This is a genomic window from Phenylobacterium sp. (assembly GCF_036502675.1).
Lineage (GTDB): Bacteria > Pseudomonadota > Alphaproteobacteria > Caulobacterales > Caulobacteraceae > Phenylobacterium.
Genome location: NZ_DASXYF010000071.1, coordinates 1 through 54,682 on the forward strand (window position 1 = coordinate 1; position 54,682 = coordinate 54,682).

General features: G+C 70.4%; 55 protein-coding genes, 1 tRNA gene and 1 pseudogene (1 of these 57 cut by a window edge). 33 read left to right on the forward strand and 24 right to left on the reverse strand.

The window, feature by feature from the left end; all coding sequences use genetic code 11:
* Nucleotides 1-497: pseudogene (locus tag VGL30_RS08225) on the reverse strand (ribonuclease E/G); the annotation flags it as partial.
* Between the two features lie 408 nt (nt 498-905).
* Between VGL30_RS08225 and VGL30_RS08230 the strand changes: the two are divergent.
* From VGL30_RS08230 to prfB, 3 genes are all read left to right on the forward strand, one after another.
* A complete protein-coding gene (locus VGL30_RS08230; protein WP_414694967.1) occupies nt 906-2,144 on the forward strand; it encodes an N-acetylmuramoyl-L-alanine amidase family protein in 1,239 nt (412 codons plus the stop codon).
* Nucleotides 2,145-2,368: 224 nt separating this feature from the next.
* On the forward strand, nt 2,369-4,705 hold the full coding sequence (locus tag VGL30_RS08235) for a penicillin-binding protein 1A (protein WP_331538736.1): 2,337 nt from the start codon (nt 2,369-2,371) through the stop codon (nt 4,703-4,705).
* A gap of 44 nt (nt 4,706-4,749) precedes the next feature.
* A protein-coding gene (gene prfB, locus VGL30_RS08240) for a peptide chain release factor 2 (RefSeq protein WP_331538738.1) occupies nt 4,750-5,875 on the forward strand; the annotation gives its coding sequence in 2 pieces (ribosomal slippage) (nt 4,750-4,818 and nt 4,820-5,875; 1,125 coding nt in all).
* Nucleotides 5,876-5,936: 61 nt separating this feature from the next.
* Here prfB and VGL30_RS08245 read toward each other — a convergent pair.
* The 3 genes from VGL30_RS08245 to VGL30_RS08255 all read right to left on the reverse strand — a co-directional run bounded on the left by VGL30_RS08245 (nt 5,937) and on the right by VGL30_RS08255 (nt 8,336).
* The gene (locus VGL30_RS08245; RefSeq protein WP_331538740.1) at nt 5,937-6,407 is read right to left on the reverse strand and encodes a polymer-forming cytoskeletal protein; all 471 of its coding nucleotides are present in this window, start codon (nt 6,405-6,407) and stop codon (nt 5,937-5,939) included.
* 16 nt (nt 6,408-6,423) lie between these two features.
* Nucleotides 6,424-7,584 carry a M23 family metallopeptidase gene (locus tag VGL30_RS08250; RefSeq protein WP_331538742.1) on the reverse strand — a complete coding sequence of 387 codons (1,161 nt, stop codon included), beginning with the start codon at nt 7,582-7,584 and terminating at the stop codon, nt 6,424-6,426.
* Nucleotides 7,585-7,871: 287 nt separating this feature from the next.
* Nucleotides 7,872-8,336, reverse strand: a complete 465-nt coding sequence (locus VGL30_RS08255) for a peroxiredoxin (RefSeq protein ID WP_331538744.1) — start codon at nt 8,334-8,336, stop codon at nt 7,872-7,874.
* A gap of 588 nt (nt 8,337-8,924) precedes the next feature.
* On the opposite strand from VGL30_RS08255, the gene VGL30_RS08260 reads away from it, so the two are divergent.
* Nucleotides 8,925-9,089, forward strand: coding sequence for a Flp family type IVb pilin (locus VGL30_RS08260; protein ID WP_331538844.1), 165 nt, complete (start codon nt 8,925-8,927; stop codon nt 9,087-9,089).
* Between the two features lie 137 nt (nt 9,090-9,226).
* Here VGL30_RS08260 and rsmA read toward each other — a convergent pair whose 3' ends face one another.
* The 6 genes from rsmA to lptF all read right to left on the reverse strand — a co-directional run bounded on the left by rsmA (nt 9,227) and on the right by lptF (nt 17,079).
* Nucleotides 9,227-10,057 carry a 16S rRNA (adenine(1518)-N(6)/adenine(1519)-N(6))-dimethyltransferase RsmA gene (gene rsmA / locus VGL30_RS08265; RefSeq protein ID WP_331538746.1) on the reverse strand — a complete coding sequence of 277 codons (831 nt, stop codon included), beginning with the start codon at nt 10,055-10,057 and terminating at the stop codon, nt 9,227-9,229.
* Entirely contained in the window at nt 10,054-11,061 is a 1,008-nt protein-coding gene (gene pdxA / locus VGL30_RS08270) for a 4-hydroxythreonine-4-phosphate dehydrogenase PdxA (RefSeq protein WP_331538748.1), read from the reverse strand. The genes rsmA and pdxA overlap by 4 nt, the downstream gene beginning before the upstream one ends.
* The gene (locus VGL30_RS08275) at nt 11,058-12,404 is read right to left on the reverse strand and encodes a peptidylprolyl isomerase (protein WP_331538750.1); all 1,347 of its coding nucleotides are present in this window, start codon (nt 12,402-12,404) and stop codon (nt 11,058-11,060) included. Before VGL30_RS08275 ends, pdxA begins: the two co-directional genes overlap by 4 nt.
* A 40-nt stretch (nt 12,405-12,444) precedes the next feature.
* Nucleotides 12,445-14,778 carry an LPS-assembly protein LptD gene (locus VGL30_RS08280; RefSeq protein ID WP_331538752.1) on the reverse strand — a complete coding sequence of 778 codons (2,334 nt, stop codon included), beginning with the start codon at nt 14,776-14,778 and terminating at the stop codon, nt 12,445-12,447.
* 61 nt (nt 14,779-14,839) lie between these two features.
* On the reverse strand, nt 14,840-15,943 hold the full coding sequence (locus tag VGL30_RS08285; protein WP_331538754.1) for an LptF/LptG family permease: 1,104 nt from the start codon (nt 15,941-15,943) through the stop codon (nt 14,840-14,842).
* Nucleotides 15,940-17,079, reverse strand: a complete 1,140-nt coding sequence (gene lptF / locus VGL30_RS08290; RefSeq protein ID WP_331538756.1) for an LPS export ABC transporter permease LptF — start codon at nt 17,077-17,079, stop codon at nt 15,940-15,942. The genes VGL30_RS08285 and lptF overlap by 4 nt, the downstream gene beginning before the upstream one ends.
* A 250-nt stretch (nt 17,080-17,329) precedes the next feature.
* Between lptF and VGL30_RS08295 the strand changes: the two genes are divergently transcribed.
* The 4 genes from VGL30_RS08295 to VGL30_RS08310 are packed head-to-tail and all read left to right on the forward strand — an operon-like array spanning nt 17,330 to nt 19,704.
* Entirely contained in the window at nt 17,330-18,802 is a 1,473-nt protein-coding gene (locus VGL30_RS08295) for a leucyl aminopeptidase (RefSeq protein WP_331538758.1), read from the forward strand.
* A 13-nt stretch (nt 18,803-18,815) separates the two neighbouring features.
* Nucleotides 18,816-19,259, forward strand: coding sequence for a DNA polymerase III subunit chi (locus VGL30_RS08300; RefSeq protein WP_331538761.1), 444 nt, complete (start codon nt 18,816-18,818; stop codon nt 19,257-19,259).
* On the forward strand, nt 19,256-19,579 hold the full coding sequence (locus VGL30_RS08305; protein ID WP_331538763.1) for a peptidase inhibitor I78: 324 nt from the start codon (nt 19,256-19,258) through the stop codon (nt 19,577-19,579). Before VGL30_RS08300 ends, VGL30_RS08305 begins: the two co-directional genes overlap by 4 nt.
* Nucleotides 19,576-19,704, forward strand: a complete 129-nt coding sequence (locus VGL30_RS08310) for a hypothetical protein (RefSeq protein ID WP_331538764.1) — start codon at nt 19,576-19,578, stop codon at nt 19,702-19,704. Before VGL30_RS08305 ends, VGL30_RS08310 begins: the two co-directional genes overlap by 4 nt.
* Here VGL30_RS08310 and VGL30_RS08315 read toward each other — a convergent pair.
* Nucleotides 19,677-20,618, reverse strand: a complete 942-nt coding sequence (locus VGL30_RS08315; protein ID WP_331538765.1) for a cation diffusion facilitator family transporter — start codon at nt 20,616-20,618, stop codon at nt 19,677-19,679. The genes VGL30_RS08310 and VGL30_RS08315 overlap by 28 nt on opposite strands.
* Nucleotides 20,619-20,681: 63 nt before the next feature.
* Nucleotides 20,682-22,568, reverse strand: a complete 1,887-nt coding sequence (locus VGL30_RS08320; protein WP_331538767.1) for an ABC-F family ATP-binding cassette domain-containing protein — start codon at nt 22,566-22,568, stop codon at nt 20,682-20,684.
* Nucleotides 22,569-22,716: 148 nt separating this feature from the next.
* On the opposite strand from VGL30_RS08320, the gene ndk reads away from it, so the two are divergent.
* Together ndk and VGL30_RS08330 are read left to right on the forward strand one after the other, a co-directional pair.
* Nucleotides 22,717-23,136, forward strand: coding sequence for a nucleoside-diphosphate kinase (ndk, locus tag VGL30_RS08325; protein WP_331538769.1), 420 nt, complete (start codon nt 22,717-22,719; stop codon nt 23,134-23,136).
* 285 nt (nt 23,137-23,421) lie between these two features.
* Entirely contained in the window at nt 23,422-23,778 is a 357-nt protein-coding gene (locus VGL30_RS08330; protein ID WP_331538771.1) for a hypothetical protein, read from the forward strand.
* Between the two features lie 92 nt (nt 23,779-23,870).
* On the opposite strand, the gene purM is transcribed toward VGL30_RS08330, so the two are convergent.
* Nucleotides 23,871-24,896, reverse strand: a complete 1,026-nt coding sequence (purM, locus tag VGL30_RS08335; RefSeq protein ID WP_331538773.1) for a phosphoribosylformylglycinamidine cyclo-ligase — start codon at nt 24,894-24,896, stop codon at nt 23,871-23,873.
* Between the two features lie 83 nt (nt 24,897-24,979).
* Between purM and rnd the strand changes: the two genes are divergently transcribed.
* On the forward strand, nt 24,980-26,158 hold the full coding sequence (gene rnd / locus VGL30_RS08340; protein WP_331538775.1) for a ribonuclease D: 1,179 nt from the start codon (nt 24,980-24,982) through the stop codon (nt 26,156-26,158).
* A gap of 333 nt (nt 26,159-26,491) precedes the next feature.
* On the opposite strand, the gene VGL30_RS08345 is transcribed toward rnd, so the two are convergent.
* Entirely contained in the window at nt 26,492-27,163 is a 672-nt protein-coding gene (locus VGL30_RS08345) for a spermidine synthase (RefSeq protein ID WP_331538777.1), read from the reverse strand.
* Nucleotides 27,164-27,328: 165 nt separating this feature from the next.
* On the opposite strand from VGL30_RS08345, the gene VGL30_RS08350 reads away from it, so the two are divergent.
* Complete coding sequence (locus tag VGL30_RS08350) at nt 27,329-27,751, forward strand: nuclear transport factor 2 family protein (protein ID WP_331538779.1); 423 nt, start codon at nt 27,329-27,331, stop codon at nt 27,749-27,751.
* A gap of 63 nt (nt 27,752-27,814) precedes the next feature.
* On the opposite strand, the gene VGL30_RS08355 is transcribed toward VGL30_RS08350, so the two are convergent.
* Genes VGL30_RS08355 through VGL30_RS08365 form a run of 3 tightly spaced genes read right to left on the reverse strand, consistent with a single transcriptional unit; the run spans nt 27,815 to nt 32,255 of the window.
* Nucleotides 27,815-29,335, reverse strand: coding sequence for a Ppx/GppA phosphatase family protein (locus VGL30_RS08355; protein WP_331538782.1), 1,521 nt, complete (start codon nt 29,333-29,335; stop codon nt 27,815-27,817).
* Nucleotides 29,316-31,523 (reverse strand): RNA degradosome polyphosphate kinase, encoded by a 2,208-nt coding sequence (locus VGL30_RS08360; protein ID WP_331538784.1) that lies wholly within the window; start codon nt 31,521-31,523, stop codon nt 29,316-29,318. The genes VGL30_RS08355 and VGL30_RS08360 overlap by 20 nt, the downstream gene beginning before the upstream one ends.
* Nucleotides 31,524-31,583: 60 nt before the next feature.
* Nucleotides 31,584-32,255 (reverse strand): chromosomal replication initiator DnaA, encoded by a 672-nt coding sequence (locus VGL30_RS08365; RefSeq protein ID WP_331538786.1) that lies wholly within the window; start codon nt 32,253-32,255, stop codon nt 31,584-31,586.
* Between the two features lie 136 nt (nt 32,256-32,391).
* Between VGL30_RS08365 and VGL30_RS08370 the strand changes: the two genes are divergently transcribed.
* Nucleotides 32,392-32,952 carry a LemA family protein gene (locus tag VGL30_RS08370; RefSeq protein WP_331538788.1) on the forward strand — a complete coding sequence of 187 codons (561 nt, stop codon included), beginning with the start codon at nt 32,392-32,394 and terminating at the stop codon, nt 32,950-32,952.
* 9 nt (nt 32,953-32,961) lie between these two features.
* Here the strand turns inward: VGL30_RS08370 and VGL30_RS08375 are convergent, their stop codons facing one another.
* Complete coding sequence (locus VGL30_RS08375; RefSeq protein ID WP_331538790.1) at nt 32,962-33,336, reverse strand: VOC family protein; 375 nt, start codon at nt 33,334-33,336, stop codon at nt 32,962-32,964.
* Nucleotides 33,337-33,449: 113 nt separating this feature from the next.
* Between VGL30_RS08375 and VGL30_RS08380 the strand changes: the two genes are divergently transcribed.
* Entirely contained in the window at nt 33,450-34,511 is a 1,062-nt protein-coding gene (locus VGL30_RS08380; protein WP_331538792.1) for a M48 family metallopeptidase, read from the forward strand.
* Nucleotides 34,512-34,663: 152 nt separating this feature from the next.
* On the opposite strand, the gene VGL30_RS08385 is transcribed toward VGL30_RS08380, so the two are convergent.
* Nucleotides 34,664-35,425: an arginyltransferase gene (locus tag VGL30_RS08385; RefSeq protein ID WP_331538847.1), complete on the reverse strand. Its 762-nt coding sequence runs from the start codon at nt 35,423-35,425 to the stop codon at nt 34,664-34,666.
* 77 nt (nt 35,426-35,502) lie between these two features.
* Complete coding sequence (locus VGL30_RS08390; protein ID WP_331538794.1) at nt 35,503-36,402, reverse strand: flagellar motor protein MotB; 900 nt, start codon at nt 36,400-36,402, stop codon at nt 35,503-35,505.
* 85 nt (nt 36,403-36,487) lie between these two features.
* Here VGL30_RS08390 and VGL30_RS08395 point away from each other — a divergent pair, with 85 nt between their 5' ends.
* The gene (locus VGL30_RS08395) at nt 36,488-37,351 is read left to right on the forward strand and encodes an NAD(P)-dependent oxidoreductase (RefSeq protein ID WP_331538796.1); all 864 of its coding nucleotides are present in this window, start codon (nt 36,488-36,490) and stop codon (nt 37,349-37,351) included.
* Between the two features lie 35 nt (nt 37,352-37,386).
* Here the strand turns inward: VGL30_RS08395 and VGL30_RS08400 are convergent, their stop codons facing one another.
* Complete coding sequence (locus tag VGL30_RS08400; protein WP_331538798.1) at nt 37,387-37,554, reverse strand: hypothetical protein; 168 nt, start codon at nt 37,552-37,554, stop codon at nt 37,387-37,389.
* Between the two features lie 98 nt (nt 37,555-37,652).
* A complete protein-coding gene (gene hemB, locus VGL30_RS08405; protein WP_331538800.1) occupies nt 37,653-38,669 on the reverse strand; it encodes a porphobilinogen synthase in 1,017 nt (338 codons plus the stop codon).
* A gap of 103 nt (nt 38,670-38,772) precedes the next feature.
* Between hemB and VGL30_RS08410 the strand changes: the two genes are divergently transcribed.
* Entirely contained in the window at nt 38,773-39,912 is a 1,140-nt protein-coding gene (locus VGL30_RS08410) for an isobutyryl-CoA dehydrogenase (RefSeq protein WP_331538802.1), read from the forward strand.
* Nucleotides 39,913-40,178: 266 nt separating this feature from the next.
* On the forward strand, nt 40,179-41,411 hold the full coding sequence (gene hemA / locus VGL30_RS08415) for a 5-aminolevulinate synthase (RefSeq protein WP_331538805.1): 1,233 nt from the start codon (nt 40,179-40,181) through the stop codon (nt 41,409-41,411).
* A gap of 9 nt (nt 41,412-41,420) precedes the next feature.
* Here hemA and VGL30_RS08420 read toward each other — a convergent pair whose 3' ends face one another.
* On the reverse strand, nt 41,421-41,849 hold the full coding sequence (locus tag VGL30_RS08420) for a MucR family transcriptional regulator (RefSeq protein ID WP_331538808.1): 429 nt from the start codon (nt 41,847-41,849) through the stop codon (nt 41,421-41,423).
* Between the two features lie 192 nt (nt 41,850-42,041).
* Between VGL30_RS08420 and glyA the strand changes: the two genes are divergently transcribed.
* From glyA to VGL30_RS08465, 9 genes are all read left to right on the forward strand, one after another.
* Nucleotides 42,042-43,337 (forward strand): serine hydroxymethyltransferase, encoded by a 1,296-nt coding sequence (gene glyA / locus VGL30_RS08425; protein ID WP_331538810.1) that lies wholly within the window; start codon nt 42,042-42,044, stop codon nt 43,335-43,337.
* A gap of 31 nt (nt 43,338-43,368) precedes the next feature.
* Entirely contained in the window at nt 43,369-43,839 is a 471-nt protein-coding gene (gene nrdR, locus VGL30_RS08430; protein WP_331538813.1) for a transcriptional regulator NrdR, read from the forward strand.
* Between the two features lie 30 nt (nt 43,840-43,869).
* A complete protein-coding gene (locus tag VGL30_RS08435; RefSeq protein WP_331538815.1) occupies nt 43,870-44,511 on the forward strand; it encodes a RibD family protein in 642 nt (213 codons plus the stop codon).
* Nucleotides 44,512-45,102 carry a riboflavin synthase gene (locus tag VGL30_RS08440; RefSeq protein ID WP_331538817.1) on the forward strand — a complete coding sequence of 197 codons (591 nt, stop codon included), beginning with the start codon at nt 44,512-44,514 and terminating at the stop codon, nt 45,100-45,102. It abuts the gene before it with no gap.
* 39 nt (nt 45,103-45,141) lie between these two features.
* On the forward strand, nt 45,142-45,606 hold the full coding sequence (gene ribH / locus VGL30_RS08445; RefSeq protein ID WP_331538819.1) for a 6,7-dimethyl-8-ribityllumazine synthase: 465 nt from the start codon (nt 45,142-45,144) through the stop codon (nt 45,604-45,606).
* Nucleotides 45,603-46,058 carry a transcription antitermination factor NusB gene (gene nusB / locus VGL30_RS08450; RefSeq protein WP_331538821.1) on the forward strand — a complete coding sequence of 152 codons (456 nt, stop codon included), beginning with the start codon at nt 45,603-45,605 and terminating at the stop codon, nt 46,056-46,058. Before ribH ends, nusB begins: the two co-directional genes overlap by 4 nt.
* Nucleotides 46,042-46,980: a thiamine-phosphate kinase gene (gene thiL, locus VGL30_RS08455; protein ID WP_331538823.1), complete on the forward strand. Its 939-nt coding sequence runs from the start codon at nt 46,042-46,044 to the stop codon at nt 46,978-46,980. Before nusB ends, thiL begins: the two co-directional genes overlap by 17 nt.
* Before the next feature lie 105 nt (nt 46,981-47,085).
* The gene (locus VGL30_RS08460) at nt 47,086-47,523 is read left to right on the forward strand and encodes a hypothetical protein (protein WP_331538825.1); all 438 of its coding nucleotides are present in this window, start codon (nt 47,086-47,088) and stop codon (nt 47,521-47,523) included.
* Between the two features lie 194 nt (nt 47,524-47,717).
* Entirely contained in the window at nt 47,718-49,847 is a 2,130-nt protein-coding gene (locus tag VGL30_RS08465; RefSeq protein ID WP_331538827.1) for a sodium-translocating pyrophosphatase, read from the forward strand.
* Nucleotides 49,848-49,943: 96 nt separating this feature from the next.
* On the opposite strand, the gene VGL30_RS08470 is transcribed toward VGL30_RS08465, so the two are convergent.
* Complete coding sequence (locus VGL30_RS08470) at nt 49,944-50,423, reverse strand: outer membrane protein assembly factor BamE (protein ID WP_331538829.1); 480 nt, start codon at nt 50,421-50,423, stop codon at nt 49,944-49,946.
* 116 nt (nt 50,424-50,539) lie between these two features.
* Between VGL30_RS08470 and VGL30_RS08475 the strand changes: the two genes are divergently transcribed.
* The 7 genes from VGL30_RS08475 to VGL30_RS08505 form a co-directional block, all read left to right on the forward strand.
* Complete coding sequence (locus VGL30_RS08475) at nt 50,540-51,070, forward strand: ubiquinol-cytochrome C chaperone family protein (protein ID WP_331538832.1); 531 nt, start codon at nt 50,540-50,542, stop codon at nt 51,068-51,070.
* Nucleotides 51,067-51,585, forward strand: coding sequence for a DUF177 domain-containing protein (locus VGL30_RS08480; protein WP_331538835.1), 519 nt, complete (start codon nt 51,067-51,069; stop codon nt 51,583-51,585). The genes VGL30_RS08475 and VGL30_RS08480 overlap by 4 nt, the downstream gene beginning before the upstream one ends.
* A 112-nt stretch (nt 51,586-51,697) precedes the next feature.
* Nucleotides 51,698-52,753 (forward strand): phosphate acyltransferase PlsX, encoded by a 1,056-nt coding sequence (gene plsX / locus VGL30_RS08485; protein WP_331538837.1) that lies wholly within the window; start codon nt 51,698-51,700, stop codon nt 52,751-52,753.
* A gap of 9 nt (nt 52,754-52,762) precedes the next feature.
* Complete coding sequence (locus tag VGL30_RS08490; protein ID WP_331538850.1) at nt 52,763-53,734, forward strand: beta-ketoacyl-ACP synthase III; 972 nt, start codon at nt 52,763-52,765, stop codon at nt 53,732-53,734.
* Nucleotides 53,735-53,824: 90 nt separating this feature from the next.
* A complete protein-coding gene (locus VGL30_RS08495) occupies nt 53,825-54,127 on the forward strand; it encodes an integration host factor subunit alpha (RefSeq protein ID WP_331538839.1) in 303 nt (100 codons plus the stop codon).
* A gap of 14 nt (nt 54,128-54,141) precedes the next feature.
* Complete coding sequence (locus VGL30_RS08500; RefSeq protein WP_331538842.1) at nt 54,142-54,576, forward strand: MerR family transcriptional regulator; 435 nt, start codon at nt 54,142-54,144, stop codon at nt 54,574-54,576.
* A 66-nt stretch (nt 54,577-54,642) separates the two neighbouring features.
* Nucleotides 54,643-54,682 (forward strand) — tRNA-Pro (locus VGL30_RS08505); it runs 37 nt beyond the window's last position.

Below are 54,682 nucleotides of genomic sequence, written 5' to 3' on the forward strand. Positions count from 1 at the left end.
GCCGCGCCCTTGTTGCCGCGCTCTTCCTTGACGACCTGCACCAGCATGATCTGCCGGCGGCGGATCACTTCCTGGATCTTGTACTTGCGCATCAGCCGCCGGCGGCGCCGGGCGACCTCTTCCTCCATGACGTCGTCGTCGTCCGCCTCGGCGTCGTCGTCGTCCTCGCCGTCCGATTCGCGGGCGGCGGGAGCGTGATGCTCTTCCTCTTCCTCGGCCTCCTCGCGCAGCAGGGCTTCGCGGTCGGCGACCGGGATCTGGTAGTAGTCGGGGTGGATCTCGTTGAAGGCGAGGAAGCCGTGGCGGTTGCCCCCATACTCGATGAAGGCCGCCTGCAGCGACGGCTCGACCCGGGTCACCTTGGCGAGGTAGATGTTACCCCGCAGCTGCTTTCGGTTCTGGCTTTCGAAATCGAACTCTTCAACGCGGTTTCCGTCGATCACCACCACGCGGGTTTCTTCCGGGTGGGCGGCGTCGATCAACATCTTCTTGGTCATAAAACGAATCTCCGCGGCGCAGTCCGGGCGCGTAGCCCGGGCGCAGCCTTGCTGTGATGCGGGCGCGCGCGCCGGAAGCCGCGACGCCGACTGAGGCGAAGCGGACGGCGAAGAGCCGATGAGGGGCTTGAGCAGCGCTGCCCATTGATGTGTTCCTTGGCGCGCGGGTAAGGCGCGTGTCGGAGGGTGCGTCTCGGCCGAAGGCCTGAGCCTCGCCGCTGACACGGGGTTTCGCGCGGAACAGGACCCGGCCGACGCCGGAACGACTTGCGCGCAGGGCGACATTGCAACAGCAGGGCGCAAAAGAAAAGCACGACGCTCGCGCGGGAGGCGTTTAACGCTTTGTTACCCGGCGGGCGGCGTATAGTCCGCCGATCAGAGTTAACGAGAACGGTGGTGGGGCGGCGGATGCTCGCGGGGCTGAGCGACGTCATCAGAGGCGCAAAATTCCGGTTCGCAGCCATCGCGGCGGGTGGATTGGTGTGCCTCGGGGCCTTCGCCGTCTCGCACGCCGCCACGACCCACGCCGACGTGCTGAAGATCCGGCTGGGCGGCGACCGCACCGCGACCCGCATCGTCATCGACCTGAACGCTTCGGCGACCGGCAAGCTCGCCGCCGACGGCGCGGCGGATCGTCGCGTCGTGGTCAACCTGGCGGGGGTCTCCGCCGGCTCCGGACAGCAGGGCGGGGGGCAGGGCCTGGTGAAGGCCTGGATGCTCGACGAGGCCTCCGGCGGCGCGCGCCTGCGGCTCGACCTCGCCGCCGACGCGGTGATCAAGCGCCGCTTCCTGCTGCCGCCGGCCGACGGGATCGGCGCCTACCGCTATGTGATCGACCTGGCCGCCGCCGGGCCGGCGCCGGCGCTCGGCCGCGCCGCCCCTCTGCAGGCGTTCCCCGGCGGGCTCAACCCGGCCTCGGCGCTGCGCCTGACCTCCCGGCCCCTGCCGAGCCGGGCCGCGCCGCTCTCGCTCAAGAAGGTGGTGGTGATCGACGCCGGCCACGGCGGCCGCGACCCCGGCGCCCACGGGGCGCAGGGCGTGGAGAAGGACGTCACCCTGGCCGCCGCGCGCGCACTCAAGGCGCGGCTGGAGAACAGCGGCCGCTACCGCGTGGTGCTGACCCGCCAGAGCGACGTCTACGTCCCGCTGGAGACGCGGGTGCAGATCGCCCGCCGCGCCGACGCGGACCTGTTCATCTCGCTGCACGCCGACGCCGGCTCCGATCCGAACCTGCGCGGCGCCAGCGTCTACACCCTTTCCGAGAAGGCCTCGTCGCGGGCGGCCAAGTTCGTCAACAAGGACGACTGGTTCATGAAGGCCAACATGGCCGGCGACTCCGGGGTCAGCGACATCCTGCTCGACCTGACCCAGCGGGCGACCAAGAACCGCTCGGCCGCCTTCGCCGAGGGCCTGCTGGTGCGGGTGGAGCGCCAGACCCCGCTGCTGCGCCGCAGCCACCGGGACGCAGGCCTGGTGGTGCTGCTGGCGCCCGACGTGCCGGCCGTGCTGCTGGAAATGGGCTTCATCACCAACTCGGGCGACGAATCGGCCCTGCGCGACGCCGGCCGGCGCACCCGGCTGATGAACGCCGTCGGCGACGCCATCGACGACTATTTCGCCCGCGAGACCCGGCTGGCGGCGCGTTGAAGCCGGCGTGGCCGGCGCGCGGAAACGCGGAAAATCTCCTGTAATCCAGCGCGCTGCACCGCTTCGGCGGCGCCTCGCGGCCGCGGTGCCGGCGCTCGCCTCCCGGGCGAGGGGCGTGTTGGCGCCCGCCGCGAGGCAGGGTAGAGACCGCAGGGCGGGACGTGGGCGCCCGCGGAGGTCCCAGCGCGTTGAATCCCCCCGGCAAGTGGCTCGCCATCGCAGGCGTGACCGTCCTCAGTGCGGTGGCCGTGGCGGGTCTGGCGCTCGCCATCTATGCGGCCTGGCTGTTCCACGACATGCCCGACGCCGGCGACTTGGTGGACTACCGGCCGCCGACCGCCACGCGCGCCTACGCCATCGACGGCACCCTGATCGGCGAGTTTTCCAACGAACGCCGGATCTTCGTGCCCTACGACCGCATCCCGCCGCAGCTCGCCCAGGCGTTCATGGCGGCCGAGGACCACAACTTCTTCCGCCACGGCGGCGTGGACGTGACCGGCCTCGGCCGGGCGATGCTGAAGAACGTGGTCAACGCTGTCGAGGGCAAGCGCTTCGAGGGCGGCTCGACCATCACCCAGCAGGTGGCAAAGAACGTGCTGCTGAGCAGCGAGGCCACGGTCGGGCGCAAGCTGAAGGAGGCCATCCTCGCCGGGCGGCTGGAACAGACCCTCACCAAGGAGCAGATCCTCGAGCTCTACCTGAACGAGATCTGGCTGGGCTACCGCTCCTATGGCGTGGGGGCGGCGGCCTACAACTATTTCGGCAAGTCGATCACCGACCTGGACCTGGCCGAGTGCGCCTACCTGGCCGCCCTGCCGAAGGGGCCGCAGAACTACCACCCGATCCGCCAGAAGCGGGCCGCCATGACCCGGCGCAACATGATCCTGGACCAGATGGCCGCTCTGGGCTGGGTCAGCCGGGCGGACGCCGAGGCGGCCAAGCAGGAGGACCTGAAGGTCCAGGCCGAGCCCAGCCGCGCCAAGTACAAGGACGCCGACTACTTCGTCGAGGAGGTCCGCCGCCGCGGCCACGCCACCCTGGGCGAGCGCCTGAACGAGGGCGGCTACTACATGCGCACCACGCTCGATCCGCGGCTGCAGACCGCGGCGCGGATCGCGCTGATGGACGGCCTGGAGGCCTATGACCGCCGGCACGGCTGGCGCGGGGCCTGGGGCCACCTGGACAGCCCCGAAGGCTGGGAGGACGCCGCCAGGCGCATGGCCCGCCCCGCGGAGCGCCGCGACTGGAGCCCGGCGCTGGTCGCCTCCGCCGACGGCGCGGTGCGCGTGCGCCTGCCGGGCGGCTCGACGGGCTCGCTGGTGGCGGCCGACGTGGCCTGGGCCAAGGCCGGGAAGGGGCTTTCCGCCGGCGACCTGATCTTCGTCGCCCCGGGTCCGCAAGGCGGCTACCTGCTGAAGCAGGTCCCCGCGGTGAACGGCGCCCTGGTGGCCATGGAGCCGCATTCCGGCCGGGTGCTGGCGATGGTCGGCGGCTATTCCTATTCGCTGTCCAACTTCAACCGCGCCACCCAGGCCCAGCGCCAGCCGGGCTCGGCCTTCAAGCCGATCGTCTACGCCACCGCCCTGGAAAACGGCTACACCCCCGCCAGCGTGGTGGCCGACGCGCCCATCAGCCTGCCCGGCGCCAAGCAGGGCGAAGTCTGGTCGCCGGAAAACTACTACCACAACTTCCTGGGGGCGCAGGTCCTGCGCCGGGGCCTGGAGCTGTCGCTTAACACCATGACCGTGCGCCTGGCGCAGGGCGTCGGCATGCGCAGGATCTCCGACATGGCCACCCGGCTGGGCGTGGTGGACAAGATGGATCCCGTGCTCTCCATGGCGCTGGGGGCCGGCGAAACCTCGCCCTTCCGGCTGACGACCGCCTACGCCTCCTTTGTCAACGGCGGGCGCAAGGTCGAGCCGCACCTGATCGAACTGGTGCAGGACCGCGAGGGCAAGACGATCTTCCGCGCCGACCGCCGCGACTGCCCGCATTGCCGGGCGGGCTTCAACGGCGACGAAAGTCCGCGAATCCAGCCCTCGGGCACGCAGATGTTCGACCCGATCACCGCCTACCAGATCACCTCCATGCTGCAGGGCGTGGTCCAGCGCGGCACCGGCACGGCCGCGCTGGTGCTGAACCGCCCGGTGGGCGGCAAGACCGGCACCACCAACGAGTACCGCAGCGCCTGGTTCGAGGGCTTCACGCCGCAGATCGTCGTCGGCGTGTTCGTGGGTTTCGACGACAACCGCAGCCTGGGTCACGGCGAGACCGGCGCCCAGGCCGCGCTGCCGATCTTCGTCGAGTTCATGAAGGAGGCCATCAAGGGCTACCCGCCGGACGATTTCAAGGCGCCCGCCAACGCCAAGTTCGCCATGGTGCGCGGCATCCGCGAAGCCTTCCGGCCCGGCACCGAGCCCAAGCTGGCGGTCCCGGCCGGCCTGGGCGTGCGGACCGGTCCGCAGCCCTATGCGCCGGGTCTGCCGGGGTCGCAGTTTCCGCTCCCGCCGCCGGCCGCGCCAGCCGGCAAGAAGTCCGACGACCTGAATGGATTGTATTGAAGGCCGGCGCGGGCTATCTCCCGCGCCCCACACTGGAGTCACCCATGAGAGCGGATGTCGAGGCCGGAAAGGCCGACGTCGAGCAGTCGATCGAACTGCTCAGGAGGCGTCTTTGACTGGGAGCCAGCCCTCCGCCGCCTGCATGAACTGAACGCCCGGGTCGAGGACCCGAGCCTCTGGGACAGTCCCTCGGCCGCCCAGAGCCTGATGCGCGACCGCCAGCGCCTGGCTTCGCAGGTCGAGGCGGTGCAGAGCCTCGAAAGCGAGCTGGCCGACGCCATCGGCTACGCGGAGCTCGCCGACGTCGAGGGCGACGAGGCGGCCTTCGACGAGGCCTGCGCCCAGCTCAAGGCCCTGAAGGAGCGCGCGGCCCGCGCCGAGCTCGAGGCGTTGCTGTCCGGCGAGGCCGACGGCAACGACGCCTATGTGGAGATCAACTCGGGCGCCGGCGGCACGGAGTCCAACGACTGGGCCGGCATGCTGCTGCGCATGTACAGCCGCTGGGCCCAGGCGCACGGCTACGGCGTGGAGTTCGTCGAGGAGACCAACGGCGAACAGGCCGGGATCAAGTCGGCCACCATCCAGGTCTCGGGTCCGAACGCCTACGGGTGGCTGAAGACCGAGGCCGGCGTGCACCGCCTGGTGCGGATCTCGCCGTTCGATTCGAACGCGAAGCGCCATACCTCCTTCGCCTCGGTCTGGGTCTATCCGGTGGTGGACGACACCATCGAGATCGAGATCAATCCGGCCGACGTGCGCACCGACACCTACCGGGCCTCCGGCGCCGGCGGCCAGCACATCAACAAGACCGATTCCGCCGTGCGCCTGACGCACATCCCCACCGGCGTCGCCGTGGCCTGCCAGGCCGGCCGCTCACAGCACCAAAACCGGGACGAGGCGTGGAAGATGCTGCGGGCCCGGCTCTACGAGCTGGAGCTGCAGAAGCGCGAGGCGGCGCAGCAGGCGCTGGAGGACCAGAAGACCGACATCGGCTGGGGCCACCAGATCCGCTCCTACGTCCTGCAGCCCTACCAGATGGTCAAGGACCTGCGCACCGACGTGGAGACGTCCGACACCCAGGGCGTGCTCGACGGCGACCTCGACGCCTTCATGGGCGCCTCGCTGGCGCAGCGCGTCGGCGTCACCCGCGACGCCGACGCGGCGGAGTAAGCAGGACCTCCGCCCGGAGGGAGAGCGTCTTCAGACCGAGCCGTGTCGACCGGAAGAAGGGCTAGGCGACGCTTTTCGGTTCGCCGTCCGGCTTCGGCAGGGAGGGTGAGGCCGGGGCGCTGATCTGCGGCTGCTGGGCGCCGGCCGGCCGCTGGAACTTCAGGCTGCGGCCCTGGAAGAAGGCGCCGATCTCCATGGCCAGCTGCTCGTGGGTGATGTCGCCGTCCACATAGGCCGAGGCGTGGAGGCGCACCTGCTTGGCGGTGACCGCGCCCACGATCCGGCCGCGGTTCTCCACCGATTCCGCCGTGATGGTGCCTTCCACATGGCCGGTCTCGCCGATGGTCAGCTTGGCCACCCTGATGTCGCCGCGCACCACGCCGTCCACGTGCAGCTCGCCGTCGCCGGCGACCCCGCCCTCGATGGTGATGTTCTCGGCGATCAGCGTCGCCACCTTGGGCTTGCGGGCGCCGGCGGCGTCCGGGCTCCCGGAGGCGCCTCCGTTGTCGGTCTTCGGTGCGGGCGCCTTCATGGGGCCAGGGTCCGGTTTAGCTGCCTTGGAGAACATACTCGCCAGCCCTTACGAAGCGGTCGGGATTTTGCGGGCGGCCGTCGACCCACACCTCGTAGTGCAGGTGCGGGCCGGTGGACCTGCCGGTGGAGCCCATGGCGCCGATCCGCTGGCCCACGGCCACGCGCTGGCCGATGCGGACGGCGATGCCCTGCAGGTGGGCGTAGCGGGTCTTCAGGCCGCCGCCATGGTCGATCTCGATGGTGTTGCCGTAGCCGGAGCGGACGCCGGTGAACGAGACCACGCCCGGGCCTGTCGCCTGGATGGGCGTCATGAAGCCGCCGGCGAAGTCGAGGCCGGAATGGAAGGCGGGACGGCCGGTGAAGGGGTCGAAACGCACGCCGAAGCCGCTGGACCTGGGCGTGTTCTCGGTGGGGTGCGCGAGGGGCAGGCGGTCGAGCGCCGTATTGAGCGCGCGCGCCTCGGAGAGGCCCTCGGCGGTGTGCTGGACCCGCTCGGCGAAATCCTCGTCCACGTCGAGCACGGCGGCCAGGGCCCGGGGGTCCTTGGCCTCGATCAGCGGTCCGCCCAGGGCGCTGCCCGCGGGTATGTAGGTCGAGGGGGTGAGGCCCGCGAGACGGAAGGCCAGGCGCAGGCGGTCGGCCCGGCTCTTGGCGTAGCTGTCGGCGGCGTCCAGCAGTTGCTCCTGACTGATGCGAACCATCTCGACCCGGTGCAGCGGATTGGCGTCCGGGGCGGCCAGGGCGCGGCTGATCGCCGGCGTCAGCGCCTCGGCGGCGCCGGGCTGGTCCTTGAGGTCGGTGAGCAGCAGGGCGAGCGCCGCATGGCGCTTCTCCACGGTCGCGGCCACGGCGCCGATGGAGCCGTCAGAGGCGTCCAGCTGGGCCATGGCGCTGTTCAGGCGGGCCTGGCGGTCGGCGATCCAGCGCTCGTACTTCGCCTCGGTGCGGGCGACCTCCCGGTCGCCGGTGGTCAGGGCGAACGCATTCATGATCATGGCCGCGGTCGCCACGCCCATCCAGAGCGCGCAGACCGCCACGCCGCCGGCGGCGGCCATCTGCTTGCCGGGGGTGAGGACGAAGCCTTTCATCGCGCCGCCTGAACGGATGTAGAGGTGCCGTTCCGGGAACAGCTCTTCCAGCGATCGGCGTAGGCGCGCGAGGCGTTTCATGCTCACCGCTTCGGAAACTCAAGGCTCCGGCGATATGCGATGAGATTCCCCGAGGGCGCAAGAGCTCCGGCGCGCACGCGCGCGGGGGCCTCCGGCGCCCCGAAGCCTGGGTCGTCCATGGTTAACGCAGCGCCAAGTCGCGGACCAGGGTGTGCGCCGCCGAAGCCGGTCCCGCGCCGCCGAATCGGGCCGGACGCGGCAAATCCATCACAGGGGCGCGGCGAGGGCCTCGCGCGCCCGGGTGGGCGGTCCGGCGGAAGGCGCGCGTCGGGCGCCGCGGCAACAGCTTGACCTTAAAGGGCTTGCGCGGCCTTCAGCACCTCGGCGGCATGGCCCGCCACCTTCACCTTGCGCCAGATGCGGCGAATCTTGCCGGCCTTGTCGATCAGGAAGGTGGAGCGGTCTATCCCCATGTACTTGCGCCCGTAGAGGGTCTTCTCCCCCCATGAGCCATAGCGCTCGATCACCGCCCCCTGCGGGTCGGAGCCCAGCGGTACGGCCAGGTCGTACCTGGTCTTGAACTTCTCGTGAGAAGCCACGGAATCCTTCGAGACGCCGACCACCGTCGCGCCGGCGGTCGCAAACTCGGCGGCCAGGGCGCTGAATTCCTGCGCCTCCTTGGTGCAGCCGGTGGTGTTGTCCTTGGGGTAGAAATAGAGCACCAGCGCCTTGCCCTTGAAGTCGGCGAGGCGGATCGGCCCGCCGGGCCCGCTCAGCTCGAAGTCCGGCGCTTGCGCGCCCTCGGTCACGTCGGCCATCCGGTCCTCCAGGGTGAAGCTTGCGCCGTCACCTAGTGTCGCGGGGCGGAAAGGGAAAGCCGTTTCGCCGCCCCGGTCCAGGCCTGCAGCGTCCGGAGGATCGGGCGGCCGGGACGGCATGGCGTCGACCGCGCCCCTGGGGCCAGGCCGGCCGGCGGGTGCAGCCAAGTCGCCCGCGGCGCCCTGTCGCAGTGCGGCGCCCCCCGGGAATGCGATACACGGTTGTCCTGGGTGAACGTGATCAACCAGGGGTGCGGGCGATGCAGGGTTGTGGCTGGGGGGACCGCAAGGGTCCGCGGCGCGAGGTCTCGCCATGAGATCGCCCTGGCCGACGTGGGCCGCCAGCCTGGCCGTGGGCCTGGCCGGATTCGCCGCCGCCATGGTCCTGGCGGTCAACGCATCCTGATCCTATTCATCACGCGGACATCTCGGCGCCAGCATCGTCAAGGCATGGCGGGCGAGATTATAGATAATATACAGTAACTAAAGATAAGAATTTCCGGATATTGTTAGATTTACCTGCAGGTAACCTCAGATGCGCATGGTGTGCGACGTATGGTCACGCCTATGACGGAGAAGGGGCTTCAATTGACAAAACTACTGAAGAAATTCGTGGCCGACGAGTCGGGCGCCACGGCGATCGAGTATGGCCTGATCGCCGCGCTCATCGCGTTGGCGCTGGTGAGCGCGTTGAGCCTGCTGGGGCCGAAGATCGGCAACACCTTCAACAGCGTCGGCAACAACATGCCGTAATGTCTGGAGCGGGCCGGCCCGGTTTGGGGCCAGCCCGCCCCGCAATCCTGCAGAAACGGCGCGTGACGGACGCCGGAACCGGCTTTGGCTTCCGGTCGTCGCGCTCCAGCGCAGCCTTCGCCTGGCCGCCGCGCGCCTCAGCCGGCCGCGGCGCGCCAGGCGTCGGCCAGCGCCAGGAACCCGGCCACCGGGATCGCCTCCGCCCGGCTCTCCGGGGCCAGGCCGGCGGCGCGGCACAGCGCCTCGCCGCCCAGCGGCCGCAGGCTCGCCCGCAGCATCTTGCGGCGCTGACCGAACGCGGCGCCCGTCACGGTCTGCAGGGCCTCCAGCCGCCGCCCGTCCGGCGCGTCGTCCCGGGGCGTCACGCGCACCACGGCGGAATCCACCTTCGGCGGCGGGGTGAAGGCCCGCGCCGGCGCCTCCATCACCAGCTCACACCGGGCGCAGGCCTGGGCCAGCACGCTCAGGCGGCCGTAGACGCCGGAGCCGGGGGGCGCAACGATCCGCCGGGCGACCTCCTTCTGGAACATCAGGGTCATGGCCGTGGGGCGGAAGCCGCCGGTCAACCACTTCACCAGCAGCGGCGTGCCGACGTTGTACGGCAGGTTCGAGACGACCGCGGCCGGCGCGCCGCCCACCAGCGCCGCCTCGTCCACCGCCAGCGCATCGGCCAGCACGAGCTGCAGCGCGCCGTCCGCCGCGATCGCCAGGTCCTCCAGCAGCGGCCGGAAGCGGGCGTCCTTCTCCACCGCCACCACCTTGGCCCCCGCTTCCAGCAGGGCGCGGGTCAGGCCGCCGGGGCCCGGCCCGACCTCGATCACCGTCGCGCCCTCCAGCGGCCCGGCCAGCCGGGCGATCTTGCGGGTGATGTTGAGGTCGAGGAGAAAGTGCTGCCCCAGCGACTTGCGCGCCAGGAGGCCGTGCGTCTCCAACGCCTCTCGCAGGGGCGGCAGGGCGCCCAGGCTCATGCGCTGCGGCGCTGGGCGATCTCGCGGGCCAGCTTCAGGGCCGCCACCAGGCTGTCGGCCCGGGCCTGGCCGCGGCCGGCGATGTCGAACGCCGTGCCGTGATCGGGGGAGGTGCGCACGATCGGCAGGCCCAGCGTGATGTTCACCCCGCCCCAGAAGTCCAGCATCTTCACCGGGATCAGCGCCTGGTCGTGGTAGAGGCAGACCGCACCGTCGTAGCGGCGGCGTATCTCCTCGGCGAACAAGGTGTCCGCCGGCCAGGGGCCGGTGGCGTCGACGCCCAGGTGGCGGAGCGCACGGATCGCCGGGGCGATGATGTCGACTTCCTCACGCCCGAGCTTGCCGGACTCGCCTGCGTGCGGGTTGAACCCGGCCACCGCCAGCCGCGGCGCCTCGATCCCGAAGTCGGTGCGCAAGGCCTGGGCGGTGACCAGGCCCGCATTGACGATCCCCTGGACGCTGAGCGCGCCGGACACCTCGGCCAGCGGTTCGTGCACGGTCACCAGGCTGGCCCGCAGGTCGCGGGCGGCCAGCATCATCACCGGGCCACGCGCGCCGTCGAAGCTGGCCGCGGCGGTGAGCTCGCCCAGGAATTCGGTGTGGCCGGGGAAGCGGAAGCCCGCCTCGTAGAGCGGCGCCTTGGCGATGGGCGCCGTGACCAGGGCCGAGACCACGTTGGAGAGCGCCAGGCCTACCGCGGTCTCGATCCAGCGGATGATCGCGGAGGCCGCCATGGACGAGGGCTGGCCCGCCACCACCGGCGACCGCAGGGGGATGTCGAGCACCGGCAGGGCGGCGGGGAAGGCCTTCACCGCGTCGGCGGGGGCGGTCACCCGCCGGAGGATCGAGGCGCCGGCGACGGAGGCGGAGGCCAGGGACTGGAAGTCGCCCACCACCATGAAGGGGTGCCCGGTGTGGCGCAGTTCGTTCCAGGCCTTGACGATGATTTCAGGGCCGATCCCCGCGGGGTCACCAAGCGTCAGGGCGATAGGTCCGTTGCTCACCGCGTCTCGATTGTGGCCGAATTCCTGAGATCCCGCATGTAACGCCGGGAGATCATGCTCAGCTGCTGACCATAAAGGCGATTCTCGATTTGATCGTGCGAGATCTCCTGGTCGCCGGCGGCGCGCCGGCCGCAGACCGCCACCAGGTGCAGGCCCGCGCTGGTGCGGATCGGCTCGGACACCTGGCCGGGCTGCAGGCTTTCGGCCGCGGCGCGGAAGGGCGCCGCCAGGTCCTTGATCTCGGCCTCGCCCAGGTCGCCGGCCACCACGCCGGGAACCTTGGCGGCCGCAGCCTCCAGGGTCTCGCAGCCGGTGATCGTGGGGCGCAGGCTCTCCAGCTTGGCGCGGGCGGCGGCCACCTCGGCGTCCGAGGCCTGGGCGTTCAGCGCGACGGCGGCCTGCTTCATGCTCACCAGGGCCGCGCCGGCGCCGGCGCGCTTGTCGCGCAGGTAGACGATGTAGACGCCGTCCTTCACCGGGATCGGGGTGGAGAGCTGGCCCGGACGCATCTGGTCGAGGGCCTGCTGCACCTGCGGGACGACCTCGCCGGTCGACACCCAGCCGGCGTCGCCGCCGCTGGCCGCGGTGGGCAGGGCGGAGAACTGCCGGGCGACGGCGGGGAAGGGCGCGCCCTTCTGGATCTGCACCACGAGCTGGTTGGCGCCCTGCAGGGCGGCGTCCATGCCGCCGACGCGGCCGGCGTCGATCATGATCTCGCTGATCTGGTACTGCGGCTTGGAGGCCGCGGCCTCGGCCTGTTTCTGCGCCGCCTTGATCTGGTCCTCGCCGATCCGCAGGCGCGAGCCGTAGCGGCCGCGGATCCAGCGCTGCCAGCTGATGTTGGCGCGCACCTGTTCGCGCAGGGTCTCCGGCCCGATGCCCTGGGCCCCCAGGGCCCCGACGAACTGGTCGCGGGTCATGTTGTTCTGCTGGGCCATGCCCGACAGCTCTTCGTCGACCTCGTCGTTGGTGGCCACGAGCTCGATCTTCTGGTCCTTCTCCAGCCGGCGCAGCTCGATGAGCTGCAGGCGCTCGTCGACCAGCGAGACCAGGGCCTCGCGCTGGAACTGCGGCAGGGTCTGCTCGGTGGGCTGCACCCCGGAGGTGGCGATCAGCAGCCGCATCCGCTGGGCGAGGTCGTAGGTGGAGATGATCTGGTCGTTGACGATCGCCGCCACCGATTCCGACATGTTGCGACCGGCCGGAGGCGCGGCTGGCGGGGGAGCGATTTGCGTCGGAGCCGCGGCCTGGGCCGCGGCGGCGAGCGGCGAAGCGGACAGCATGAGCGCGACCAGGGCGGCGCGCCGCGCGGCCCTGCCGTTGACGTAACGCACGCGCATCATGGGTGATTTCATTCCTTGGTGCGGCCCTATGGGCCGGAGGCTAGCGGGTATAGACAGGTTCGCCCAATGTGGCGAGGGTTAGGCGGATCGCCACGGAGTTCGAGGGGCCCAGCCGCCCGATCACCGTGTCCTCGTGCCGATAGACGATCTCGAAGCGCGTGCAGTCGTCGCGGTAGACGATCCCCAGGTCGCGGATCACCCAGGCGCGCTGCACCAGGTCGCGGTTGCCGTAGGCCGAGACCCCCCAATGCCGGGTCAGGTAGACCTCGCCGCCCAGGTCCAGGTTCTCGGTCTTGTTGCCGTTGATGTCGTGGTCGTCACGCAGATAGCGGACGTAGCCGGAGCCCCATTTCGTCGCCACGTTCGCCCCGCTTTCGGCCCGGTGCACGGCGAACGTCTCGGAGTCCAACCGCGCGCGGGTGAACAGGGTCAGGCCCCTGATGGGCTGGGCGTCGCCGGCGACCACCCAGTCCGAGGCCTTGGAGCTCAGGCCGGATTGGGGCGAGAAGACGTCGTCGCGCTGGGTGCGGAAGCTGCGGCCCACCAGCAGGCTGGCCCGCCGGCCGTCATCCCACAGCACCGAGGCCCGGCCCGCGACATTGAGGCGCGTCCCGGTCTCGTAGAGGTCGAAGCCCGGAAACTTGTTGGCGCGGAACAGGTTCGACTCGTCGAACTCGAAAGCGACGCTGTCCTCGTTGAGGTAGACCGGCGCGCCCGTCGCCGTGCGGCCGATCACGATGGCGTGGGCGTCGGGCGAGACCGCGACCTGCGCCAGGGGCTCCAGGATGACGGTGGAGTTCCTCCAGCGGCGGAAGAACGGCATGGAGAGGTCGGCGCCGGCCACCGCCAGGGCGCGGGTCTCCCTCGAGGAGGTGCGGGTCGTCCCGCTGGGCAGGTCGGCCAGGTCGTAGGCGTCGGCGCGCAGGTTCACGAAGGGCTCGACCCGGAGGCCCATGGCGCTGGTCCAGGAGGCGCGCCAGTCGGCCTCGCCGGTCACCCGGCGGCTGTCGAGGCCGGGCGTCCGTTGGCCGGCGACGTCGTACTGCGACTGCTCGCGGGTGAGCGCCACGGCGCTGGCCTGCAGCCGCAGGCGGCCGCCGACGAGCCCCTGCGCCGGCTCCCAGCGGGCGTCGACCAGCGGCCCGATGATCGGGAAGGCGCGGTCGTTGTCGCCGGGGCGCAGGCCCTGCACGCTCATGCCCGCCAGCGAGAAGTACGACCGCTGGTCCTGCCGCACCGTGTAGAGCTGCGAGATCAGCCGCCGGTCGTCGGCCACGTAGGGTCCGCGCGCCTCGTAGACCGCGCCGACCTCGTACTTGTCGAAGATCAGCCGGTCGGACGTCCGCTCGGCGGTGAAGCCCCAGCGCCATTTCTCGTCGATCTGGAAGCCGCCGCCAGCCAGGATGTAGCTGCGCGAGGTGCGGTCGCCCACCCGGTCTCCGTCGCCGTTGAAGTCGCGTTCGTAGGTGTAGCCGAAACGCGCGTCGACCGTTCCCGAGTAGAAGCGCTTGCGGACCCGCATGTTGAGGAACGGGTTCACCTTGGTGTTGATCTGCGGGCTGACCGTCACGTCGGAATAGGGCGAGGTGATGATCAGGTAGGGCTGCTCGTAGGAGAAGCCGCGCCGGTCGGAGAGCGACGCCTTGGGTTGCAGCAGGCCGGACTTGCGCTTCGCCCTGGGGTCGGCGTGCCAGAACACCGGCAGGTAGATCACCGGAACGCCGAACGCCCGGATGACGGCGTTGCGATAGTAGATGATCTGCTTCTTCTTGTCCTGGACCACCTTGTCCGCCTGGATCGACCAGGTGGGGCGCACCGGCTTGTCGCCCACGCAGATCGGGCAGGGGGTGTAGATCGCCCGGTTGAGCTGCTGGATGGTGTCGTTGCGCCGCACGACGCTGGAGGCGGCGATCTTGATGTTCTTGTCCAGGCGCGCGGTGAACCCGGTGGCCGCGCCCGCCTTGGTCTTCTCGTCGATCACCGCTTCCTTGGCCGTCTCCACCGTGCCGTCGGCGTTGACGATCTGGATGTCGCCCTTGGCGCGGACGACGCCGGTGTCCTCCTCGTAGGTCAGTTCGTCGGCCCGCAGGGTGCGCCCGTCGATGCGCATCTCGGCCTGGCCGGTGGCGGTGGTGACGTGGGTCTTGTCGTTGCGGGTGACGAGGTCGGCCTCAAGGTACATCTCGTTGCCGACCAGGCCGTCGGGCCCGGGCCCCTGCGGGGCCGTCGGCGCCGTAGGGGCGGGAGCCGCAGGGGCGGGAGCCGTGCCGGCCGCCTGCGCGCCGGCCGCGGGCGAGCACAGCGCCGCCAGGGCTGCGCCGGCGAGCAGGCCGCGTCGGGCCGAGGCGATGCGCGAACGCCGACCTGAACTCATATGCGCTAACTTTCCCCTCGCGGCTTTGCGGAGCCGATGGATAGCCGGGCCGGCCAAGGATTCAACCGTCTTCGGTGTAACAGAGCAGCGTCAGTCCCGACAGCAGGGCGACCAGCGGCGGCGCCCAGGCGGCGGCGTACAGCGGAATGATCCCGGCGTCGGCGAGCGCGCCGGAGAATTCGTTGAAGAAAAAGAACACGAAGCCCAGCGTCACCCCGGCGCCCGCCAGGCCCGCCAGGCCGCCCAGGCGCGAGAGCCGCAGCGAGAACGCCGCCGCCAGGATCGACATGGCCGCAAACAGCAGCGGCGAGGCGAGGAGCTGCTGGTATCGCAGCCGATAGCCCGCGGCGCTGAACCCCGCCAGCTCCGTCAGCCGGATCGCCGCCGGCAGCCGCCAGAAGGCGATGGCTTCCGGCGAGGCGAAGCGCTCCATCGCCGCCTCGGCGTCCAGGGTCGAGCGGATCGACATGGTGTCGGAATGCACCGAGTTCTCGCCGGCGCCGGCTTCGCGCACGTCGGTGAGCCGCCAGAAACCGGGCAGCAGGGTGGCCTCGCCCGCCTCCAGCCGGCGCTTGAATTCGGGCGTCCCGCGGGCGTTCTTCTGGTAGATGAACAGCGACACCCCGCGCAGGCGGACGACGCCGTTCACCGTCGCGCGCCCCTTGGCGTGGATGACGATCTGGTTGCGGTCGTCGCCCTGGCGCAGCCAGACCTCCTTGGGCGCATAGGCCATGGCCGCGTCCATCAGCTGGCCGCGCTCGGCCTCGTAGCGGGCGTTGAGCGCCGCGGCGATCGGATTGACCACCGTCACCGTCGCCACCCCGATCAGGAAGGACGCCCCCGCCGCCGGCAGGATGAACCGCCAGGCCGAGACCCCCGCCGCCCGCATCGCCACCAGCTCGCTGGTCCGGTTCAGCCCGACGAAGGCGGCGATGCCGCCGAACAGGAAGACGAAGGGCATCAGCACCAGCACGATGGCCGGGCAGCGCAGCAGGGTGAGCCAGAACAGCTGCGCCGCCCCGGCGTCGGCCCGCACGCCCACCGTGCGCGACAGGTCGACGAACTGCACCAGCGCGATCACCGCCACGATCACCGCCAGGGCGGAGGCCACCGAGGTGAGCGTGCGCTCCAGCACGTAGCGTTCGATGCGCCCGGCCCCAATCATGCCGCAGCCGCCCGCGTCAGGCGCTGGGTCGGGCGCCTGATGTCGATGAACCGCGAGACCTTCTGCCGGAAGATCAGCCGCAGGGCGACGGCGATGGCCGCGAGGGGCGGCGCGAACTGCAGGGGGTTGAGCCAGGCCTCGGTCTCGCAGCCGGCCTGCACCATGAAGCCCAGGATCCGCACGCCCGCGGCCACGGCCGCCGTCGCGGCGATCCGCCGGCCGTAGCCCAGCCGGCTGAAGCCGCCGCCCAGGATCGCCGCCAGCGCCATGGCCACCGCGGCGATGTTGTAAAGCGGCGTCGCGATGCGCGCGGTGGCCTCCGCCAGCAGGCGCGTGTGGTTGTGGCGCTCCCAGTCCTGCTGCAGGTCGGGGAACAGGAGCTCGTGCAGGTAGCGGTCGGAGGGCTTGTAGTGGATGAGCTCGTCGGTCTGGTTCAGCGGCGACAGGTCGAAGGGATAGTCGTCGAACGTCAGGTAGTTCAGGACGCCACGCTTGCTGAATTCCTGGGTGGTGCCCTTGTGCATGTAGAGCACCGGGCGGCCGTCGCGCTTCATCAGCCGGCCTTCGTCGGCGGTATAGGTGGTGGAGGAGCCGTCATCCTTGATCTGGTGGATGAAGAGATTGTGGATAACCCCCCGATTGTCTACGGATTGGGCATAGACGGTCAGGCCCGGGGTCGGGGAGGTGAACTGGCCGTCGCGCACCAGGGTGCTGGCCAGGTCGGCGTTCACCTCGAAATAGCTCTCGCGCATGGCCCGGAGCGACGCCGGCTGCACGAAGAGGTTCATCACCAGGGCCAGGAAGGCCACCGTGCAGGCCAGCCGCATGGCCGGGCCGATCACCCGGGCGCGGCTCATGCCGCCGGCGAAGCAGACGACGATCTCCTGCTCCGTGTGCAGCCGGTTGAGCGACACCAGCGCCGCCACGAAGAGGGCGATGGGCAGCACCATGTTCACCAGCTGCGGCATGGCCAGCAGGGTGATCTTGATGAACACCAGCGCGCTCTGCCGCTGGTTGATGATCAGATCGAGGGCCGACAGGCTCTGGCTCAGGAGCGCCACCATGGACAGCGCCAAGGTGGCGAAGATCGTGGGACCCAGCATCTGGCGCAGGAGATAGCGGTCGATCAGGCGCATCGGCTAAGGCTTCATCCGCACAGCCAGATCCCCACCCGCCCGACGGCGCTGCGGCGCCGCCGTCCGGCGCGTCCAGCGATGGGCGGTTCAATCGAGCCCGCACCTGTCCAAAAAAGGGCGCGGAGAGATGAATCGGCGCGCTCTGGCCGCGAAGCTGTTCTAATCATGCGCCGCCCCGCCACACAACCGCCGCTGGAGCCCGCCGGCTCACGATCGGCGGTCCGGCCGCCCCGAGCTTGAGAGAGTGCGAATGGATATCCAGTTCGTCGTCGCCGACTCCGCGACTCCGCCCAAAACCGCTCACGCCCTGGTGGTGTTCGAGGGCCAGCCCCTGGCGGGCGCGGCGACGGCCATGGACGCGGCGACGGGCGGCGCCGTGACCCGGGCCCTGGCCGCAGGCCGGTTCACCGGCGCGAAGGGACAGCTGCTCGACCTGCCCGCCCCATCCGGCGTGGAGGCCGCCCGGGTGCTGCTGGTGGGCGCGGGCAAGGCCGAGGTGTTCGCCGACGTGGGCGCGGAGCACGCCGCGGCCGCGGCCTACCACGCCGTCAAGGGTTCGGGTCTGACGACCTTGCGGGTCGAGGCGCCGGACGCCGCCCGCGCGGCGCACATGGCGCTGGGCGTGCGCCTCGCCGCCTACCGGTTCGACCGCTACAAGACCAGGGAGCCGGCCGACCGCAAGCCCTCCGTGGTCATGACCCAGGTGGTCGCCGCCGACGTCGATGCGGCCCTGGCCGCCTTCGCGCCCCTCTCGGCCGTGGCCGACGCCGTGGCCTTCGCCCGCGACCTGGTCTCCGAACCCGCCAACATCCTCTATCCCGCCGAGTTCGCCCGGCGGGCGAAGGCGCTGGAGGGCCTGGGCCTGGAGGTGGAGATCCTGGGCGAGGCCGAGATGGCCGAGCTCGGCATGGGGGCCCTCCTGGGGGTCGGCCAGGGCAGCCGCCGCGAGAGCCAGCTGGTGGTGATGCAGTGGAAGGGCGCCGGCAAGGGCCAGCCCCTGGCCTTCGTCGGCAAGGGCGTCTGCTTCGACACCGGCGGCATCTCCATCAAGCCTGCCGACGGCATGGAGGACATGAAGTGGGACATGGGCGGCGCCGCCGCCGTCGCAGGCCTCATGCACGCGCTCGCCGGCCGCAAGGCCAAGGTCAACGCCGTGGGGATTCTGGGCCTGGTGGAGAACATGCCGGACGGGAACGCCCAGCGGCCCGGCGACATCGTCACCTCGATGTCCGGCCAGACGATCGAGGTGATCAACACCGACGCGGAGGGCCGGCTCGTGCTGGCCGACGCCCTCTGGTACTGCCAGCAGCGGTTCAAGCCCAGGTTCATGGTCGACGTGGCGACGCTGACCGGCGCGATCATCGTGGCCTTGGGGAGCGACTACGGCGGCCTCTTCTCCAACGACGACGAGCTGGCGGCGAACCTGGCCGCCGCCGCCGCCGCCGAGGACGAGCTCCTGTGGCGCATGCCGCTGCCGGCGCAATACGAGAAGGGGCTGGAGAGCCTGGCGGCGGACGTGAAGAATCTCGGCGGCCGTCCCGGCGGCTCGATCACCGCGGCGCTGTTCATCCAGAAGTTCGTGAACGGCCTGCCGTGGGCGCACCTCGACATCGCCTCGACCGCCTGGAAGAAGCCCTCCACCGTTCCCACCGTCCCCGACGGCGCCACCGGCTTCGGCGTGCGCCTGCTCAACCGCATGGTCGCCGACAAGTACGAAAAGTAGGCTTGGGGGAAGCTTGACCGAGGTCTGGTTCTATCATCTGGAGCAGACGGCGCTGGAGCAGGCCCTGCCGGAGCTGCTGGAGAAGACGCTCGCCCGCGGCTGGAAGGCGGTGGTGCGCGCCCGCGAGGCGGGCCGCATCGAGCACCTGGACCAGTGGCTGTGGACCTATCGCGACGACAGCTTCCTGCCACACGCGCCGGCGGGCGAGCCGCACGCCGAGCGCCAGCCGATCCTGCTGACCACCGGCCAGGAGAATCCCAACGGCGCGGAGGCGCTGTTTCTGCTGGACGGCGCCGAGCCGGGCCCGCTTGATGGCTACGCCCGGGCCATGGTGCTGTTCGACGGCCGCGACGAGGCGGCGCTGGCCGTGGCGCGGGCCCAGTGGAGCGCGCTGAAGGCGGCGGGGGCCGCCATGTCCTACTGGAAGCAGCAGGGGCGGGGTTGGGAAAAGCAATGACCGGGATCCGGATGGCTGTCGGCGGGGCGACGCTGTTGCTGCTGGCGGCCTGCGCCGCCGACGAGCCGCCGCCCGAGCTTCCGCCGCCGCGGCCCGCCGCGCAGGCGCCCCAATCGGCGCCGGCGCGCGACGAGTGCGGGGCGCAAGACAATCGCAGCCTGGTCGGCCGTTCGCGCAGCGAGATCCCGGTGCCGGTGGTTCCCGCCCTGCAGCGAGTGGCCTGCAGCACCTGTCCCGTGACCCAGGACTACAATCCGCGGCGGCTGAATTTCTTCTTCGACGCCGACACCGGCGTGATCCGAGAGGTGAAGTGCGGATGAGCGACCCCCATGAGCCCGCCGAGCCCGATCCCACGGACCGGCGCAACCGTCTGGCCGGGCGGCTGCTGATCGTCGCCCTGGGCGTGCTGCTGGCCGCCTATGCCGCGGTGACGTTCCTGCGCTGAATCCGGCGGGCCCGCCCGGGCCGCAGGAACACCCGGCAGACGCGGGGATCGATCTTCAGCAGGCGTTCCGTCAGCGCCTCGGCGGCGTCATGCAACTCGTCGCCGCTGAGCCCGTCGCGGAAATCGACGGTGACGGCGACCAGGATCGCCTGCGGTCCAAGGTGCAGGCTGGCGACCTCCACCACCGCCTCGACGCGAGGATCCTCGGCGGCCGCGGCCTTGGCCCGCGCGACGACGTCCGGCGCCGCCGCCTCGCCGGCAATCAGGCTGCGCGTCTCGTTGGCCAGGAAGATGGCGATGGCGGTAAGCAGCAGCCCGATCAGGATCGAGGCCGCGCCGTCGGCCCACGCCATTCGTCCCCAGCTCGCCGCCATGACGCCCACGCCCGCGATCGCCAGGCCGGTCACGGCCGCCCCGTCTTCCATCAGGGTGGCGAACAGGCTGGGGTCCTTGCTGATCTTCAGGAAGCGCCACAGCCGCACGTCGCGGCCGCGCACCACCTTGCGGAACGCCCGGTAGGCCACGGCGAAGGAGGAGGCCTCGAACACGGCCGAGACCGCGATGACGCCGAGGCTCAGCCAGGGCCGCTCGATCGGGGCGGGGGCGCGCAGCCGCTCGACGCCCTGCCAGATCGACAACGCCCCGCCCACCAGGAAGATCATCAGGGCCACGACGAAGGCCCAGAAATAGACCTCCATCCCGTAGCCGAACGGATGGCTCTCGTCGGAGGGACGGCTGGCGCGCTTCTGGCCCACCAGCAGCAGCGCCTGGTTGCCGGAATCGACCAGCGAGTGAATCGCCTCGGTCAGCATGGCGGTCGAGCGGGTGAAGGCGAAGGCCGTGAACTTCGCCGCGGCGATCGCGAGGTTGCCCGCCAGCGCCGTGAGGACCACCCGTGTGGAGTCCGCGGCCATCTAGCTTCCTCGCTGCTCCGATCCTTGCAAACGTCGGGGCGACTTCGAGGATGCAGACCAGGGTCAGGCGTCGGCCTTCAACGCCTCGTAGGCTTCCTGGGCCGCCATCCACTCCGCCTCGGCGGCCTCGACGGCGGCCTGGGCCCTGGTGCGGTCGCGGCCGAGGGCGGCGGCCTTGGCCGGCTGGGCGGTGAAGACCGCGGGATCGGCGAGCGCCCGGTCGATGGCCGCCAGCGCCCCGGCGGCGCGGGCGAGGGCGGCCTCGGCGGCTTCGGCGCGGCGGCGGGCGGGGCCGGTGGGGACCTTGGCCTTGCGGACCTGAACCGGCGGCTGGGACGCGACCGGCGCGGGGGCGGCGACCTGGGAGGGCGCGCGCGCGGCCACTCGGGCCCGGTCGAGGACGAAGCGGGCGTAGTCGTCCATGTCGCCGTCGAAGGGAGCGATGGTCCCGTCCGCCGCCAGCCAGAGACGGTCGGCGACCAGCTCCATCAGCGACCGGTCGTGGGTGATCAGCACCACGGCCCCGTCGTAGTCGTTCAGCGCGTCCAGCAGGGCGCGGCGGGAGTCGATGTCCAGGTGGTTGGTGGGCTCGTCGAGGATCAGCAGGTGCGGCCGTTCCATGGCCACCATGTTGAGCAGCAGCCGCGCCCGCTCGCCGCCGGAGAGGTCGGCGACCTTGGTCTCCACCTTCAGCGCCGGCAGGCCGAACTGCGCCAGGCGCGCGCGGCGCGCCGCCTCGCTCGCCTCGGGCAGGGCGCGGCGGATGATCTCCAGCGGCGTGTCCCCGGGGTCCATCGCCTCGATCTGGTGCTGGTGGAACCAGCCCACCCGCATCCGCCGGTCGCGGTGCATCTGGCCGTCGCCCAGGGGCAGGGCGCCCGCCGCCAGCTTGGCGAAGGTCGACTTGCCGGCCCCGTTGACGCCCAGCAGGCCGATGCGGTCGTCGATGTCGAGGCGAAGGTTCATGCCGCGCAGCACCGGCGGCCCCGCGCCATAACCGACGCTCGCCCCCTCCAGCCGGATCAGCGGCGGAGCCAGGGGCTTCTCCGGCGAGGGCAGGGTGAAGGGGATGGTGCGGTCCTCCACCACCGCGCCCACCGGCGGCAGCTTGGCCAGCATCTTCAGCCGCGACTGCGCCTGGGTGGCCTTGGAGGCCGTGGCCCGGAAGCGGTCGACGAAGGCCTGCATGTGGGCCCGCTTGGCCTCGATCTTCACCCGCACCGACTCCTGCAGCCGCAGCTTCTCGGTGCGCTGGCGCTCGAAGTCGTCGTAGCCGCCGGGGTAGAGGGTCAGCTTGCCGTCGGCCAGGTGCAGGATGTGGTCGACCGAATTGTTCAGCAGCTCGCGGTCGTGGCTGATGATCATCGCGGTGTGCGGATAGCGCTGCAGCCGCGCCTCCAGCCAAAGCGCGCCTTCCAGGTCCAGGTAGTTGGTGGGCTCGTCGAGCAGCAGCAGGTCCGGTTCGGCGAACAGGGCCGCGGCCAGCGCCACCCGCATGCGCCAGCCGCCGGAAAACTCCGCCATCGGCCGATCGAGGTCGGCGTTGGAGAAGCCCAGGCCCGACAGGATCTCCGCCGCCCGCGAGGGCGCCCGGTCGGCGTCGATCTCGTTGAGCTGGGCGTAGACCTCGCCCAGGTGCTCCGGCTCCGCCGTCTCCAGCTCGGCCATCAGGGCGGCGCGGCGCAGGTCGGCCGCCAGCACCGTGTCCATCAGGGTGACGGGTGTGGCCGCATGCTCCTGGTCCACTACGCCCAGGCGCGCGGTTTTGGGCAGGTTGATCTCGCCGGAGCCCAGCACGAGCTCGCCCTGGATCAGCTTGAACAGGGTGGTCTTGCCCACGCCGTTGCGGCCCACCAGGCCCACCTTGGCGTCCTTGGGCAGGCTGACGGTCGCCCCGTCGAAGAAACGGCGGCCCCAGGCGTCGAAGACGAGTTCGTAGATCTGCAGCATGCTGGCGGCTGGAAACGGGGGAGGCGGGAGGCGCGGGCGCGGGGCGGCTTCCTAACAGACACGCCCCCGGCTCGCCAGCGTGCTTGAGGCCGCCGCAGCCTTTCTCTATAAGCCGCGCCTCTCGCAACGCAGCAGACAGACAGCTCCCATGACCGAACGCACCTTCTCGATCCTCAAGCCGGACGCCACCGAGCGCAACCTGACCGGCAAGATCAACGCGCTCATCGAAGGGGCCGGCCTGCGCATCGTCGCCCAGCGCCGCATCCGCCTGACGGACGCCCAGGCCGGGAAATTCTACGAGGTGCACAAGGACCGCCCGTTCTACGGCGAGCTGGTGGCCCAGATGACGGCGCAGCCGGTGGTGGTGCAGGTGCTGGAAGGCGACAACGCCGTGGCCCGCTACCGCGAGGTGATGGGTGCGACCAACCCCGAGCAGGCCGCCGAGGGCACCATCCGCAAGCTCTACGCCAAGAATGTCGGCGAGAACTCGGTGCACGGCTCCGACAGCCTGGAGAACGCCGCGATCGAGATCGCCCAGTTCTTCACGCAAGATCAGATCGTCGGCTAAGTCCCCGCCGTCCGGCGGAGAGCCACAGGATGCAGGATCTGCGCGCCACGCCAAGGCAAGGCTTGGCGCGCAGATCTCTGATTTGCAAAACAACAGTGTTCGATCTTGCGGGATTCAGTCGTGGAGGCTCGGGGCGCTCGCCAATTCAGGCACGATGAAGGCTACAATTAGGAACGCTTTCCTGAAGTCCGCCGTTTGTCGCCCTTCTAAGGCCACGAAGGAACGGTGGTCTCCCCCTCCTCAAACGGGCCCGGCATGGGTCGGGCCGCTTCGGGAGACCTCCAGATGACCCTCAAGATCCTGTTCGCGGGCGCCGCCGCCGCCAGCCTTCTGACCGCCGTCCCCGTGCTGGCGCAATCGACCGCCTCGGCGGCGGCCAAGCCGGCGGCCTCGCCTGCGGCAAGCGCCTCGACGCCTTCGACCGCGGCTGCGCCCACCGCCCCGTCCGGGTCGGCGGCCGACACCAGCGCCTCCAGCCCCGCCCCGGCCAGCGGCGATTCCGCGACCGGCTCAAGCTCCTCCGCCGCCGATCAGAGCGCTACGGAGCCCTCGAAGGATTCCGCCGCCGCCGCGACAACCAGCTCGACCGACCCGGCCGCGACCACCGAGACCAAGAAGACCAGGAAGCATTCCAAGCATTAGGCGAGCCCTCCGCCCCGCGTCGCCAGGCGTGGGGCGGACGACCTCCAGATCCAGGCGCCAGCCCCCGGTCCGAGGATCGGAGGCTTTTTTCGTCAGCCCGCCGCCAGTTCGCCGCAGACGAAGGCGTCTTCGCCGGCCGCCAGCAGTTCCCGCAGTACGTCCTGCGCCGCATCCGGCGCGGCGATCAGCACCAGGCCCACGCCGCAGTTGAAGGTCCGGCGCAGCTCGTGCTCCGCCACCCCGCCCACCTGCTGCAGCCAGGCGAACACCGGCGGCAGGGTCCAGGCGTTCCAGTCGAACCGCGGCGAGAGCCCGGGGCGGATCGCCCGCGGCGGGTTCTCGATCAGGCCGCCGCCGGTGATGTGGGCCAGGCCCTTCAGCCGCCCGGCCTTGATCTGCGGCAGCACGCTCTTCACGTAGATCCGCGTCGGCGTCAGCAGGGCGTCGGCCAGGTCGCTTCCGGCCTGGAACGGGGCGGGCGCCTCCCAGGCCAGGCCCGAGCGCTCGACGATGCGGCGGATCAGCGAATAGCCGTTGGAGTGCGGCCCCGAGGAGGCCACGCCGATCAGCAGGTCGCCGGCCTTCTGGTCGTCCAGCCGGGGCAGCACGCGCCCGCGGTCGACCGCGCCGACCGAGAAGCCCGCCAGGTCGTAGTCGCCGTCGCCGTAGAGGCCGGGCATCTCGGCGGTCTCGCCGCCTACCAGGGCCGCGCCGGCCTGCCGGCACCCCTCCGCGATCCCGGCCACCACCGTCGCCGCGGCCTCCACGTCCAGCTTTCCCGTGGCGAAATAATCCAGGAACATCAGTGGCTCAGCGCCCTGGGCTAACAGGTCGTTGACGCACATGCCCACCAGGTCGATGCCCACGGTCCCGTGGCGGCGGGTGTCGATGGCCAGCTTCAGCTTGGTGCCCACCCCGTCGGTGGTGGTGACCAGCAGCGGGTCGTCGTAGCCCGCGGCCTTCAGGTCGAACAGCGCGCCGAAGCCGCCCAGGGAAGCCTCGGCCCCGGGCCGCCGCGTGGCCCTGGCCAGGGGCTTGATGCGCTCCACCAGGGCGTTCCCGGCGTCGATGTCGACGCCGGCTTGCGCATAGGTCAGCCCGTTCGGCCGCTCGGTCATGACGGGGGTCGTCCCTGGAAAAATTGCCGGTCCGGTGCGACCGGGCTTGCAGACTCGGGCGCACGCGGGGCTATAGCTAGCGGATGACGCCCATCACCACCACCGCCGACCTCGCGGCGTTCTGCAATCAGTTGAAAGGGCAGGAATTTGTCGCCGTGGACACCGAGTTCATGCGCGAAACGACCTATTGGCCCAAGCTCTGCCTGATCCAGGCGGCCGCCAAGAACGCCGAGGCGGTGATCGATCCGCTGGCCGAAGGCATCGACCTGGAGCCGTTCCTGGAGATCCTGCGCGACACCTCGATCCTCAAGGTGTTCCACGCCGCGCGGCAGGACGTGGAGATTTTCTACAACCTGAAGGCCGTCCCCAAGCCGCTGTTCGACACCCAGGTGGCCGGCATGGCGGCGGGCTATGGCGAGCAGATCGCCTACGACGCCCTGGTCCGCCAGATGCTGAAGATCGAGCTCGACAAGTCCAGCCGGTTCACCGACTGGGCGCGGCGGCCGCTGTCGGAGGCCCAGCTCACCTATGCGCTGGCCGACGTGACCCACCTGGCGCGGCTCTATCCCCTGCTCCGTTCGCGCCTCGACCAGGAGGGCCGTTACGCCTGGGTCGCCGACGAGATGAAGGGGCTGACCGACGATTCCAACTACGACACCGAGCCGGAGCGGGCCTGGAAGCGGCTGAAGCCGCGCCGCCACACCGCCAAGTACTTGGCGGTGTTCAAGGGCGTTGCCGCCTGGCGCGAGCGCACCGCCCAGGTTCGCGACCAGCCCCGCGGCCGCATCCTGAAGGACGAGGCCATCGACGAGATCGCCACCCAGGCGCCCGTCGACCCCGAGGCCCTGGACCGCCTGCGCTCGGTGCCCAAGGGCTTCTCCGGCTCGCGCTTCGGGCCGGAGCTGCTGGCCGCCATCCGCGAGTCCCTGAAGGACCCGGAAGCCTATGCTCCGGTGATCGAGCGCAACCGCGCCCCGGCCTCGCCGGCGGCCGGCGCCGTCGTCGAGCTCCTGAAGGTGCTGCTCAAGGCCCGGGCCGAGGACGCCGGTGTCGCCTCCAAGCTGATCGCCACCGTCTCCGACCTGGAGCTGATCGCCAATGACGACAACGCCGACACCCCGGCGCTCTGCGGCTGGCGCCGCGAGGCGTTCGGCGAGGACGCCCTGAGGCTCAAGCGCGGCGAACTGGGCCTGGTGCTGGACGGAACCCGCGTGCGCGTCGTGCAGGTGCGCCGGGCGCCGAAGGCCGCCGCGGCGGAGTAGGGGCGCCCGCGTCCGGCGATCGGAACCCCTGCGGGGTTGACCGGTCGGCCGGCTTTCGGCGGCAAACACACTTTTCAAGTGGCGGTCAACACTTCTGAGGACGGGATCTCGACGCCGGAGGCACGAAGATTCCTTCTGATTTTCATGGTCTTACGATTCCGCTGGGCTCGAAAGACGCGCCGTGGAGTGTTTACCGGCAAGTGTTGACCGGTAAACACCTCGCCGGTTCATCCGCCGCGACGCCAACTCGACAGCCTGGCGTAGGGCGGGGGTCGCGTCAAGAACAAATGAAGAACATTGATGTAGCGCGCCTGGCCGCGCCTGAAGGGCTAGCTAGGCCGTCGCCAACCAGATGACGTGGCGTGCGCCGCGCCGCCCGCCGGCAGCCCGGACGCGAACTTCGTCAACTTCGAATCCACCCTGCCTGAGCCGTCTCGTGAAGTCCGCGTTCGGCGTAGAAGACCATACGGCCAAGACGCCTTGCGGTCGCAACGCTCGCCGGGCGGCGATCAGCCCATCCTTGTCGTAAAGACGATCGTTCGCCTTGCGCGTAAGGCCTTCGGGGCCGTTGTCGACGTCGAGCAAGATGGCGTCGTATGCGCCCCGACCCAGCCTGATCATGCCGCCGACGTCGCCATCGCAGATCGTCAAGCGGGGATCGCCGACGCATTGCCCGGAAATGTGGGCCATGGGCCCGCGCGCCCAAGCGATGACCGCGGGCACAAGTTCTCCCAGCGTGATCCTGGCGTCGCGCCCGAGGCACGCCAACGCAGCGCGCAGCGTAAAGCCCATTCCAAAGCCGCCGATGAGGACATGGGGATCGCGTCGACCCTGCAGCCGCGAGCACGCCAGGGTGGCGAGCGCTTCCTCAGAGCCGCTCACACGGCTGTTCATCAGCTCGATGCCGCCCGACATGATCGAAAACTCAGCCCCGCGCCGCATGAGCCGCAGCTCGCCGCCTCCATCGGGCATGGTGGCCGTGTCGACGAGGGACCAGGGAATCATCTTGCGGCACGCCTTCTGGCGCGTCGGACAGGGTGACGCGCAGGTGAAGCATTATGAATGCGGACGGCTCGCGAGCCCAGTCCTGCGTCAGATTGCGAGCGCATGCTGACAGGATCTGGCGGCACGAGTAGATAACGTCGGGATTCCGAAGACAGGATCAGGGCGATGCGTGAACCTGCCTATGCCGCATTTTCCGCGCTCGATCCGTTCTTCGATATCGTAATGCGGGGCCTGGCGGGCCTTGTCGATGGTGATCACTACTTCGACACAATCGCTGCCGACGCGGTGTTCGAATTTCGGTATCGATTTCCGGGTTACCCGACAAAGGTCGTGGGACGTGAAGCCCTCATGGCTCTGTATTCTGGTTACGGGGAGGGGATGACGTTGCAGGGCGCGGACGCGCTCGTGGTGAACATTTCCCAGACTCCAGGCGTCGTCATCCTCGAGTATGACGTTCAGGGCAACGCCGCCGGCTCCGGCAAACTCTACGAAAACCGCTTCATTTCGGTTGTTACGATCAAAGATCGGAAGATCGTGGGTTGGCGCGATTACATGGACTCTCTGGCGGCGATGTCCGCGCTAACCTAGGACATCCGTAGAGAGGCGTCAGCAGACCGAGGGCCGCGGTCGCCTGCGAACCCGTGGCGCCGCTCAGCCCAGATGCAGCTTCAGCCGCAACACGCCGGCCAGGGTCGCCGCCCGCTTGGCGGTCTGTTCACCCAGCAGCATGTCGGCATGGTCCGGATCGGCGGCGAGAACCAGGCGGTCGCCGTCGATCCTGATCGTCGAGGCCTGCAGCAGCCGCCCGTTGCGCCCGGAGAGGTCGCAGCCGAGGCGGATGGCGGCGCCCAGGGCCCGCGCCCGCTGGCGCCGTTCGGAGCTGAGCAGGCGGGCGACCACGTTGGGCTCCGGCGTCGTGGCGGCGGTGGTGTGCCGCGAGAACAGGGCGCAGGCGAGGAACGCCCGCTCCGGATGGTTCATCCCCGCCACCGGCGCCCGCAGCACCTGCTCGAAGACCACGTCGGCCCGGTGGTCGGGGTGCAGTCGCGCGCCCAGGTCGGAGAGCCGGCAGGCGGCGGCCAGCAGGATGCCGTCCCGCGTTGCGAACACCGGGGCGAGCTTGCCGAAGGCGGGGGTCAGCCACCCCTCCAGCGCCTCGCCCAGGTCGGGCGCCAGTCCGCGCACGCTGGTCAGCGCCTCGCAGCCGGCGATCAGCGGGTCCAGGCCGCGCTCGCCCGGCGTCATGGATTCAAACAGCAGGCCCTCGCGCACCCCGTAGGCGGAGGTCACCACCCGCTGCAGGTCCAGCCGCTCGATCAGCGTCTCCAGCAGCAGGGCCGCGTAGGGCAAGGTGTCGAAGCGTTTCTTGGACAGGCCCTCGATCCGCTCCAGGGAATTCTTCGACTGGCGCGCGGCGAAGCGGGTCACGTCCAGGGCCTCGCTGCGCGTCATCTCGTAGAGGTGGGTCACATGCAGCGGATAGCCGGACATCTCCATGTGCAGCAGCGCGAGGTTGCGCCAGGCGCCGCCGACGGCGTGCAGCACCGGGCTCGCGAACCGGCCCGCGACAGGCTTGATCCGCGCCTCGATGGCCTTGCGGGTCCTGTCGAGGTCGATCGCCCGCGGCGCGCCCAGCGAGAAAGGACCCAGCGGCAGGGTGATCCCGTCGCCCGCCCGGCCGCCCGACACCCGCACCAGCTCCAGGCTGGAGCCGCCGACGTCGCCCACCACCCCCTCGGCCGAAGGCGAGCCCGCCAGCACGCCCAGGGCGCCGTAGCGGGCCTCGTCCTCGCCGGAGAGCAGGCGCACGTCGAAGCCGATCTCGGACTTGGCGCGGTGCAGGAAGGCGGGTCCGTCGGTCGCCTCGCGGACGGCGGCGGTGGCGGCGGCGAAGATCTCGCCCTCGTCCCAGCCCTGCAGCACGGCGCGGTAGCGGCGCAGCGCCGTCAGCGCTGTCTCCACCCCCTGCGGCGACAGTCGCCCGGTCTCGGGCAGGTCGCGGCCGAGGCCCGCCAGCGCCTTTTCGTTGAACACGGTCCAGATCGCCCGGCCTTCCAGCCGGTAGACCACCAGCCGGACGGAGTTGGAGCCGACGTCGATGACGGCGGCCCGGCGGCCGGCGTCGTGGACCGGGGCGCTCTCGGGGGCTCGGCTAACCGCGCGTGGCCACATGATCGATCGCGCGCGGCATGTCCTTCACCTTCTGCCCCCGTCCGGAGAGGCTTGGGTTGGTCATGAAATACTCGTGCGCGGAAAAGGCGCTCGGGTGGTCCCAGGACGGATCCCGCGTATAGCGGCCCTCGCCGTCCAGCGTCCAGCTCTGCGCCTCGTCTTTCAGGTTGGCGACCATGATCTGCTGCAGGACCTGCTGGTGCACGGTGGGGGTCTCGATAGGCGTGAGAACCTCCACCCGCCGGTCCAGGTTGCGCGGCATCCAGTCGGCCGAGGAGATGAACACCCGCGTGTCGGACGAGGGCATCGGCGAGCCGTTGGCGAAGGCCACCACGCGCGAGTGCTCCAGGAAGCGGCCGACGATGGACTTGACGCGGATGTTCTCCGACAGCCCCGGCACGCCGGGCCGCAGGCAGCAGATGCCGCGGATCACCAGGTCGATGGCCACGCCCGACTGGCTGGCCGCATAGAGGGCGTCGATCAGCACCGGGTCGACCAGCGCGTTCAGCTTGGCCCAGATGGCCGCGGGCTTGCCCAGCTTGGCGTTCTCCGCTTCGCGGGCGATGAGCTGCAGGAGGTCGCGCTTCATGGTGAGCGGCGAGAAGGAGAGCTTCTCCATGCGTCCGGGCAGCGCATAGCCGGTGATGTAGTTGAACAGCCGCGCCGAATCCCGGCCCAGCGCGGGGTCGGTGGTGAACAGCGACAGGTCCGTGTAAATTCGCGCCGTCACCGGGTGGTAGTTGCCGGTGCCGAAGTGGCAGTAGGTGCGCAGCTCGTCGCCCTCGCGGCGGACCACCATCGAGAGCTTGCCGTGGGTCTTGTACTCCACGAAGCCGAAGACCACGTGCACGCCCGCCCGCTCCAGGTCGCGGGCCCACTTCATGTTCGCCGCCTCGTCGAAGCGGGCCTTGATCTCCACCAGGGCGGTGACGTTCTTGCCGTTCTCCGCCGCCTCGATCAGCGCGGCCACGATCGGGCTGTCCGAGGAGGTGCGGTAGAGGGTCTGCTTGATCGCCAGCACGTTTGGGTCGCGGGCCGCCTGGCGCAGGAACTGCACCACCACGTCGAAGCTCTCGAACGGATGGTGGACCAGGAAGTCCTTCTCGCGGATAGCGGCGAAGCAGTCGCCGGCGTGGTCGCGGATCCGCTCGGGGAAGCGGGCCTCGAACGGCTTGAACTTCAGGTCCGCCCGGTCGGCCGGAATGAGCTGCGAGAGTTCGTCCAGGCCCAGCAGTCCGTCGATCAGGATCACGTCCTCGGGGTTGGCCCGCAGGTTGGTGATGATGAAGCTGCTGAGCTCGTCCGACATGTCGGATTCGATCTCGATCCGCACCACCGAGCCCATGCGCCGCTGCTTCAACAGCGCCTCGAACTCGCGCACCAGGTCCTCGGCCTCCTCCTCCATCTCCACGTCCGAATCGCGGATCAGCCGGAAGACGCTCTGGCTCTGCACCTCGCAGCCCGGGAACAGGTGGTCGAGGCACAGCCCCACCACGTTCTCCAGCGACAGGAAGCGCCGCTGGCTCTTGCGCCGCGAGCCGTGCGCCGGCAGCTCCCAGAACCGCGCCACCTGCGCCGGGATCGGCACCAGGGCGTAGAGCATCCGCGAATCGGACACCCGCCGCAGCTTCAGCACCAGGGAGAAGGCGAGGTTGGGGATGAACGGGAACGGATGGGCCGGGTCGATGGCCAGCGGCGTCAGCACCGGGAACAGCTGCCTCAGGAACTCGTCCTGCAGGGCGGTGCGCTCGGCGGCGGTGACCTCCTGCGGGCTCACCACCCGCAGGCCCTCGTCGGCCAGCTCCTCGCGCAGCTCGCGCCAGCGCGCCTGCTGGTCGGCCATCAGGTCGGCGGCCTCGGCGTTCAGCTTGGCGACCTGCTCGGCCGGCGCCAGGCCGTCCTGGCTCAGCACGCGGACGCCCTCGCGCACCTGCGCCTTCAGCCCGGCCACGCGGACCATGTAGAATTCGTCGAGGTTGTTGGCCGAGATGGCCAGGAAGCGCAGCCGCTCGAGCAGCGGGTGGCGCGGGTTCTTGCTTTCCTCCAGCACCCGCCGGTTGAAGGCCAGCCAGGAGATCTCCCGGTTGAAGAACCGCTCCGGCGCGCCGGCCAGCGCCTCGTTCCAGGGCAGGTTGGGCCGCGCGGCTTCCGCGGCCCGGGCAGCGGAAATGGGCGTGGCGTCGTTCATGCGGGCGGCTCCCGTGTCGCGCCCTGCGAGTCTCCGCGGGCGCTTCTCCGACCTAAGTGTTCATTCGAAAAGGTCAAGATTCCCATTATCATCTTCAAGAATCTGTCGCGCCAGCGCCCGCGAAATCGACCGTCCAGCCTCGTCCGCGGCCTCGTCCAGTCGCCTGACGATTTCGCGCGCTTGCGGGATCGACCTTTCCATCCGCCGCAGCAGGTAGGAATAGACCTCGTCCTTCGGACGAATGCTCCGCTCGCGGAACAATTTCCTCAGAACCGCCTCCAGCACCACGTCGTCCGGGTCCTCGATCAGCGCGACCGGCAGGGCGTTCAGCCGCGAGCGCAGGTCGGGCAGGGCGGCGGGCCAGGCGGCGGGCGGCACGCGGGCGGTGAGCAGCAGGCCGCCGCCCGCCCGCGCGGCCATGTTGATCAGGTGGAACAGCGCCTCGTCCGGGATCCCGCGGTCCACGTCCTCCACCAGCACGGGGCGGCCCTCGGCGGCGGAAAGGTCGGGCGCCTTGCGGTCGAGGGCGACGGCCCCGGCCGCCTCCGCCCACGCCTGCGCCAGGTGCGTCTTGCCGGCGCCCTCGGGGCCGGCCAGCACCAGCGCCCCCCCGTGCCAGGCCGGCCAGGCGTCGACCGCCGCGGCGGCCCGGGCGTTGGAGGGGCCCTCGACGAACGCCTTGCGGTCGTAGGCGGCAGGGCGTCGAAGCCTCAGCCGAAGCTGTCGCGCCATGCGCCCGGTTCCGGAAAATCGATCACTCGGGCGAATCTAGCAAGGCCGCGCGCAGCGGTCGATGCGCGGGCGCCGCTGGCGCGCCCGCGCATGTCTGATAGCTTGCCGGAACCTGTGGACGAGGAGCGCGCCGCCTGTGGCGACCCTGATCATCATCCTGATCGTCATAGCCGTGCTCGTGGTCATGGGCGCCGGGATCTACAACCGCCTGGTGGCCCTGCGGCAGTCGGCGAACCAGGCCTTCGCCGACATCGACGTGCAGCTCAGGCAGCGCCACGACCTGATCCCCAACCTGGTGGAGACGGTGAAGGGCTACGCCTCGCACGAGCGGGGCACGCTGGAGGCGGTGGTCGCCGCCCGCAACGCCGCCGTGGCCGCCCAGGGGGTCGACGACAAGGTTCAGGCCGAGAACGCGCTCTCCGGCGCGCTGCGCGGCCTGTTCGCCCTGTCCGAATCCTACCCGGACCTGAAGGCCAGCGCCAACTTCGCGGCGCTGCAGGCCGAACTCGCCAACATCGAGAACAAGCTGGCCGCCGCCCGCCGCTTCTTCAACAACGCGGTGGGCGAGTACAACGCCGCCATCCAGCAGTTCCCCGCCGTGCTGTTCGCCGGCCCGGCGGGCTTTCAGCCGCGGACCTTCTTCGACCTGGGCGAAGGCCGCGCGGCGGCGGAGGCCGCGCCCGAGGTCAGGTTCTGAGTATCCGTCCTAACCGCCGTATGGCCGGGTGATCACCTCGAGGAAATGACCGCTCGGGTCGGCGAAATAGACCCCGCGGCCGCCGTCGTGGCGGTTGATCGCGCCGGGCTGCGTGCGACCCGGATCGGCCCAGTACGGCAGGTCCCGCTCGCGGATGCGCCCGTACACCGCGTCGAATTCCGCCTCGCTGATCAGGAAGGCGTAGTGCTGCGGCTCCGGCGTGTCGTGGTGCAGGAAGTCGAGCGACACGCCGTTGTCGAGCGCGACCACGTGGAACGGCCCGAACCGCGTCGGCGCCGGCCGCCCCAGGATCTGCGCCATGAACGCCGCGGAGGCCTGCTGGTCGCGGCTGTGCACGATGGTGTGGTTGAGCTGGATGCTCATGTCCGTTCTCCACGTCGGCCGTCGACCCAACCTGAACTCACCCGGCAGGATTTCAACGTCGATCGAAGATTTGCGTCCTTCTCCCTATCTGGGAGAAGATTGACAACGGACCCATGCACGCCGTCGGCCTGAAGACCTATATCTGGAACAACAACCTGCGCTCGGCTTTCCTGCTGGCCGGGTTCCCGGTGCTGCTGGTCGGGATCGTCTTCGCGCTGGAGCTCTTGATGCTGGGCGCGGGGCTGCTGCCCTCCACCGGCTCGGCCGCCGGCGACGCGGCCTTCGCCGCCCGCCTGCTGGCCGCCTCCGCGCCGATCTCCATCCTGGTCGCGCTGGCCTGGTTCGTGGTGGCCTATTTCGCCAACACCGGCATCATCGCCATGGCCACGAGGTCGCAGCCGGTCAGCCGCGCCGAAGAGCCGGCGCTCTACAATCTGCTGGAGAACCTGGCGATCTCGCGGGGGCTGCGGACGCCGAGGCTGCAGGTCATCGAGCAGCCGGCCATGAACGCCTTCGCCAGCGGCATGAACCAGGACCAGTACACCATCACCGTCACCCGCGGCCTGCTGGACGCGCTGACGCCCCAGGAACTGGAGGCCGTGCTGGCCCACGAGCTCACCCACGTCATCAACCGCGACGTCCGCACCATGGTCATCGCCTCGGTGTTCGCCGGGATCATCAGCCTGGTCGCCCAGATCATCTACCGCTCGGTGATGTGGGGCTCCGGCGACGGGCGCAGGCGCGACCGTAGGGGCGGGGGGATGCTGTTCGTGCTGGTCGCCCTGGCGATCGCCGCGGTGGGCTATGTGCTGGCGCTGGTGATCCGCATGGCGCTGTCGCGCAGCCGCGAGTTCGTGGCCGACGCCGGCTCCGTGGAGCTCACCAAGAACCCCGACGCCATGATCTCCGCCCTGCAGAAGATCGCCGGGCGTTCCGACCTGCCGGTCCCGGAGGCGGTGCAGGGGATGTTCGTGGAAAACGTCGAGACCGGCGTGATGTCGCTGTTCGCCACCCATCCGCCGATCTCGGCGCGAATCGCGGCGCTGCAGCAGTACGCCGGCGGGCGGGTGTCGCAGGCGCCGCCGCCGGCGGTGGCGGGGGCCGTCGTCGAGGCGGGACCGTGGGGCGCGCCGGCCGACACGCCGGAGGCGCCGCAAGCCGGACCTTGGGGTTAGGAGGGCGAGCTTCCTTTCCGCCCCTGTCCCGAAGAGGAGAGCCGGTGGTGGAGGGAGCCTGGGTTCTGAGTGCGGTTGCCGCCCCCTCCGTCACGCCCTCTGCGGGGCGCGCCACCTCCCCTCTCCTCTTCGGGACGTGGGAGGAAAGAGGTTCAGGCCTTGTCGCCCGCGCGATCGCGCGAGGACATCAGCGTCCAGCCTTCCGGCCGCAGCAGCTCCACGGGCGAGAAACGGACCTTGTAGTCCATCTTCAGGCTGCCCCGCACCCAGTAGCCCAGGTAGACGTAGGGCTGGCTGGTCAGGCCGGCCTGGATGATGTGGTCCAGGATCACGAAGGAGCCCAGGCTGCGCCGGGCCAGGCCCGGGTCGTAGAAGGAATAGACCAGCGACAGCCCGTCGCTCATCAGGTCCACCAGCGCGCAGGCCACCAGGTCGCCCGGCCCGCCGTCCCGGGAGCGGCGGCGGAACTCGATGATGTGGGTGCGGACTGCGGTGTCCTCGACCATCGCCACATAGTCGGGCCAGGTCATCTCGGCCATGCCGCCGTCGGCGTGGCGGATCAGGAGGTAGCGGCGGAGCAGGTCGAACTGCTCCATGGTGGCCTCGGCCTCGACCAGGTGGCGCTCCAGGTCGTCGTTGCGGGCCAGCACCTTGCGCTCGGAGCGCGAGAAGATGTAGTCGGCCGCCGGAATCCGCGCCGAGACGCAGGCGGTGCAGGACTCGCAGGCCGGGCGGTAGGCGATGTTCTGCGACCGGCGGAAGCCCACCTGGGTGAGCGAGTCGTTGACCATCGCCCCGTCCGACAGGGGCAGGTGGGCGAAGACCTTCCGCTCGTACCGGTCCGGCAGGTACGGACACGGCGAGGGCGCGGTCAGGAAAAACCGTAGCTGCCGGGTCGGGAAGTGTTGCGTCACGGGCTTTCGTTCGCTCTCGAACCACTGCGCCTTGGCCCGATTAGGCGTCATGCGTGCCCGCCGCGCAAGGCCAGACGTCACAGGCCGTGGTCGGGGGGCAGAACCGGTGCTTCACGCAGCAGGACGATGGCGATCCGCCGGTTTCCGGGCAGGGTGGGATCGTCCGGGTAGAGCGGTTCGGAGTTGGCCTTGCCCGACACCTGGTAGATCCGGTCGGGGTCCACGCCGGCCCCTTGCAGGATCTTGCGCGAGGCGTCGGCGCGGGACGCCGACAGCTGCCAGTCGCCGTCGGCCTTCCGCCCGTTGGAGCTGGTGGAGGTGTGGCCGTAGACGCTGATCCGGTTGGGCAGCTGGTTGACCACCTTGGAGACGGCGCGCAGCAGCAGCTTCGCCCGGTCGTTCGGCTGCACCTGGCCTTCGTTGAACATCGAGCGGCCTTCCTGGTCGACGAGCTGGATGCGCAGGCCCTCCGGCGTCTCGTCGACGATGATGTTCTTGGAAAGCTCGGCCAGCTCCGGCATGTCCTGCAGCGCCTGGCGCAGGGACTGGGCGGCGGAGGCGAAGGCGGCCTCTTCCTGTTTCTGCAGCGCCTCGCGGGCGGAATCGAGGCTGGCGTCGCTGTCGGACTTGCCGGCCTCCGGGCTCTTGCCGTCGTTGGGGGTCTTCGATTCGGGGGCCTGGGCCTGGATGATCTGGGCCGAGCCGGAGCCCTTGGCCCCGTCGTCGCCGAGCGCCGTGCCGCTCAGGATGCCGCCGGAGCCGGAGGTGGTCTCCGAGACGCTGGCCGGGGCGAAGTAGTCGGCGATGCCGCGCTTCTGCTCCGGGCTCGTCGTGTTGATCAGCCACATCAGCAGGAAGAACGCCATCATCGCGGTCACGAAGTCCGCGTAGGCCACTTTCCAGGCGCCGCCGTGGTGGCCGGCGTGGCCACCCTTCTTGATGCGCTTGATGATGACGGGCCGTTCGCCTGTGGACATGGTTGATTCCGGTTAAGACTGGCGCCACGTCACCCTCGCCCTGGGGCGTTAAGATGCGGTTGCGGATCGGCGTGCGGAGAAGCGAATGAAGGCGGCGTTCATCGGCCTGGGCGTGATGGGGTTTCCCATGGCCGGGCATCTGGCGCGGATCGGCCACGCCGTGTCGGTGTTCAACCGCAGCCCGGAGAAGGCGCGCCGCTGGGCGGAGACTTACGGCGGGCCGGCGTGCGGCGCCGCCGCGGACGCCGCGGCGGGCGCCGAGGTCGCGTTCCTCTGCGTCGGCGCCGACGACGACGTGCGCGAGGTGACGGCGCAGGTCCTGCCGGCCCTGGCCGCCGGCGGGATCGTGGTCGACCACACCACCACCTCGGCGGTGGTCGCCCGCGAGATGGCGGCCCAGGCTGTGGCGACGGGCCGCAGCTTCATCGACGCCCCGGTGTCCGGCGGCCAGGCCGGCGCCGAGGCCGGCCAGCTCACCGTCATGTGCGGCGGCGATGCGTCCGCCTTCGCCCGCGTGGAGCCGGCGATCTCCGCCTTCGCCAAGGCGGTGCGCCTGATGGGCGGCCCGGGCGCGGGCCAGCTGACCAAGATGGTCAACCAGATCTGCATCGCCGGCCTGGTGCAGGGGCTGGCCGAGGGCCTGCACTTCGCCCGGCGCGCGGGCCTCGATCCGGCCGAGGTCTATGGCGCGATCTCGAAGGGGGCGGCGCAGTCCTGGCAGATGGACAACCGCTGGACGACCATGAGCGAGGGCAAGTTCGACTTCGGATTCGCGGTCGACTGGATGCGCAAGGACCTGGGCCTGGTGCTGGACGAGGCCGCCCGCAACGGCGCAGTCCTCGACGTCGCCCGCCTGGTGGACGGCTTCTACGCCGAGGTCCAGGCCATGGGCGGCCGCCGCTGGGACACCTCCAGCCTGGCCGCCCGGCTCGAGCGCAAACCCGGCTAGGTCCGGTCAGCCGCGAATCCGGACGTCGCGCTGGCTCAGCTGTCGGAGCCGCCGGTGCTGGCCAGGTAGCCGCAATGGGCCCGCCAGAGCACGAGGGCGCCGATCGCCAGGGGAGAGGACAGGAGCGCGAGGACGACTAGCATCGAAGGCAGGATGGAGGACATCGGCGTCTCGAACAAAGGAGCCAGGTTGATCTTGGCCACAAGCTAATCCGCAGATTACGAACAGATTCTTTACTTGGCTCCAGTGCGGCCGCGGGTCGCAGCGTAAAGTTGTGCACGGAGGGTTCAAAGGGGGCCGGTCAGGCCCCCAGCAGCCGGGCCGCCCGGGGCGCGAAATAGGTGATCACGCCGGCGCAGCCGGCGCGCTTGAAGGCGCCGAGGCTTTCCAGGATCGCGCGCTCCTCGTCCAGCCAGCCGTTCTGGGCGGCGGCCATCAGCATCGCGTATTCGCCGGAGACCTGGAACGCGAAGGTGGGCATGCGGAACGCCTCCACCACCCGCTGGACGATGTCGAGGCAAGGCATCCCCGGCTTGACCATCACCATGTCGGCGCCCTCGGCGATGTCGAGCGCCACCTCGCGCAGCGCCTCGTCGGAGTTGCCGGGATCCATCTGGTAGGTCTTCTTGTCGCCTGGGTTGGCCACCGAGCCGGTCCCCAGCTTCCCCGACCCGATCGCCTCCCGGTAGGGGCCGTAGAAGGCCGAGGCGTACTTGGCGGCGTAGGACATGATCATCACGTCCGGCTTGCCCGCCGCCTCCAGCGCCCGGCGCAGCGCCCCGCAGCGCCCGTCCATCATGTCGGAGGGGGCCAGGATGTCGCAGCCGGCCTCGGCCTGCATCAGCCCCTGGGCCACCAGCACCTCGATCGTCGGGTCGTTGAGGATCCGGCCGCCCTCGATCAGCCCGTCGTGGCCGTGGTCGGTGAAGGGGTCGAGGGCCACGTCGCACATCACCCCGACCTCCGGGGCGGCGTCCTTCATCGCCGCCACGGCCCGCGCCACCAGTCCGCGGGAATCGACGGCCAGCGAGCCGCGGGCGTCCTTCTGCGCCCCGTCGATATGCGGGAAGACGGCGATGGCGGGGATCCCCAGCTTGCGCGCCTCCCTGGCGGCGGCGGCGCATTCCTTGACCGACAGCCGCGCCGCGCCCGGCATGGCGGCCACCGGAACCCGGCCATCGCCGTCGTGGACCACCAGCGCCCAGATCAGGTCGGCGGGCGTCAGCACGCTCTCGCGCACCAGGCGGCGCACCCACTCCGCCTGGCGCAGGCGGCGCAGGCGCAGGGCCGGGTAGGCGGCGAGGGGCGGGTTGCTCATCGGGCCGCTGTCGCGCATCCCCGGGACGGAGGCAAGCCGCCTTTCACGCGCCTTCCGCCGCGCGAGCTTTCCCCCGAGCCCCTTCCACCGCTAGGTTGCCCGCATGGACTTCGACCTCACCGAGGATCAGCGCGCGATCGAGGACGCGGCGCGGGCGTTCGCCACGGCGGAGCTTGCGCCCCATTCCGCGCGCTGGGACGCCGAAAAGCATTTCCCCGTCGACGTGCTGCGCAAGGCCGCCGGCCTGGGCTTCGCCGGCCTCTACGTGGCCGACGACGTGGGCGGCTCGGGCCTCACCCGGCTGGACGCCTCCATCGTCTTCGAGCAGCTGTCCTACGGCGACGTCGCGGTCTCGGCCTTCCTGTCGATCCACAACATGGTCTGCTGGATGATCGACCGCTTCGGCGGCCAGGAGCTGCGCCAGGGCTACCTGCCCGGGCTGACGTCCATGGAGCTGATCGGCAGCTACTGCCTCACTGAACCCGGCGCGGGGTCGGACGCCGCCTCGCTCGCCACCTCGGCGCGCCTCGACGGCGACCACTATGTGCTGAACGGCTCGAAGGCCTTCATCTCCGGGGCGGGGACCTCGGACGTCTACATCGTCATGGCCCGCACCGGCGGGCCCGGCCCCAAGGGCGTCTCGGCCATCCTGGTGGAGAAAGGGACGCCCGGCCTGTCCTTCGGGGCGCAGGAGAAGAAGATGGGCTGGAACGCCCAGCCCACCGCCATGGTCAATTTCGACGACTGCCGGGTCCCCGCGGCGAATCGAGTCGGCGGGGACGGGGAGGGCTTCCGGATCGCCATGGCCGGCCTCGACGGCGGCCGGGTCAACATCGCCTCCTGCTCGCTGGGCGGCGCGCAGCTCGCCCTGGATTCAGCCCGGAGCCACCTGCAGACCCGCAAGCAGTTCGGCAGCCCGCTCGCCGATTTCCAGGGCCTGCAGTGGCGCCTGGCGGACATGGCCACCGAGCTGGAGGCCGCCCGGCTGATGGTGCGCCGGGCCGCCCACGCGCTGGACACGCGCAATCCCAGGGCGACGGAATTCTGCGCCATGGCCAAGCGCTTCGCCACCGACGCTGGTTTCGATGTGGCCAACCAGGCCCTGCAGCTGCACGGCGGCTACGGCTACCTGCAGGATTACCCGCTGGAGCGCATCGTGCGCGACCTGCGCGTCCACCAGATCCTCGAGGGCGCCAACGAGATCATGCGGGTGATCGTCGCCCGCGAGATGCTGCGGCAATAGGCCGGGGCCGGAGCGTGAGGCCGGGGCCGGAGCGTGACAGCCGGAAGTGGAAGCCGGTTCCGGCGACCATCACGCTCTGTTTCAAAGACTTGCCGAGCATGTTGGGTTCGAAGAGAACCCAACATGCTCTGGCCATTCGCGCGGCGCGTACCTACGTGCTTCCGCTGAGTGGACAATGTAAAGTGACGATGTAAAAAGCTCCGCGTTCGCGCAGGGGGCGCCAGGCGGATGCGAAATTATCCGGCATCCGGTGGGAGTTGGAGTCGATGGATTACAGCGAGGCATTCCGCGAGGCGCTGGACAAGGTCCACGCCGAGGGTCGCTACCGGGTCTTCGCCGACCTGAAGCGGCATTGCGGCAGCTTTCCGGGCGCGACCTGGACGCGTCCGGACGGGACCGAGCAGGACGTCGTGGTCTGGTGCTCCAACGACTACCTGGGCCAGGGCGAGAACCCGGTCGTCACCGACGCTATGAAGCGGGCGATCGACGAGGCCGGCGCGGGCTCCGGCGGCACCCGCAACATCGCCGGCACCACCCACTATCACGTAGAGCTGGAGGCCGAGCTCGCCGACCTGCACGGCAAGCAGGCCGCGCTGCTGTTCACCTCGGGCTATGTGTCCAATGAGGCGTCGCTTTCGACCCTCTACCGCATCCTGCCCGGCCTCATCGTTTTCTCCGACGCCCTGAACCACAACTCGATGATCTCCGGCATCCGCACCGGCGGCCGGGAGCAGCGGCGGGTGTTCCGCCACAACGACCTCGCCCATTTGGAAGAGCTGCTGGCCGCCGCCGACCGCGCCGCGCCCAAGCTGATCGCCTTGGAAAGCGTCTACTCCATGGACGGCGACATCGCCGACCTGCGGGGGACCGTCGCCCTGGCCAAGACATACGGCGCGATGACCTACCTCGACGAGGTGCACGCGGTGGGTATGTACGGCCCGCGCGGCGGCGGCGTCGCCGAGCGTGACGGCGTCATGGGCGAGATCGACATCATCGAAGGCACGCTGGCCAAGGCGTTCGGGGTGATGGGCGGCTACATCGCCGCCGACGCGATGATCGTCGACGCGATCCGCAGCTACGCCGACGGCTTCATCTTCACCACCTCGATCCCGCCGGCCCTGGCCGCCGGCGCGCTGGCCTCGATCCGCTGGCTGAAGGAGCACGACGAGGTGCGGCGGGTCCACCAGGAGCGCGCCGCCACCTTGAAGGCCCGGCTGCGCAAGGCGGGCCTGCCGGTGCTGGAAAGCTCGGTCAGCCACATCGTGCCGGTGGCGGTGGGCGACCCCGTCCACTGCAAGATGATCTCCGACATCCTGCTGTCGGACTTCGGGGTCTACGTGCAGCCGATCAACTACCCCACCGTGCCCCGCGGCACGGAGCGCCTGCGCTTCACGCCCGGCCCGGCCCACACCGACGCCATGATGGACCACCTTGTCCAGGCGCTCGAAACGCTCTGGACCCACTGCAACATCAAGCGCGTCGGCGGCGTGGCGGCTTAGGTTCCGCGCCTACTTCCGGCGCACCCCGCGGCCCAGGCCGATCTGCTTGGCGAAGTCGGACCGTCGCGCGGCGTAGGCCGGCGCCACCATCGGGTAGTCGGGCGGCAGGCCCCAGCGGCGGCGGTATTCGTCCGGGGTCATGTCGTAGCGCGAGCGCAGGTAGCGCTTCAGCATCTTGAGCTTCTTCCCGTCCTCCAGGCAGACGATGAAGTCGTGCTGCACCGACTTGCTGATCGGCACCGCGGCCTTAGGACGTTCCTCCGGGGACGCCGCCGCCTCGCGCGTCAGCCCTTCCAGCGCCTGGTGCACTGCGCGGATGACCTCGGACACCGCGTCCACCGAGACGTTGTTGCGGCTGACGTAGGCGGCCACGATGTCCGCGCCCAGCCGCATGAGGTCTTCCCCGGTGGGTGCTTCCGCGCCTGGTGCGTTGCTCATGCAATTCCCCTTCGGCCTGACCCGACCCGACCGGGTCGCCGCCGGCGGTCCGCGCCTTCGGACTGCACAATGAGCTGACGCCATGATTGTTCCCGCCGATCACCGCCATCGCCGCGCGGCGGTTGGATTGCAGGGCCGTACGGGCTAGTAAGCGCGGCATACCCGCCGCCCCACGCTCGAAAGGCTTCGCCCGTGACCGTCCATGTCCAAGCCCCGTCTTCCGCCGACGCCTTCTTCGGCGGCGGCGTCGCCGAATCCGACCCCGAGGTCGCCGCGGTCCTCGGCGGCGAGCTGAAGCGCCAGCAGGACCAGATCGAGCTGATCGCCTCGGAGAACATCGTCTCCCGCGCGGTGCTGGAGGCGCAGGGCTCGGTGCTCACCAACAAGTACGCCGAGGGTTATCCGGGCAAGCGCTACTATGGCGGCTGCGATGTGGTGGACGAGGCCGAACGCCTGGCGATCGAGCGGGCCAAGGCGCTGTTCGGCTGCGAATACGCCAACGTCCAGCCGCACTCCGGCAGCCAGGCCAACCAGGCGGTGTTCATGGCCACCATGACGCCGGGCGACACCTTCATGGGCATGAACCTGGACCACGGCGGCCACCTGACGCACGGCAAGAGCGTCAACCAGTCCGGCAAGTGGTTCCGCCCGGTGGCCTACGGCGTGCGCACCCAGGACCACCTGATCGACTACGACGAGGCCGCGGCCGTCGCCCGGGCCGAGCAGCCGAAGGTGATCATCGCCGGCGGCTCGGCCTATTCGCGGGCTATCGACTTCGCGCGCTTCCGGGCGATCGCCGACGAGGTGGGCGCGCTGCTGATGTGCGACGTGGCCCACTATGCGGGCCTGATCGTGGCGGGCGAGTACCCGAACCCGTTCCCGCACGCCCACATCGTCACCACCACCACCCACAAGACCCTGCGCGGACCCCGGGGCGGCATGGTGATGACCAACGACAAGAAGCTGGCCCGCAAGATCGACAGCGCGGTCTTCCCCGGCCTTCAGGGCGGCCCGCTGATGCACGTCATCGCCGCCAAGGCCGTGGCCTTCGGCGAGGCGCTGCGGCCGGAGTTCAAGATCTACGCCCGGCAGGTGATCGAGAACGCGCGCGCCCTGGCCGACAGCCTGCAGCAGGCGGGATTCAAGATCGTCTCCAACGGCACCGACAGCCACCTGATGCTGGTGGACCTCACGCCCAAGAACGTCAGCGGCGCCGTGGCCGAGGTCGCCCTGGAGCGGGCCGGGATCACCACCAACAAGAACGCCATCCCCGGCGATCCCCTGCCGCCGATGCAGACCTCCGGCCTGCGCGTGGGCTCGCCCGCCGGCACCACCCGCGGCTTCGGCCCGGCGGAGTTCCGCCAGGTCGGCAAGTGGATCGGCGAGGTGCTGGACGCGGTGTCGACCGGCGACGAGTCCGGCGCCGTCGAGGCAAAGGTCCGCGACGAGGTGCTGGCGCTGACGAAACGCTTTCCCATCTACTCCTAATAGGGAATGGTGGGCGGCGAAGGACTAGATCATGCGCTGCCCATTCTGCGGACACCTCGAAAGCCAGGTGAAGGACAGCCGGCCGTCGGAAGACGGGGCGGCCATCCGCCGCCGCCGCCTGTGCCCGGAGTGCGGCGGCCGCTTCACCACCTTCGAGCGGGTGCAGCTGCGCGAGCTGACCATTCTCAAGCGTTCGGGGCGCCGCGCGCCCTTCGACCGCGAGAAGCTGGTCCGTTCCGTTTCCATCGCCATGCGCAAGCGGCCGGTGGACCCGGAGCGCATCGAGCGCATGGTCAACGCCATCACCCGCCAGCTCGAGAGCCTGGGCGAGACCGAACTGCCCAGCCATGTGATCGGCGAGCTGGTGATGAAGGCGCTGAAGGCCCTCGATGACGTGGCCTATGTCCGCTACGCCTCGGTCTACCGCGACTTCCGCCAGACCCGCGACTTCGCCCAGTTCCTGGAAGGCGAGGGGCTCGGCGAGGCCGAGGATGAGCACTAGCCTTCCTCCCTCTCGCGGGGAGGGAACGGGATGATCACCCTCAAGCTCGCCTCCTCGCTCGACGGCCGCATCGCCACCGCGGCCGGCGAGAGCCGCTGGATCACCGGGCCGCAGGCGCGCGAGGCGGTGCACCGGCTGCGCGCGGCCCATGACGCCGTGCTCGTGGGCGTGGAGACCGCGCTGGCCGACGATCCCGAGCTCACCGTGCGCACCCCGGGCTTCTCCGGCCGCCAGCCCGCGCGGGTGGTGCTGGACAGCCGCCAGCGCCTGGCCGACGGCTGCAAGCTGGTCGCCGGCGCGCGCGAGATCCCCACCTACGTCGTGGCGACGACCCCGCCCGAGCCGCGGCTCGTCCAGGCGGGCGTCCGGGTGCTGACCGTTCCCGCGCTCGGCGAGGACCGGCCGGAGCTGAAGTCCGTGGCGGCGGCCCTGGCGGCGGAGGGGCTGGACAGCCTGCTGGTCGAGGGCGGCGGCCAGGTGGCGGCCAGCTTCCTGCGCTGCGGCCTCGTGGACGCCATCGAGTGGTTCCGTGCGCCCATGGTCATCGGCGGGGAGGGCCGTCCCGCCGTCGGCGCCCTGGCGCTCACGGCGCTGTCCGCCGCCCCGCGCTTCCGCAGGATTGACGTGAGCCTCCTGGGCGACGACCTGTGGGAGCGCTACCGGAGGGTCTGAATGTTCACCGGCATCGTCACCGACCTGGGCCGCGTCCGCGCGGTCCGCGACACCGACCGCGACCGCCGCTTCGAGATCGAGACGGCCTTCGACACGGCGGCCATGGACCTGGGCGCCTCGGTGAGCCACGCTGGCTGCTGCCTGACGGTGGTCGACAAGGGGCCGGGCTGGATCGCCGTCGAGGTGTCCGGCGAGACCCTTTCCATGACCACCCTCGGCGACTGGACGCAGGGCCGGCGCATCAACCTGGAGCGCGCCGCGCGCCTGGGCGACGAGCTGGGCGGCCACATCGTCTCCGGCCATGTGGACGGGGTGGGGGAGGTCGTCTCCGTCACGCCCGAGGGCGGCTCGCACCGCGTCCGGGTGCGTGCGCCGCGGCCGCTGCACCGCTACATCGCCCCCAAGGGCTCCATCGCGGTGGAGGGCGTCTCGCTGACGGTCAACGAGGTCGAGGACGAGGTCTTCGGCGTCAACGTCATCCCTCACACCTGGGAGGTGACCACCCTGGGCGGCCTGGCGCCGGGCTCCCGGGTGAACCTGGAGATCGATATGCTGGCGCGCTATCTCGCCCGCTGGCGCGAAACCGCCTAAAGCACGCGGCGAGACCACCGAACATCCCGGGACCCCATCATGGCCGACGCCAAGCTCCGCATCCTGATCGTCGAGGCGCGGTTCTATTCCGACCTCGCCGACGCCCTGCTGGAAGGCGCGACCCAGGCCCTCGACGCCTTCGAGGCGAGCTATGACGTGGTCAGCGTGCCCGGCGCCCTGGAGATCCCGCCCGCCATCGCCCTGGCTGACGACGCGGCCCGCAACGCCGCCGGCGTCGCCTACGACGGCTTCGTGGCCCTGGGCACGGTGGTGCGCGGCGAGACCTACCACTTCGAGATCGTCTCCAACGAATCGGCCCGCGGGCTGATGGACCTGGCCACCCGCCGCAACCTGGCTATCGGCAACGGCGTCCTCACCACCGAGGACGGCCCGCAGGCCTGGGCCAGGGCCCGCGCCAGCGAGGGCGACAAGGGGGGCGGGGCGGCCCGCGCCTGCCTGGACCTGATCGGCCTGAAGCATCGCCTCGCCGGTCCCGCCCGATGACCGCCACCACCCCACGCCAGGCCCGCTCCGTCGCCAGGCTGGCGGCCGTCCAGGCGCTCTACCAGATGGAGGCGGCCAGCGCCGGGGTGGAGGCGGTGATCCGCGAGTTCACCGAGCACCGCTTCGACCGCGACATCGAGGGCTCCACCCTGGCCCAGGCCGACGAGGCCTTCTTCGGCGAGCTGGTGCGCGGCGTCGTCGCCAGCCAGGGCGAGGTGGACCGCGCGGTGGTCAGGCGGCTGGCCTCGGGCTGGCGGCTGGAGCGGCTGGACGCCACCGTCCGCGCGATCCTGCGGGCCGGCGCCTTCGAGCTCGCCCACCGCGCCGACGTGCCCACCGAAGTGGTGATCGACGAGTATGTGGAGCTGGCCAAGTCCTTCTTCGAAGGCCCCGAGCCCGGCTTCGTCAACGGGGCGCTGGACGCCGTGGCGCAGGATGTCCGACCCGGATGAATTCGAACAGATCGCCAGGCTCTACCGCCCGCTGACGCGCGGCGCGCCCGAGGCGCTGGACCTGCTGGACGACGCGGCCGTCGTGCCGTCGCGGCCGGGGATGGACCTCGTCCTCACCAAGGATGCGCTGGTGGAGGGCGTGCATTTCCTGGCCGGCACGTCGCCGGGCCTGATCGCGCGCAAGCTCGTGCGGGTGAACCTCTCCGACCTGGCGGCCAAGGCCGCCGAGCCCTACGGCTACCTGCTGGCCACGTCCTGGCCGGCCTCCTTCGGCTGGCCGGAACGCCAGGCCTTCGCCGAAGGCCTGCGCCAGGACGGCGAGGCTTTCGGCCTGACCCTGCTGGGCGGCGACACCACCTCGACGCCGGGGCCGCTGACCCTGTCGCTGACGATGCTGGGCTGGACGCCGGCGGGGCGGATGGTCCGCCGGGCCGGCGCGCGGGCGGGCGACCTGCTGATGGTCTCGGGAACCATCGGCGACGGGGCGCTGGGCCTCGCCGCGGCGCGGGGCGACCCGCCCGATCCGGACGGGTTCCTGCTGGCGCGCTACACCCTGCCGCAGCCACGCCTTGACCTGCGCGACGCCCTGCGCGCCCGCGCCACCGCCGCCTGCGACGTCTCCGACGGCCTGGTCGCCGACGCCGGCCATATCGGCCGGGCGAGCGGCGTGGCGCTGGCCATCGACCTGGACCGCCTGCCGCTGTCGCCGGCCGCCGGCCGCTGGCTCGACGCCCAGCCGGACCGCGCCCGGGCGCTCGTGCGGCTCGCCACCGGCGGCGACGACTACGAGGTGGTCTGCACCGGCCCGACGCCGATCGCCGGCCTGACGGTCATCGGCGAAGCGAGGGCGGGGGCGGGCGTCGAGGTCCGGGCCGGCGGCCGCCTGACGGACCCCGGCCCCGGCGGCTGGCGGCATCGCTAGGGTCGGAGCGTGACGGCGCTTCCGACAACCACGTCAGGCTGTCACGCCAGGCCCTGCCGCCGGGAATGAACGGCTTGGAAACCATCCCGGCGTAACGATCCGGCCATGCTCCGCCGCGCCTTGATCGCCGCCGCACCCCTGGTGCTCCTCGCCGCCGCCGCCGAGGCGTCGGACAAGAAGGAGGACAAGACGCCGGTCGGCCAATACGTCGACCTGTCGCCGGTGGCCCTGCCGATCGTCGTGCGCGGCCAGCTGGTGAACTACGTCTTCGTCTATGTCCGCATCAACCTGACCAACGGCGCCAACTCGGTGAAGCTGCGCGAGAAGGAGCCCTTCTTCCGCGACGCCCTGGTCCGCGCCGGCCACCGCACGCCCTTCACCAGGCCTGACGACTATTCGGTCGTCGACGAGGCCGGGCTCAGCGCGGCGCTCACCCGCGAGGCGATCCAGATCGCGGGCCCGGGGGCGGTGAAATCGGTGGTCGTCACCTCGCAGTCGCCGAAGAAGCGCATCATCATGCCGCGGCCCAAGTCAGCCGCCTGATCGCCGGCTTTCGGCCCTTTCAAGACAAGACATTGCTTCCGCCGGGCTTCTTTGGCACTTTCCGGCGTCTTTTTCGGGCGCGCCGGTCTCCGGCGCCCTGGACTGGGGAAAAAAATAGAGGGATCGGGAAACGCTGACAGCCGTGTCGAACGGCGGCCGGACCCTCCGCGCAATCGCAAAGGGGCGCTTCAATCATGAGTTCTGTGCTGCTGCTGGTGATTCTCGCCGGCTTTCTGGCCGTGCTGTACGGGGTCTTCCAGACCGCGTCCCTGCTACGGTGTTCACCCGGCAACGCGCGAATGCAGGAGATCGCCGCCGCCATCCAGGAGGGCGCTCAAGCCTACCTCAACAAGCAGTACACCGCGATCGGCATCGTCGGCGTGGTGATCCTGGTCCTCGTGGGCGTGCTGATCGGGCCGAAGGCGGCTGCAGGCTTCGCCATCGGCGCGGTGCTGTCGGGCCTCGCGGGCTTCGCGGGCATGCTGGTCTCGGTGCGCGCCAACGTCCGCACCGCCCAGGCGGCCTCGGAGAGCCTCGCCAGGGGCCTGTCGCTGGCGTTCCGCTCCGGCGCCATCACCGGCATGCTGGTGGCGGGCTTCGCCCTGATCGGCGTCGCCGGCTACTACTACATCCTGACCCAGGTCATGGGCCTGGAGAACACCAGCCGCGACGTGGTCGACAGCCTGGTGGCCCTGGGCTTCGGCGCTTCGCTGATCTCCATCTTCGCCCGTCTGGGCGGCGGCATCTTCACCAAGGGCGCCGACGTGGGCGGCGACATGGTCGGCAAGGTCGAGGCCGGCATACCCGAGGACGATCCGCGCAACGCCGCGACCATCGCCGACAACGTGGGCGACAACGTCGGCGACTGCGCCGGCATGGCCGCCGACCTGTTCGAGACCTATGCGGTGACCACGGTCGCCACCATGGTGCTGGCGGCGATCTTCTTCCGCACCCTGCCGGATGTGGTGGGCGCCATGATGCTGCTGCCGCTGGCCATCTGCGGCGTCTGCATCGTCACCTCGATCATCGGCACCTTCGCGGTGCGCCTGGGCAAGTCCAACAACATCATGGGCGCCCTCTACCAGGGCCTGATCGTCACCGGCGTCCTGTCGGTGGGCGCGATCTACGTCGTGATCAACAAGCTGGTCCCCGGCCCGCTGGAGGTGAACGGCAAGTCCTTCGACGCCATGAGCCTGTTCTGGTGCGGCGTCACCGGCCTGGCGGTCACGGCCGCCATCGTGATGATCACCGAATACTATACCGGCACCGGCTTCCGGCCGGTGAAGTCGGTGGCCAAGGCCTCGGTCTCCGGCCACGGCACCAACGTGATCCAGGGCCTGGCCATGTCGCTGGAATCGACGGCGCTGCCGGCGCTGACGATCATCGTCGGCATCATCGTCACCTACAACCTGGCGGGCCTGTTCGGCATCGCCATCGCCACCACCTCGATGCTCTCGCTCGCGGGCTTCATCGTGGCCCTCGACGCCTTCGGCCCGGTCACCGACAACGCCGGCGGCATCGCGGAGATGGCCGGTCTTCCGCCGGAAGTCCGCGTCACCACCGACGCCCTCGACGCCGTGGGCAACACCACCAAGGCCGTGACCAAGGGCTATGCCATCGGCTCGGCCGGCCTGGGCGCCCTGGTGCTCTTCGCCGCCTACACCGAGGACCTGAAGTTCTTCGCGGCCAACGCCGTGGAGGGCTCCTATTTCCACGGGCTGGGCGCGGTGGCCTTCGACCTCTCCAACCCCTACGTCGTGGTGGGCCTGCTGTTCGGCGGCCTGCTGCCCTTCCTGTTCGGCGGCCTCTCGATGACCGCCGTCGGCCGGGCCGCCGAGGCGGTGGTGGAAGAAGTGCGTCGCCAGTTCCGCGAAAACCCCGGCATCATGACCGGCGAGGTGAAGCCCGAGTACGGCCGCGCCGTCAGCATCCTGACCTCGGCGGCGATCAAGGAGATGATTGTCCCGTCGCTGCTGCCGGTGGTCTCGCCGATCCTGCTGTTCTTCGTGATCACCGCCATCGCCGGCAAGGTGAACGGCTTTGCGTCCCTGGGCGCCATGCTGATGGGGGTGATCGTGACCGGCCTGTTCGTCGCCATCTCGATGACCTCGGGCGGCGGCGCCTGGGACAACGCCAAGAAGCTGATCGAGGAAGGTCACCACGGCGGCAAGGGCTCCGAGGCCCACAAGGCCGCCGTCACCGGCGACACCGTCGGCGACCCCTACAAGGACACGGCGGGCCCCGCCGTGAACCCGATGATCAAGATCACCAACATCGTGGCCCTGCTGCTGCTGGCGATCCTGGCGCGCGGCGTGGTGGGCTAACCGCTCCACCATCCTCGAAACGACAGACGCCCCGGAGAGCGATCTCCGGGGCGTCTTGCTGTCCGGGTCATCCGCGGAAGGGCGGAGGCCTGCAGGTTACTGTCCCGGCGACTGCCGGCCCGGACCCTGGTCGTCCTGCGGCAGCATGCTGCCGCGGCCCACGGTGCCCAGCAGCTGTTCGAGGACGGTCATCTCGCGGCCGCGGGTCGGGGTCTCCCGGCCGTTGTAGGCGATCACCTTGCCGTCCTTGAGGGTGTAGTGGTTCACCGTCTCGACGATCTCGGAGTCCTTGTTGAAGGTGACGGCCGTGACGTTGCGGGCGATCACGGCCGGGCGGCGGAAAGCCACCCGCGCGGACACCGAGTTCACGTAGTACCAGGTGTTCTGGTCGAAGGTGGAGGTCGCCGACGGCGTCCCCAGCCGGCCCCGCACCGTCGATTTGGTGTCGGTCCCCGCCTGGACGTCCTTCGGATCGGACTCGATCGCCTGGAATCCGTGATAGGAGTTGATCGGTGCGCAAGCCGCGGCGCCCAGCAGGCTGGCGGCCACGGCGGCGTAGGCGACGCTTCGGAACATGCGGGTGCTGGGCCTGTGCAAACGGGACATCCTTTGACCTATCGCCCGTCGGCGCTTAGTTCAATGCCCGCCGGCCCGGGGCGCCACGTTCCGCCGCGGACGTAATCGAGGCTTTGATGTTCCTGGACCGACTCTTCCGTCCCAAAGCGCCGCAGGCCGCCGGCCGCGCCCTCTACGCCGCCGTGGTCTCCCGCTCGCGGCGCACGGAACTCTACGACGACCTGGGTGTGCCCGACACGGTGGAAGGCCGGTTCGAAGCCTACACCCTGCACGTCGTCCTGCTGCTGGACCGGCTGCGCGGCCAGGGGCCCCACGCCGTCGAGATCTCCCAGGCGCTGTTCGACACCTATGTGAAGGCGCTGGACGACGCCTTGCGCGAGATGGGCGTCGGCGACCTCTCGGTGGGCCGGAAGATGCGCAAGCTGGGCGAGGCCTTCTATGGCCGGGTGAAATCCTACGAGAGCGCCTTCGCCGCCCTGCCGGACGCCGGCGAACTGGAGGCCCTGCTGAAGCGCACCGCCTACGACGGGACCGACGGCGCCGCCGCCCCGCGTCTGGCCCGGCATATCATCGCCGAGCGCGCGGCCCTGGCCGCCAATCCGCTGAATCGCATCTGCGACGGGCACGTGGACTGGACCGCGCCATGAACGCCTGGGGCCAGCCCCTGCGCCTGGCGGACCTGGCCCGCGGCCCGGTGCGCCTGTCGCTGGCCCCCGACGCCGCCCAGCGGGCGGAGATCGCCGGGGCCCTGGGCGTGAAGAGCCTGCCGGCCCTCACCGCCGAGGTGCAGGTCGCCCCCTGGCTTGACGGCGCGGCCCTCACCGGCCGAATCGACGCTCAGGTCGAGCAGGTCTGCGGCGTGACCCTGGATCCTTTCGTACAGCCGGTGTCGGCGGACTTCGAGGTGCGGGTGGTCCCCGCCGGCAGTCCGCACGCCCCCGGCGACGACGGCGGCGAACTGACGCTCGACCTGGACGCGCCCGATCCGCCGGACGTGCTGCAGGGCGACGAGATCGACGTGGCCGCCTATGTGGTCGAGCACCTGGCCCTGGAGCTCGACCCCTTTCCCCGCAAGCCCGACGCCGCCTTCGAGTTCGCCTCCGACCCCGCCGAGAGCTCGCCCTTCGCGGCGCTCAAGGGGCTGAAGACGCGGCACGAGTGACGGCTTCGCCGCGGAGCCGCGCCTTGGGCGCCCCTTGCATCGGGCAGGTCGGGCTGTATCGTCCCCCGCAACTAACCGGGCGCGGTCGCTGCGGGGGGCATCAGGCGACGACTTGACCCAGCCATTGGTCATATCCATCGACGCCATGGGCGGCGACCACGGACCTGCGGAGCTCGTCCCCGGAGTCGCGCGCGCCGCCCGGGAACTGGGAGACGACGTCCGGTTCCTGCTGCACGGCGACTCAGAGCGGCTCAGGGCCGAGGTCGCGCGCTGTCCGGTGCTGATCGGCCGCACGGAGATTCGCCACGCCGAACGGGTGGTGGCCATGGACGAGAAGCCGGCCCAGGCGCTGCGCCGCGGCAAGGACAGCTCCATGTGGAACGCCGTCGAGGCGTTGAAGACCAACGAGGCCGCCGCCGCCATCTCAGCCGGCAATACCGGCGCGCTGATGGCCATCTCCAAGCTGATCCTGCGGATGAGCGCCGACCTCGACCGGCCGCCGCTGGTGGCCAGCCTGCCGACGGTGAAGGGCGTCGCCACCTTCCTCGACGTCGGCGCCAACGTCGACTGCGACGCCGAGCGCCTGGTGGAGTTCGCCATCCTGGGCGAGGCCTTCCACCGCGCCGCCCACGGCGTGGCCAAGCCCACCGTCGCCCTGCTGAACGTCGGCCATGAGGAGATGAAGGGCCACCAGGAGGTGCGCGAGGCCCACCGCATCCTGCGCCAGGGGCATCTGGACCTCGATTACCGCGGCTTCGTGGAGGGCGACGGCCTGACCACCGGCGAGATCGACGTCATCGTCACCGACGGCTTCACCGGCAACGTGGCGCTGAAGACCGCCGAGGGCGCCGCCCGCTTCATCCGCGGCGAACTGAAGGCCGCCCTCACCGGCGGGGTGCTGGCGCAACTGGGCGCGCTGCTGGCCCGCCCGGCGCTCAACCGCTTCCGCGACAGGCTCAACCCGCCGCCGGCCGCGCCGCTGCTGGGGTTGAACGGCGTGGTGCTGAAGTGCCACGGGGGGGCGAGCAGCCGGGACTTCGCCCAGGCCGTACGCGTCGCGGCCGACCTGGCGCGAAGCGACTTCGCGCAGGAGATCGAACGCAATATGAGGAAGCTCCCGGCCGCCATGGCCGAGTCGATCCCGCCGGCGGCCAATGGAGCGCCCTGAGTGACCAGAGTGCTGCGTAGCGTGGTGACCGGCGTGGGCGGCTACCTCCCGGAGGAGGTGGTCACCAACCACGACCTGGCCAAGATCGTCGACACCACCGATGCATGGATCGTCGAGCGCACCGGCATCCGGCAGCGCCACCGCGCCGCGCCCGGGCAGGCGGTCTCCGATCTAGCCCTGATCGCCGCTCAGCGCGCGCTGCAGGCCGCCGGCCGGACGCCGGTCGACGTCGACATGATCATCGTCGGCACCACCACGCCGGACCTGACCTTCCCCGCCGTCGCCACCATCCTGCAGCGCAAGCTGGGCGCGCCGCAGGGGATCGCCTTCGACATCCAGGCGGTGTGCTCGGGCTTCGTCTACGCGCTGTCCACCGCCGACGGCTTCGTGGCCCGCGGCCGGTCCCGCTGCGCCCTGGTGATCGGCGCCGAGACCATGACCCGGCTGATGGACTGGACCGACCGCGGCACCTGCGTCCTGTTCGGCGACGGCGCCGGCGCCGTGGTGCTGGAGCCCGGCCAGGGGGAGGGGACCACCGCCGACCGCGGGCTGCTGGGCTTCGCGCTTTGCGCCGACGGCGGCAAGCAGGACCTGCTCTACGTCGACGGCGGAGTCTCGACCGACGGCAAGGTGGGCAAGCTGCGCATGCAGGGCAACCAGGTGTTCCGCCACGCGGTGGTCAACATCTCCGAGGCCGTCCGCGCTGCGGCGGCCGACGCCGGCGTCGAGGTTTCCGAGGTCGACTGGTTCATTCCCCACCAGGCCAACCAGCGCATCCTGGAGGGCGTCGCCCGCCGGCTGGGCATCGACGAGAAAAAAGTGATCTCCACCGTCGCCGAGCACGCCAACACCTCGGCTGCCTCGATTCCGCTCGCGCTTGATCAGGGGTTGCGCGACGGGCGCATAAAACCGGGGCAGCTTCTGCTCCTGGAGGCCATGGGAGGCGGCCTCACCTGGGGCGCCTGCGTGCTGCGGCTTTAGGACTTGCTGCAATCAGGCCTTGAAGTCTTTGACCTGATGCGACAATCAGGTGATGACGATGGGTCTGGATAAGTGCGGGCGGGGGCGACGATGAAAGGCGCAACGTTGACGCGGGCCGACCTCTGCGAGGCGGTTCACGAGGAAGTCGGCCTGACCCGCCAGGATTGCGGCGAATTGGTCGAGCGCGTGCTGGAACTGATGGCCCAGGCGCTCGAGCGCGGCGAGCAGGTCAAGCTGTCCGGCTTCGGCGTGTTCCAGGTGCGGGCCAAGCGCGCCCGCATGGGGCGCAATCCCAAGACCGGCGAGCCGGCGGCGATCGAGCCCCGACGGGTGATTGGTTTCCGCGCCTCGCAGGTGATGAAGGCGCGGGTCGACCGCGCGCTCCTCAAGTGAGGGCGGGCTAGGCCGTGGCCAAGGGCCCGGAAGCCTTTCGGACGATCTCCGAGGCGGCCGCGGAATTGAACGTGCCGCAGCATGTGCTGCGGTTCTGGGAGACCAAGTTCTCCTTCATCCGTCCGATGAAGCGGGCCGGCGGCCGGCGCTTCTACCGGCCCCAGGACGTGGCCGTGCTGCGCGGCGTCCGCCGCCTGCTGCACGACGAGGGCTACACCATCAAGGGCGTGCAGCGCCTGCACAAGGAGCAGGGGGTCAAGCGCCTGGTGGCCGCAGGGCTGGACGCCGCCGCGCCGGCCCCGCATGCCGCCGCATCCGAGTTCGAGCCGCCGCCGCCCGCGTCCGCCGCGCCGCCGCCGATGCGCCCCGACCGCCGCGAGCGCCTGCTGGCCGCGCTCGCCGACCTGGAAGCCGCCCGGGCAAGTCTCGACGCGCTGCTGGCGCGCTAGCCCCGCCCGCGGAAAACCGGCTTCCCCTTTCCTTAGGCGCGCACTAGAAGGGCGCCTCGCCGATGTCGGAGCGTGGCGCAGCCTGGTAGCGCACTTGACTGGGGGT

What these genes read in the sequence shown, in the direction of transcription:
- VGL30_RS08230 (WP_414694967.1), top strand. Translation starts at nt 906, where the DNA reads ATGCTCGCGGGGCTGAGCGACGTCATCAGAGGCGCAAAATTCCGGTTC.
- VGL30_RS08245 (WP_331538740.1), bottom strand. Translation starts at nt 6,407, where the DNA reads ATGAAGGCGCCCGCACCGAAGACCGACAACGGAGGCGCCTCCGGGAGC.
- VGL30_RS08255 (WP_331538744.1), bottom strand. Translation starts at nt 8,336, where the DNA reads ATGGCCGACGTGACCGAGGGCGCGCAAGCGCCGGACTTCGAGCTGAGC.
- rsmA (WP_331538746.1), bottom strand. Translation starts at nt 10,057, where the DNA reads ATGAGCCTGGGCGCCCTGCCGCCCCTGCGAGAGGCGTTGGAGACGCAC.
- VGL30_RS08275 (WP_331538750.1), bottom strand. Translation starts at nt 12,404, where the DNA reads ATGATGCGCGTGCGTTACGTCAACGGCAGGGCCGCGCGGCGCGCCGCC.
- VGL30_RS08280 (WP_331538752.1), bottom strand. Translation starts at nt 14,778, where the DNA reads ATGAGTTCAGGTCGGCGTTCGCGCATCGCCTCGGCCCGACGCGGCCTG.
- VGL30_RS08285 (WP_331538754.1), bottom strand. Translation starts at nt 15,943, where the DNA reads ATGATTGGGGCCGGGCGCATCGAACGCTACGTGCTGGAGCGCACGCTC.
- lptF (WP_331538756.1), bottom strand. Translation starts at nt 17,079, where the DNA reads ATGCGCCTGATCGACCGCTATCTCCTGCGCCAGATGCTGGGTCCCACG.
- VGL30_RS08295 (WP_331538758.1), top strand. Translation starts at nt 17,330, where the DNA reads ATGGATATCCAGTTCGTCGTCGCCGACTCCGCGACTCCGCCCAAAACC.
- VGL30_RS08305 (WP_331538763.1), top strand. Translation starts at nt 19,256, where the DNA reads ATGACCGGGATCCGGATGGCTGTCGGCGGGGCGACGCTGTTGCTGCTG.
- VGL30_RS08310 (WP_331538764.1), top strand. Translation starts at nt 19,576, where the DNA reads ATGAGCGACCCCCATGAGCCCGCCGAGCCCGATCCCACGGACCGGCGC.
- VGL30_RS08315 (WP_331538765.1), bottom strand. Translation starts at nt 20,618, where the DNA reads ATGGCCGCGGACTCCACACGGGTGGTCCTCACGGCGCTGGCGGGCAAC.
- VGL30_RS08320 (WP_331538767.1), bottom strand. Translation starts at nt 22,568, where the DNA reads ATGCTGCAGATCTACGAACTCGTCTTCGACGCCTGGGGCCGCCGTTTC.
- ndk (WP_331538769.1), top strand. Translation starts at nt 22,717, where the DNA reads ATGACCGAACGCACCTTCTCGATCCTCAAGCCGGACGCCACCGAGCGC.
- VGL30_RS08330 (WP_331538771.1), top strand. Translation starts at nt 23,422, where the DNA reads ATGACCCTCAAGATCCTGTTCGCGGGCGCCGCCGCCGCCAGCCTTCTG.
- purM (WP_331538773.1), bottom strand. Translation starts at nt 24,896, where the DNA reads ATGACCGAGCGGCCGAACGGGCTGACCTATGCGCAAGCCGGCGTCGAC.
- rnd (WP_331538775.1), top strand. Translation starts at nt 24,980, where the DNA reads ATGACGCCCATCACCACCACCGCCGACCTCGCGGCGTTCTGCAATCAG.
- VGL30_RS08345 (WP_331538777.1), bottom strand. Translation starts at nt 27,163, where the DNA reads ATGATTCCCTGGTCCCTCGTCGACACGGCCACCATGCCCGATGGAGGC.
- VGL30_RS08350 (WP_331538779.1), top strand. Translation starts at nt 27,329, where the DNA reads ATGCGTGAACCTGCCTATGCCGCATTTTCCGCGCTCGATCCGTTCTTC.
- VGL30_RS08355 (WP_331538782.1), bottom strand. Translation starts at nt 29,335, where the DNA reads ATGTGGCCACGCGCGGTTAGCCGAGCCCCCGAGAGCGCCCCGGTCCAC.
- VGL30_RS08360 (WP_331538784.1), bottom strand. Translation starts at nt 31,523, where the DNA reads ATGAACGACGCCACGCCCATTTCCGCTGCCCGGGCCGCGGAAGCCGCG.
- VGL30_RS08365 (WP_331538786.1), bottom strand. Translation starts at nt 32,255, where the DNA reads ATGGCGCGACAGCTTCGGCTGAGGCTTCGACGCCCTGCCGCCTACGAC.
- VGL30_RS08375 (WP_331538790.1), bottom strand. Translation starts at nt 33,336, where the DNA reads ATGAGCATCCAGCTCAACCACACCATCGTGCACAGCCGCGACCAGCAG.
- VGL30_RS08380 (WP_331538792.1), top strand. Translation starts at nt 33,450, where the DNA reads ATGCACGCCGTCGGCCTGAAGACCTATATCTGGAACAACAACCTGCGC.
- VGL30_RS08390 (WP_331538794.1), bottom strand. Translation starts at nt 36,402, where the DNA reads ATGTCCACAGGCGAACGGCCCGTCATCATCAAGCGCATCAAGAAGGGT.
- VGL30_RS08395 (WP_331538796.1), top strand. Translation starts at nt 36,488, where the DNA reads ATGAAGGCGGCGTTCATCGGCCTGGGCGTGATGGGGTTTCCCATGGCC.
- hemB (WP_331538800.1), bottom strand. Translation starts at nt 38,669, where the DNA reads ATGAGCAACCCGCCCCTCGCCGCCTACCCGGCCCTGCGCCTGCGCCGC.
- VGL30_RS08410 (WP_331538802.1), top strand. Translation starts at nt 38,773, where the DNA reads ATGGACTTCGACCTCACCGAGGATCAGCGCGCGATCGAGGACGCGGCG.
- hemA (WP_331538805.1), top strand. Translation starts at nt 40,179, where the DNA reads ATGGATTACAGCGAGGCATTCCGCGAGGCGCTGGACAAGGTCCACGCC.
- VGL30_RS08420 (WP_331538808.1), bottom strand. Translation starts at nt 41,849, where the DNA reads ATGAGCAACGCACCAGGCGCGGAAGCACCCACCGGGGAAGACCTCATG.
- nrdR (WP_331538813.1), top strand. Translation starts at nt 43,369, where the DNA reads ATGCGCTGCCCATTCTGCGGACACCTCGAAAGCCAGGTGAAGGACAGC.
- VGL30_RS08435 (WP_331538815.1), top strand. Translation starts at nt 43,870, where the DNA reads ATGATCACCCTCAAGCTCGCCTCCTCGCTCGACGGCCGCATCGCCACC.
- VGL30_RS08440 (WP_331538817.1), top strand. Translation starts at nt 44,512, where the DNA reads ATGTTCACCGGCATCGTCACCGACCTGGGCCGCGTCCGCGCGGTCCGC.
- ribH (WP_331538819.1), top strand. Translation starts at nt 45,142, where the DNA reads ATGGCCGACGCCAAGCTCCGCATCCTGATCGTCGAGGCGCGGTTCTAT.
- nusB (WP_331538821.1), top strand. Translation starts at nt 45,603, where the DNA reads ATGACCGCCACCACCCCACGCCAGGCCCGCTCCGTCGCCAGGCTGGCG.
- thiL (WP_331538823.1), top strand. Translation starts at nt 46,042, where the DNA reads ATGTCCGACCCGGATGAATTCGAACAGATCGCCAGGCTCTACCGCCCG.
- VGL30_RS08460 (WP_331538825.1), top strand. Translation starts at nt 47,086, where the DNA reads ATGCTCCGCCGCGCCTTGATCGCCGCCGCACCCCTGGTGCTCCTCGCC.
- VGL30_RS08465 (WP_331538827.1), top strand. Translation starts at nt 47,718, where the DNA reads ATGAGTTCTGTGCTGCTGCTGGTGATTCTCGCCGGCTTTCTGGCCGTG.
- VGL30_RS08470 (WP_331538829.1), bottom strand. Translation starts at nt 50,423, where the DNA reads ATGTTCCGAAGCGTCGCCTACGCCGCCGTGGCCGCCAGCCTGCTGGGC.
- VGL30_RS08475 (WP_331538832.1), top strand. Translation starts at nt 50,540, where the DNA reads ATGTTCCTGGACCGACTCTTCCGTCCCAAAGCGCCGCAGGCCGCCGGC.
- VGL30_RS08480 (WP_331538835.1), top strand. Translation starts at nt 51,067, where the DNA reads ATGAACGCCTGGGGCCAGCCCCTGCGCCTGGCGGACCTGGCCCGCGGC.
- VGL30_RS08495 (WP_331538839.1), top strand. Translation starts at nt 53,825, where the DNA reads ATGAAAGGCGCAACGTTGACGCGGGCCGACCTCTGCGAGGCGGTTCAC.